The sequence below is a fragment of the Frankia sp. Hr75.2 genome, assembly GCF_949319125.1.
Lineage (GTDB): Bacteria > Actinomycetota > Actinomycetes > Frankiales > Frankiaceae > Parafrankia > Parafrankia soli.
This window is the reverse complement of the sequence record NZ_CASGGV010000332.1, coordinates 1-57,671: the sequence shown is the minus strand read 5'-3', so window position 1 is coordinate 57,671 and position 57,671 is coordinate 1. Positions and strand designations below refer to the sequence as shown.

General features: G+C 73.6%; 43 protein-coding genes and 2 pseudogenes (1 of these 45 running past the window's edge). 38 read left to right on the top strand and 7 right to left on the bottom strand.

The window, feature by feature from the left end:
- Together AC559T_RS31620 and AC559T_RS31615 are read left to right on the top strand one after the other, a co-directional pair.
- Positions 1-163: the end of an RrF2 family transcriptional regulator gene (locus tag AC559T_RS31620; RefSeq protein WP_020458805.1), read on the top strand. 293 nt of this gene lie to the left of the window's left edge; the window shows 163 of its 456 coding nt (coding positions 294-456); its start codon lies beyond the left edge, outside the window; it ends in the stop codon at positions 161-163.
- Between the two features lie 11 nt (positions 164-174).
- A complete protein-coding gene (locus AC559T_RS31615; protein ID WP_112105094.1) occupies positions 175-1,194 on the top strand; it encodes an HAD family hydrolase in 1,020 nt (339 codons plus the stop codon).
- 98 nt (positions 1,195-1,292) lie between these two features.
- Here AC559T_RS31615 and AC559T_RS31610 read toward each other — a convergent pair whose 3' ends face one another.
- Together AC559T_RS31610 and AC559T_RS31605 are read right to left on the bottom strand one after the other, a co-directional pair.
- The gene (locus AC559T_RS31610) at positions 1,293-1,751 is read right to left on the bottom strand and encodes a DUF4439 domain-containing protein (RefSeq protein ID WP_112105095.1); all 459 of its coding nucleotides are present in this window, start codon (positions 1,749-1,751) and stop codon (positions 1,293-1,295) included.
- The gene (locus AC559T_RS31605; RefSeq protein ID WP_235013703.1) at positions 1,748-2,356 is read right to left on the bottom strand and encodes a hypothetical protein; all 609 of its coding nucleotides are present in this window, start codon (positions 2,354-2,356) and stop codon (positions 1,748-1,750) included. The genes AC559T_RS31610 and AC559T_RS31605 overlap by 4 nt, the downstream gene beginning before the upstream one ends.
- Before the next feature lie 295 nt (positions 2,357-2,651).
- Here AC559T_RS31605 and rimP point away from each other — a divergent pair, with 295 nt between their 5' ends.
- The 34 genes from rimP to AC559T_RS31435 all read left to right on the top strand — a co-directional run bounded on the left by rimP (position 2,652) and on the right by AC559T_RS31435 (position 49,331).
- Complete coding sequence (gene rimP, locus AC559T_RS31600) at positions 2,652-3,593, top strand: ribosome maturation factor RimP (RefSeq protein WP_498871028.1); 942 nt, start codon at positions 2,652-2,654, stop codon at positions 3,591-3,593.
- A complete protein-coding gene (gene nusA / locus AC559T_RS31595; RefSeq protein WP_020458810.1) occupies positions 3,590-4,675 on the top strand; it encodes a transcription termination factor NusA in 1,086 nt (361 codons plus the stop codon). The genes rimP and nusA overlap by 4 nt, the downstream gene beginning before the upstream one ends.
- A gap of 34 nt (positions 4,676-4,709) precedes the next feature.
- The gene (locus AC559T_RS31590) at positions 4,710-5,135 is read left to right on the top strand and encodes a YlxR family protein (RefSeq protein ID WP_235014206.1); all 426 of its coding nucleotides are present in this window, start codon (positions 4,710-4,712) and stop codon (positions 5,133-5,135) included.
- 232 nt (positions 5,136-5,367) lie between these two features.
- Positions 5,368-8,499 carry a translation initiation factor IF-2 gene (gene infB, locus AC559T_RS31585; RefSeq protein WP_498871027.1) on the top strand — a complete coding sequence of 1,044 codons (3,132 nt, stop codon included), beginning with the start codon at positions 5,368-5,370 and terminating at the stop codon, positions 8,497-8,499.
- A gap of 77 nt (positions 8,500-8,576) precedes the next feature.
- Entirely contained in the window at positions 8,577-8,906 is a 330-nt protein-coding gene (locus tag AC559T_RS31580; RefSeq protein WP_498871026.1) for a DUF503 domain-containing protein, read from the top strand.
- Positions 8,907-9,174: 268 nt separating this feature from the next.
- Positions 9,175-9,759, top strand: coding sequence for a 30S ribosome-binding factor RbfA (rbfA, locus tag AC559T_RS31575; RefSeq protein WP_071060558.1), 585 nt, complete (start codon positions 9,175-9,177; stop codon positions 9,757-9,759).
- Positions 9,756-10,850, top strand: coding sequence for a DHH family phosphoesterase (locus tag AC559T_RS31570; protein ID WP_112107158.1), 1,095 nt, complete (start codon positions 9,756-9,758; stop codon positions 10,848-10,850). Before rbfA ends, AC559T_RS31570 begins: the two co-directional genes overlap by 4 nt.
- Positions 10,851-10,858: 8 nt before the next feature.
- The gene (gene truB / locus AC559T_RS31565; RefSeq protein ID WP_071060703.1) at positions 10,859-11,764 is read left to right on the top strand and encodes a tRNA pseudouridine(55) synthase TruB; all 906 of its coding nucleotides are present in this window, start codon (positions 10,859-10,861) and stop codon (positions 11,762-11,764) included.
- A gap of 177 nt (positions 11,765-11,941) precedes the next feature.
- Complete coding sequence (locus AC559T_RS31560; protein ID WP_368952538.1) at positions 11,942-12,871, top strand: bifunctional riboflavin kinase/FAD synthetase; 930 nt, start codon at positions 11,942-11,944, stop codon at positions 12,869-12,871.
- A 337-nt stretch (positions 12,872-13,208) separates the two neighbouring features.
- Positions 13,209-13,478 (top strand): 30S ribosomal protein S15, encoded by a 270-nt coding sequence (gene rpsO, locus AC559T_RS31555; RefSeq protein ID WP_020458818.1) that lies wholly within the window; start codon positions 13,209-13,211, stop codon positions 13,476-13,478.
- A 246-nt stretch (positions 13,479-13,724) separates the two neighbouring features.
- On the top strand, positions 13,725-15,914 hold the full coding sequence (locus AC559T_RS31550; RefSeq protein ID WP_071066376.1) for a polyribonucleotide nucleotidyltransferase: 2,190 nt from the start codon (positions 13,725-13,727) through the stop codon (positions 15,912-15,914).
- A gap of 10 nt (positions 15,915-15,924) precedes the next feature.
- Positions 15,925-17,358 carry a M16 family metallopeptidase gene (locus tag AC559T_RS31545; RefSeq protein ID WP_498871025.1) on the top strand — a complete coding sequence of 478 codons (1,434 nt, stop codon included), beginning with the start codon at positions 15,925-15,927 and terminating at the stop codon, positions 17,356-17,358.
- A 43-nt stretch (positions 17,359-17,401) separates the two neighbouring features.
- On the top strand, positions 17,402-18,145 hold the full coding sequence (gene dapB, locus AC559T_RS31540; protein ID WP_112107162.1) for a 4-hydroxy-tetrahydrodipicolinate reductase: 744 nt from the start codon (positions 17,402-17,404) through the stop codon (positions 18,143-18,145).
- Between the two features lie 124 nt (positions 18,146-18,269).
- Positions 18,270-20,186, top strand: coding sequence for an Hsp70 family protein (locus AC559T_RS31535; RefSeq protein ID WP_498871024.1), 1,917 nt, complete (start codon positions 18,270-18,272; stop codon positions 20,184-20,186).
- 95 nt (positions 20,187-20,281) lie between these two features.
- Complete coding sequence (locus tag AC559T_RS31530) at positions 20,282-23,071, top strand: hypothetical protein (RefSeq protein WP_498871023.1); 2,790 nt, start codon at positions 20,282-20,284, stop codon at positions 23,069-23,071.
- A gap of 223 nt (positions 23,072-23,294) precedes the next feature.
- Positions 23,295-24,614 carry a histidine--tRNA ligase gene (gene hisS / locus AC559T_RS31525; RefSeq protein WP_071066381.1) on the top strand — a complete coding sequence of 440 codons (1,320 nt, stop codon included), beginning with the start codon at positions 23,295-23,297 and terminating at the stop codon, positions 24,612-24,614.
- Between the two features lie 768 nt (positions 24,615-25,382).
- Positions 25,383-26,117 (top strand): FAD-dependent thymidylate synthase, encoded by a 735-nt coding sequence (gene thyX, locus AC559T_RS31520; protein WP_071066395.1) that lies wholly within the window; start codon positions 25,383-25,385, stop codon positions 26,115-26,117.
- A 431-nt stretch (positions 26,118-26,548) separates the two neighbouring features.
- Positions 26,549-28,957: a phosphoketolase family protein gene (locus AC559T_RS31515; protein WP_071066382.1), complete on the top strand. Its 2,409-nt coding sequence runs from the start codon at positions 26,549-26,551 to the stop codon at positions 28,955-28,957.
- A gap of 161 nt (positions 28,958-29,118) precedes the next feature.
- Positions 29,119-30,264 (top strand): acetate/propionate family kinase, encoded by a 1,146-nt coding sequence (locus AC559T_RS31510; protein WP_112107275.1) that lies wholly within the window; start codon positions 29,119-29,121, stop codon positions 30,262-30,264.
- A gap of 211 nt (positions 30,265-30,475) precedes the next feature.
- Entirely contained in the window at positions 30,476-32,254 is a 1,779-nt protein-coding gene (locus tag AC559T_RS31505; RefSeq protein WP_498871022.1) for a hypothetical protein, read from the top strand.
- 415 nt (positions 32,255-32,669) lie between these two features.
- Positions 32,670-33,656 (top strand): 4-hydroxy-tetrahydrodipicolinate synthase, encoded by a 987-nt coding sequence (gene dapA, locus AC559T_RS31500; RefSeq protein WP_112107271.1) that lies wholly within the window; start codon positions 32,670-32,672, stop codon positions 33,654-33,656.
- Positions 33,653-35,338, top strand: a complete 1,686-nt coding sequence (locus AC559T_RS31495; protein ID WP_112107269.1) for a ribonuclease J — start codon at positions 33,653-33,655, stop codon at positions 35,336-35,338. The genes dapA and AC559T_RS31495 overlap by 4 nt, the downstream gene beginning before the upstream one ends.
- A 104-nt stretch (positions 35,339-35,442) precedes the next feature.
- Positions 35,443-35,841, top strand: coding sequence for a PadR family transcriptional regulator (locus AC559T_RS31490; RefSeq protein ID WP_071066386.1), 399 nt, complete (start codon positions 35,443-35,445; stop codon positions 35,839-35,841).
- A gap of 14 nt (positions 35,842-35,855) precedes the next feature.
- On the top strand, positions 35,856-36,989 hold the full coding sequence (locus tag AC559T_RS31485; RefSeq protein WP_112107266.1) for a hypothetical protein: 1,134 nt from the start codon (positions 35,856-35,858) through the stop codon (positions 36,987-36,989).
- A gap of 141 nt (positions 36,990-37,130) precedes the next feature.
- Positions 37,131-39,929, top strand: a complete 2,799-nt coding sequence (locus AC559T_RS31480; RefSeq protein ID WP_498871021.1) for an FtsK/SpoIIIE family DNA translocase — start codon at positions 37,131-37,133, stop codon at positions 39,927-39,929.
- A gap of 250 nt (positions 39,930-40,179) precedes the next feature.
- Entirely contained in the window at positions 40,180-41,127 is a 948-nt protein-coding gene (locus AC559T_RS31475) for a helix-turn-helix domain-containing protein (protein WP_498871020.1), read from the top strand.
- A 95-nt stretch (positions 41,128-41,222) separates the two neighbouring features.
- Positions 41,223-42,989 carry a MiaB/RimO family radical SAM methylthiotransferase gene (locus tag AC559T_RS31470; protein ID WP_498871019.1) on the top strand — a complete coding sequence of 589 codons (1,767 nt, stop codon included), beginning with the start codon at positions 41,223-41,225 and terminating at the stop codon, positions 42,987-42,989.
- On the top strand, positions 42,986-43,699 hold the full coding sequence (locus tag AC559T_RS31465) for a CDP-alcohol phosphatidyltransferase family protein (RefSeq protein ID WP_498871018.1): 714 nt from the start codon (positions 42,986-42,988) through the stop codon (positions 43,697-43,699). Before AC559T_RS31470 ends, AC559T_RS31465 begins: the two co-directional genes overlap by 4 nt.
- Positions 43,689-45,005, top strand: coding sequence for a competence/damage-inducible protein A (locus tag AC559T_RS31460; protein WP_112105499.1), 1,317 nt, complete (start codon positions 43,689-43,691; stop codon positions 45,003-45,005). The genes AC559T_RS31465 and AC559T_RS31460 overlap by 11 nt, the downstream gene beginning before the upstream one ends.
- 171 nt (positions 45,006-45,176) lie before the next feature.
- Positions 45,177-45,497, top strand: coding sequence for a helix-turn-helix domain-containing protein (locus AC559T_RS31455; protein WP_018504616.1), 321 nt, complete (start codon positions 45,177-45,179; stop codon positions 45,495-45,497).
- Positions 45,498-45,628: 131 nt separating this feature from the next.
- Complete coding sequence (locus AC559T_RS31450) at positions 45,629-46,096, top strand: Dps family protein (protein ID WP_020458838.1); 468 nt, start codon at positions 45,629-45,631, stop codon at positions 46,094-46,096.
- A gap of 252 nt (positions 46,097-46,348) precedes the next feature.
- Positions 46,349-47,272 carry a PspA/IM30 family protein gene (locus AC559T_RS31445; RefSeq protein ID WP_498871017.1) on the top strand — a complete coding sequence of 308 codons (924 nt, stop codon included), beginning with the start codon at positions 46,349-46,351 and terminating at the stop codon, positions 47,270-47,272.
- Between the two features lie 212 nt (positions 47,273-47,484).
- Positions 47,485-48,348, top strand: a complete 864-nt coding sequence (gene pspM / locus AC559T_RS31440; RefSeq protein ID WP_498871016.1) for a phage shock envelope stress response protein PspM — start codon at positions 47,485-47,487, stop codon at positions 48,346-48,348.
- 410 nt (positions 48,349-48,758) lie between these two features.
- Entirely contained in the window at positions 48,759-49,331 is a 573-nt protein-coding gene (locus tag AC559T_RS31435; RefSeq protein ID WP_020458841.1) for an RNA polymerase sigma factor, read from the top strand.
- On the opposite strand, the gene AC559T_RS31430 is transcribed toward AC559T_RS31435, so the two are convergent.
- The 5 genes and pseudogenes from AC559T_RS31430 to AC559T_RS31410 all read right to left on the bottom strand — a co-directional run bounded on the left by AC559T_RS31430 (position 49,288) and on the right by AC559T_RS31410 (position 56,771).
- Positions 49,288-49,968 carry a formamidopyrimidine-DNA glycosylase gene (locus AC559T_RS31430; protein ID WP_498871066.1) on the bottom strand — a complete coding sequence of 227 codons (681 nt, stop codon included), beginning with the start codon at positions 49,966-49,968 and terminating at the stop codon, positions 49,288-49,290. The two genes, AC559T_RS31435 and AC559T_RS31430, sit on opposite strands and share 44 nt — an antisense overlap.
- Positions 49,860-50,174 (bottom strand): hypothetical protein, encoded by a 315-nt coding sequence (locus AC559T_RS31425; RefSeq protein WP_498871071.1) that lies wholly within the window; start codon positions 50,172-50,174, stop codon positions 49,860-49,862. The genes AC559T_RS31430 and AC559T_RS31425 overlap by 109 nt, the downstream gene beginning before the upstream one ends.
- A 50-nt stretch (positions 50,175-50,224) precedes the next feature.
- Positions 50,225-50,350: pseudogene (locus AC559T_RS31420) on the bottom strand (Fpg/Nei family DNA glycosylase); the annotation flags it as partial.
- Between the two features lie 155 nt (positions 50,351-50,505).
- The gene (locus tag AC559T_RS31415; protein ID WP_112105497.1) at positions 50,506-51,894 is read right to left on the bottom strand and encodes an MFS transporter; all 1,389 of its coding nucleotides are present in this window, start codon (positions 51,892-51,894) and stop codon (positions 50,506-50,508) included.
- The gene (locus AC559T_RS31410) at positions 51,891-56,771 is read right to left on the bottom strand and encodes an ATP-dependent helicase (protein ID WP_498871065.1); all 4,881 of its coding nucleotides are present in this window, start codon (positions 56,769-56,771) and stop codon (positions 51,891-51,893) included. Before AC559T_RS31410 ends, AC559T_RS31415 begins: the two co-directional genes overlap by 4 nt.
- 196 nt (positions 56,772-56,967) lie before the next feature.
- On the opposite strand from AC559T_RS31410, the gene AC559T_RS31405 reads away from it, so the two are divergent.
- Positions 56,968-57,162 (top strand): DUF3046 domain-containing protein, encoded by a 195-nt coding sequence (locus tag AC559T_RS31405; RefSeq protein ID WP_071060334.1) that lies wholly within the window; start codon positions 56,968-56,970, stop codon positions 57,160-57,162.
- A 335-nt stretch (positions 57,163-57,497) separates the two neighbouring features.
- Positions 57,498-57,671, top strand: a pseudogene (locus AC559T_RS31400) (recombinase RecA); the annotation flags it as partial.

The window sequence follows — 57,671 nt, the reverse complement described above, 5'->3', positions numbered from 1 at the left end:
GTACGAGGGCGCGGCCAAGCACCTGCAGGACGTCTGGATCGCCGTCCGGGTCAACCTGCGCCGGGTGCTCGAGTCGGTGACCCTCGCGGACGTCGCCAGCGGGAAGCTGCCCGACATCGTCCGTGACCTGAGGGACGAGCCCGACGCCTGGGTCACCCGATAGCGCGGGCGCCGGTGGGCTTCTCCTGGTTCGCCCCGGACGCGGTGCCGGCCGTCGACGGGACATCCCTCCCCGACGACCGCAAGCCGCTCGCGGCCGTGGTGTTCGACTGGGGCGGGACGCTCACCCTCTTCCACGACGTCGACCTGCTCGACCTGTGGCGGATGACCGCGCTGGAGATCTCGTCCGCGCACGCCGACGAGATCACCGCGATCCTGGCTGGCCTGGAGACGAGCTGGTGGCATGCCCGGGACGGCAGTGACGGCCTGGCCGGCAACGGCGCGGCGGGCGGTATGACCGGGTCGGTCACCGAACTGCTCGCGGCCGCCTCCGCGGCCCTCGGCGTGGACGTGGCCGCGGCCGTGCTGCGCGCGGTCAGCCGGCGCGACCTCGCCGCCTGGACCCCGCACACGGTGTGCGATCCCGAGGCGCTGCTGCTCGTGCACCTCGTGCGTGCCCGCGGCCTGCTCGTCGGCCTGCTCACCAACACCCGCTGGCCACGGGCCTGGCACGAACGCCTACTCGAACGCGACGGCCTGCTCGACCTCTTCCACGCCAGGATCTACACGAGCGACCTGCCCTTCGACAAGCCACACCCGATCGCCTTCCAGGCGGTGCTGGCCGCGCTGGGCGTCACCGACCCGTCCCGGGTGCTCTTCGTCGGCGACCGGCTGCGGACGGACATCCGCGGCGCGCGGGCGGCCGGCATGCGGGCTGTGCTGGTCGCGGACGGTGGCTCCGCGGACGGCGGATCGGCGGACGGCGCCGCGGCGGGCCTCGGCGGTGGTCCCGACGGGGTGGTCCTCGATCCGCGTGATCCCCTTGGGCTGGCGGTGGCGGGCCGCGATCTCGCGGGGCGGGCCGACCTGGGCCGCGACCCCGCCGCGCGGGATCTGCCCGGTGCGGACGGGGCCGCGGCCGGGGCGTCCGCGTCGATGTTCGCGGATGCGGTGATCGGCCGCCTCGGCCACCTGCTCGAGGTCCTCGACCTGCTCGGCGCTCCCGGGCCTGGGTCACCCGCCCCACGTCGCTGAACGGCCTCTCCGGACGCGCCCGGCGGGAGAGCCGCCGAGCGTGTTGTCCGGGCCGGGTTGTGTGCTGCTCGTGTGACTCGCTTCGGGGCGGGCGCGGGTCAGCTTCCGGGAAGCGCGGGGACCGCGGAGCCCGGTGGGGTTCCCGCGGCGAGGCGGGCGCGTTGGCCACGGAGGGTCATCGCCACCAGGGCGTCGACGGCGAGTTCGCGGTCGGCGCCGGTGAGGACGCCGACCGCGTCGTGGGCGGCCACGGCCGAGCGGTCCTCGACCCTGGCGAGCAGGTCGAGTGACCCGGCGACGCCGGCCGGCTCGACCGGCAGCCGGTAGGCGGCGAGCGCGGCCGGCGGCGTCGCCCCGCGGGCCCGCAGCGCGGCGACCAGCGAGTCGCGCAGCGTCCGATGATCATCGTGTGCCACCCGGGCGAGCTCGCGGGCCGGTCCCGCGGCGGCCCCGAGCGGGGCGAGGACCCCGCCCGCGGTCGCCGTCGCGTAGACCGCCGCGTGCGCGGCCGCGAGCATCGAGGACAGGGCGACGACCGCGGCGTCTTCGGCGGTCATCCGGCCGCCCCCGGTGCGCCCAGTGCCGCGACGAGTTCGGCGTGCGCGGACTCGGCCGCGCACAGGCTCGCCAGCAGCGGCGCCAGGCCGGCACCGGCGGCGAGGCAGCCGGTGCGGTGCGCCGCTGCGGTCGTCCGCTCAAGCTCGGCCAGCGCGCTCAGTGTGGTGGCCCGGGTCTCCGGAGTGTCCGATCCGGCCGGCGGGGGAGTGTCCGCGGCCGGGGAGGAACGCAGGCCCGCCCCGGACGGCGTGCTCGCCCCGGCCGGCGTGCCCGTCGTGCCCGCCGCGGTCGCGGCCTCGGGCAGGCCCTGGGCGACCAGCTCGCGGGCGTGTTCGGCGTGCTGGGCGCGGATCGCCCGCAGCGTCTCCGCGAGGCCCGGGTGCTGGTCGATCGCGCTGTCGTAGGCCTCGATCAGCGCGGTCTCCCGGGTGTGTGCCGCTCCCGCGGCGGTGACGTCGGCGGGGGTGACCCGGCTGGTGGAAGCGCCGCCGGTCGAGGTGGTGCAGCCGGACATCCCGGCGAGGAGCAGCCCGCCCGTCCCGGCCAGTGGCAGCACGGCCAGAAAGGCCCGGCGGGACGGACCGGGACCGGCGGCGGTGGGCACGGCTGGCAGCTTCGCACATCGGCGTGCTGCCGTCGGCGCGCCGGTGGCACCGGTCGGCAGGCGAGCCGGACCGGGCCCCGATTGGAGTGCTCCGCCGGCGGACGTAGGCTAAGGGATCTCGACCGTGTGACGCTCGACGCCCGCTTCCACGGGCACGCGCATCCGGGACGACGGTGCCGTCGATCTCCGCCGCTGCCGCGGCCGGTCACCGAAGGCACCGGTCGGGGCGACACCGGGTGGGGCCGAGCGGTCCACGGGCACGGGCGCCGCGTCGGCGCGGGAAGGAACGGGCGAGGTGGCTAGGGCGGGAGAGTCCGGCCGGGCGGGGGTCCGTCGGTCGACGGCGCCGTCCCGGGGCACGGGCGGAGCGCGGGCCGCCGCGGACGCGGTGCGTGCGGAGCTGCGCCGCCGTCTGGAGCCCAGTCTGGCGACAGCCGGCTTCGACCTTGAGGACATCTCCGTCACGCGGGCCGGGGCACGCAGCGTGGTCCGCGTCGTCGTGGACCGGGACGGCGGCATCGATCTCGACGCCGTCGCGGACGCCAGCCGGCTCGTCTCGGCGGTCCTGGACGGCGAGGACGTCGGCACCGGTGGTGCTGACGGTGCTGGCGGTACCGGTGGCAGCGGTGGCGCCGCGGGTGGCTCGGGCGCGAGCCCGATCTCCGGGGCCTACGTGCTCGAGGTGACCTCGCCCGGGGTCGACCGGCCGCTGGTGGAGCCGCGGCACTGGCGTCGCGCGGTCGGCCGGCTGGTGGTGGTCCGCCGGGCGGACGGCGTCGAGGTCGAGGGTCGGGTGCTCTCCGCCGACGACGAGGGCGCCGATCTGGCGGTGCCGACGGCCCCGGCCCGGCGTGGGCGTCCCGTGCGCCGGCGGATCGAGCGGGTGGTCTACGCGACCGTGGCACGCGCGGCGGTTCAGGTCGAGTTCGGGTCGGCGACCGACGCCGACGGCGACGGCGACGGCGACACCGATGTTGACGCCGATGCCGGCGCCGAGCTCCCCGCCGGCGCAGACCTCGGCCTTGACGCCGAGAGCGATGTCGATCTCGACGAGGGTCTCGAGGACGACGAGGGTCTCGAGGACGAGGACGATGAGGACGGTCCTGAGGACGAGTACGGCGCCGCCGGCGGTGGCGCCCCCGCCGCGTCGGCGGCGGACGAGGTAGTGGAAGATCATGGTGCCGTGGACACGGAAGCGGGCCTGATCGGCCGGCCCGGCAAGGAGATGAACCGGTGAAGCTCGACGTCGCTGCGCTGCGGGGAATCGAGCGCGAGAAGGAGATCGCCTTCGACACGCTCGTCGAGGCGATCGAGACCGCGTTGTTGACCGCCTACAAGCACACCACCGGATCCGCCGACGACGCTCGGGTGGTGATCGACCGGACCAGCGGCGAGGTCGCGGTCTTCGCGCGGGAGAGCGGCCCGGACGGGACGTCCCGCGAGTGGGACGACACCCCGGCGGACTTCGGTCGGATCGCCACGATGACCGCCAAGCAGGTCATCATGCAGCGCCTGCGCGAGGCCCAGCAGGAGGTCACCTACGGCCAGTACGCCGACCGCGAGCACGAGGTGGTCTCGGGCGTGGTCCAGCATCACGAGCAGCGGGCCGGTTCCCGCGTCGTGCTGGTCGATCTCGGCACGGTGGAGGGCGTGCTGCCCCCGGCCGAGCAGGTTCCCGGCGAGCGCTTGGAGCACGGTGACCGGATCAAGTGCTACGTGGTGCACGTGGCCCGCGGGATGCACGGCCCGACGGTCACCCTCTCGCGGACCCATCCAGAGCTGGTGAAGGGCCTGTTCCGGCTGGAGGTGCCCGAGGTCGCCGACGGCACGGTCGAGCTCGCCGCGATCGCCCGCGAGGCCGGTCACCGCACGAAGATCGCGGTGCGTTCGAAGGCGGCCGGGGTGAACCCGAAGGGCGCCTGCATCGGCCCGATGGGCAGCCGGGTGCGTGCCGTGATGGCGGAGCTGCACGGAGAGAAGATCGACATTGTCGACTGGTCGGCGGATCCCGCGTCCTTCGTGGGCAGCGCGCTCTCGCCGGCCAGGGTGTCCCGGGTGGAGGTCACCGACCTGGCGAGCCGTTCGGCGCGGGTGGTCGTTCCCGACTACCAGCTCTCGCTCGCGATCGGCCGGGAGGGGCAGAACGCCCGGCTGGCCGCCCGGCTCACCGGATGGCGGATCGACATCCACTCCGACACCGAGGGTAGCGAGCCGCGCGCGGAGCGGCCGGCCGGGGAGGCCCCCCGTCGTCCGGGGACGGGGACCGGGCCCCGGAGGTCCTCCGCGACGGGCGGCCACTCTCGGGGCGCAACGGGATAGACTTGATGTGGCGCGCCGTGCGGAGCCGACTGCCATGCAGAGCCGAGTCGTTTTGCCGGGTCGATTTGCAGGATCCAGTGGTCCTGGAGGGTCCAGTGGTCCTGCAGAGCTCAGTCGTCCTGCAGACCCGAGTCCTCGAGTGACCCCCGACCGAGCACCACGTTCGAACGCCGAGCGGGGTTCTCTCCGGGACTCTGGACCGATTCGTACCTGTGTCGGTTGTCGAACCCGGGCGGCGCGGTCGAGCCTGTTGCGTATCGTCGTAATCGGCGGGGAGCTTCTTCCGGACGTTCGCCGTCGGATGCCTGGCCGGGGCGCCCATGTGCACCCCGATCCGGCTTGCGTCGATCTCGCGGAGCGCCGCAAGGCGTTCCCGCGGGCGCTCAGGGTTGCGGGGCCGCTCGGGCTGAAGCAGGTCAGAGCGCACCTGGAACAGCGCACGCGCAACGTGTGCATGTAGAACAGTGGTACGGCCCGCGTGTCCTGACGCGGGGGCCGGTGGGACAGCGGAGCGGCGGCCAGGGCCGAGAGATCGGTCCCGGGTGGCCGCGCCGGCAGGCGACGCCAGATCGACGTCGACACGGAAGCAGGTCGAGACAGCGATGACCGCGCAGTGAGAACGCAGCCATGATCACGACCGGCAGGTAACGAGGTCACGCGGGCACGGACCGCGGGCCGAAAGAAGGAGCACCGTGGCAGGAAAGGCCCGCGTACACGAGCTTGCGAAGGAGCTCGGCGTCGACAGCAAGACCGTGCTCGCCAAGCTCAAGGATCTCGGTGAGTTCGTGAAGTCCGCCTCGTCCACAGTCGAGGCACCCGTGGTTCGGAAACTGAAGGAGGCCTTCCCCGCGGAAGGCTCCGCTCCGTCCTCGCGTCCCGGCGGTCGTCCGGGCAACGGCGCGCGACCGATGCCGCCGCCCCGTCCGGGGCCCGCCATCGGCCGTCCCGGCCCAGGTTCCGGCACCGGTCCCCGGCCCGGCCCTGGTGGCCGTCCGGTTCCCGGTCGCCCCGGTCCGGCCCCGCTGCCCGGGGCATCGCGCCCGTCCACCCCGACGGCCGCGCCCCAGTCCCAGCCGGCTCAGTCCCAGCCGCCCCAGTCCCAGCCGGTGGCGCCGCAGCCGTCGCAGGCTCCGCGCCCCGCCGCGGCCGCGGCATCCGCCGCGCCGCCCGCGCCGCCCGTGGCGCCGGCCCCGGCACCCTCGGCTCCCGCCCCGGCTCCGGTCACCTCGGCCCCGACGGCCGCCACGCCGCCGGCCGCACCGCAGCGGCCGGCTTCCGGTGGCCCGCGTCCGGGTCCCGCCGCGCCGGGTCGTCCGCGTACCGGCGGCCCCGCTGGTCCTGGTGGCCCCGGCGGCGGCCCGCGTCCCGGGCCCCGGCCCGGCCCGCGGCCGGCCGCGCCCGGTAACAACCCCTACACCTCCCCGGCGGCCGGCCCGCGTGCCGCGTCCGGTCAGGGTGGTTCCCCCTCGGCACCGCCGCGTCCCGGCGCGCCGCGTCCGGGCGGTCCGCGTCCGGGCGGTCCGCGTCCGGGTGGGCCCGGTGGCCAGCGTCCGTCGCCGGGGCAGATGCCCCCGCGTCCGGGCGGCTCCGGCGGTCCCCGGCCGACCCCGGGCCAGATGCCCCCGCGTCCTGGTGGCTCCGGTGGCCCGCGGCCGAACTCGAACATGTTCCAGCCCCGTCCGGCGGGTGGCGCCCCGGGCCGTCCCGGTGGCGGTGGCGGCCCCGGCCGTCCCGGTGGCGGTGGCCCGCGTCCCGGTGGCGGTGGGTTCGCTCCCCGTGGGGGAGCCCCCGGCCGTCCCGGTGGCGGCGGTGGCGCTCCGGGTCGTCCCGGTGGCGGCGGTCCCGGTGGCGGCGGTCGTCCGGCCGCCGGTGGCCGTGGTCGCGGCGGGACGACGGCGGGTGCCTTCGGTCCTGGTGGCCGTGGGCGTCCCGGCCGGCAGCGCAAGTCCAAGCGCGCGAAGCGGCAGGAATGGGAGAGCGGGCTCGAGGCGCCGCGCATGGGGGCGATGGTCCCGCGCGGTAACGGGCAGGCGATCCGGCTGCCGCGTGGCGCGTCGCTCGCCGACTTCGCGGACAAGATCGACGCGAACCCCGGTGCCCTCGTCCAGGTGGTCTTCACCCAGCTCGGCGAGATGGTCACGGCGACGCAGTCCTGCACGGACGAGACCCTGCAGCTGCTCGGTGTGACCCTGGGCTACGAGGTCCAGATCGTCAGCCCCGAGGACGAGGACAAGGAGCTGCTGGAGAGCTTCGACCTGTCCTTCGGCGGCGACTACGCCGACGACGTCGAGCTGTCGGCCCGTCCGCCGGTGGTGACCGTCATGGGTCACGTCGACCACGGCAAGACGAAGCTGCTCGACGCGATCCGGTCCACGGACGTCGTCGGCGGCGAGGCCGGTGGCATCACCCAGCACATCGGCGCCTACCAGGTTCGCGCGGTGGTGGACGGGACCGAGCGCCCGATCACCTTCATCGACACCCCGGGCCACGAGACCTTCACCGCGATGCGTGCCCGTGGTGCGCAGGTGACGGACATCGTGGTCCTGGTGGTGGCCGCCGACGACGGTGTGAAGCCGCAGACGATCGAGGCGCTGAACCACGCGCAGGCGGCCAACGTGCCGATCGTGGTGGCGGTGAACAAGGTCGACAAGGAGGGCGCGGACCCGGCGAAGGTTCGCGGCCAGCTCACCGAGTACGGCCTGGTCGCGGAGGAGTACGGCGGCGACACGATGTTCGTCGACGTCTCGGCCCGCAACCGGACGGGCATCGACGAGCTGACGGAGGCGGTCATCCTGACCGCCGACGCCTCGCTCGACCTGCGCGCCCCGACCGGTACCGAGGCTCAGGGCGTCGCGATCGAAGGTCGTCTCGACCGCGGTCGCGGCCCGGTGGCCACGGTGCTCGTCCAGCGTGGCACGCTGCGTATCGGTGACTCGGTCGTCGCCGGCGAGGCCTTCGGCCGCGTCCGGGCGATGCTCGACGAGAACGGCGCCCAGGTGTCCGAGGCGGGGCCGGCGCGGCCGGTGCAGGTCCTCGGTTTCACCAGCGTCCCCGACGCCGGCGACAACTTCCTGGTTGTGCCGGAGGACCGGGTCGCCCGCCAGATCGCCGAGCGCCGACAGGCCCGCGAGCGCAACGCCGAGCTGGCGCTGAGCCGTGGCCGCCCGACGCTCGAGACGATCCTCGAGCGGATGAAGGAGGGCGAGAAGACCCAGCTCAACCTCATCCTCAAGGGCGACGTCTCCGGTTCGGTGGAGGCTCTCGAGGACGCCCTGCTCAAGATCGACGTGGGCGACGAGGTGGGTCTTCGGATCATCGACCGCGGTGTCGGCGCGATCACCGAGACCAACGTCATGCTGGCGTCGGCCTCCGACGCGGTCATCATCGGCTTCAACGTCCGGCCGCAGGGCAAGGCGACGGAGCTGGCCGACCGCGAGGGCGTCGAGGTCCGCTACTACTCGGTGATCTACCAGGCCATCGAGGACATCGAGAACGCCCTCAAGGGCATGCTCAAGCCGGTGTACGAGGAGGCGCAGCTCGGCACCGCCGAGGTGCGCGAGGTCTTCCGCGTACCGCGGGTGGGCAACGTCGCCGGTTCGCTGGTCCGGTCCGGCATCATCCGCCGCAACACCAAGGCCCGCCTCATCCGGGACGGCGTCGTGGTCGCGGACAACCTCACCGTCGAGTCGCTCAAGCGGTTCAAGGACGACGCGACCGAGGTCCGCGAGGGCTACGAGTGCGGTATCGGGCTCGGCTCGTTCAACGACATCAAGGTCGATGACGTGATCGAGACCTTCGAGCAGCGGGAGGTTCCCCGCACCTGACCCCGAAACGCCTGGGGCCGGCCGGATGACCATTCCGGCCGGCCCCGGTGCGCCGGGCGCCCTGGCGGGAGACGATCATGTGGATCGGGAGCCTGACGCTGGACATCCTCCTCGGGGATATCCATTCCCTGAAGGAGAAGCGGTCGGTCGTCCGGCCGGTGGTCGCCGAGCTGCGCCGGCGGTTCGCGGTCAGCGCCGCGGAGACCGGCGGCCTGGACCTGCACCGCCGCGTGGAGCTCGGGGTCGCGGTGGTCGCCGCGGACCGCGCGCACTGCGCGGAGGTCCTCGGCGCGTGCGAGGAGCTCGTCGCGCGGCGGCCGGAGTTGGAGATCCTCTCGGCGCGAGTACGGTACCTCTCCGAGGACGACGCCGACGACATGGCCCGTCCTGAGGTGATTTTGCCGTAATTGGCGGATCGGTGTCCGGTGTGCGTGACCCAGGACCGCCGGGCCGCGCAGCCCCGAGCTGCTCAGCCCGGCCGGCTCGCGTCGCGGGCGCATCGCCGCTCCCGCGGGGTACACGGAACAAGGGTGCCCGGCACGCGGACCAGGGGCATGGTGCAGGGGCACCGAGCAGGGACAACAGCAAGGGCAGAAACAGTGAGGTGTCGACCGGTTCGGCCGGGCACCGTGGTGTCCGCCACCCGGGTCGACCGGGCGACGAGGGAGGTGGACGGTGGCTGATCCGGCTCGTGCGCGCCGGTTGGCGGTGCGGATCCGTGAGGTCGTCGCGTCCACGCTGGAACGCGGTGTGAAGGACCCCCGGCTGGGGATGGTGACGATCACCGACGCGCGGGTCACCCCGGACCTGATGGACGCGACGGTCTTCTACACGGTCTACGGCGACGACGTGGCACGGCAGGCGTCCGCCGCCGCGCTGGAGTCCGCCAAGGGCATGCTGCGCAGCCAGGTGGGCCGGGCGACCGGGATCAAGGTCACCCCGACGTTGACGTTCGTGCACGACCGGCTGCCGGACGACGCGCGGCACCTGGAGGACCTGCTCGACGTCGCCCGCCGGCGCGACGAGGAGCTCGCCCGGGTGCGCCAGGACGCGACGCCCGCCGGCGAGCCCGATCCCTACCGGCGCCCCCGGGACGCCGACGAGCTCGACGGCGACCCGCTGGACGGCGACCCGCTCGACGCCCTGGCGGATGCCGGGCCCGGCGACGGTCTCACTGACGGATTCGGTGACGGGTTCGGCGGTGACGGACCGCAGGCCGGTGGGGACACCACAGTCGCCCGGCAGGAGTCGGCGTCATGACGGTCATGTCCACGGGCACGGAGTCCGCCGGTCGCCCGGCTTCAGCCGGAGGGTCGGGCGGCGCCTCGGCGCCCACCGCGGTCCAGCTCGCGTCGCGGCACGCCGCCGAGAGCCTGGCCGAGGCTGTGCGGGCGCTGCGCGGCGCGGTCGACTCGGGCGGGGGGATCCTCCTGCTCGCGCACGTCAACCCGGACGGCGACAGCCTCGGGTCGGCGATCGCGCTCGGGCTGGCGCTGCGCCGCCTCGGCGCGTCCCCGCGGGTCTCGTTCGATGCCGACCCGTTCGTCGTGCCCCGGACGCTGCGCTTCCTGCCGGGCCAGGACCTGCTCGTCGCGCCCGGTGACCTCGGGGACAGCCCGGAGCTGGTGGTGACCCTGGACGCGGGCAGCGAGGAGCGCCTGGGCTGCCTGGCCCGCCGACTCGCGGTGCCGCGCTGCATCGTCGTCGATCACCACGCCTCGAACACCCTGTTCGGCGACATCAACGTCGTCGACATCGAAGCGGCGTCCACCAGCGTCATGGTGGTGCGCATCATCGACGCGCTCGGTGTCGAGCTCGACCAGGACATCGCCGCCGCGGTCTACACCGGGCTGGTCACCGACACCGGCTCGTTCCGGTTCGCCGCCACGACACCGGCCGTCCACGAGCTGGCCGCCCGCCTGCTGGCGACCGGCATCCGGCACGACCTGATCGGCCGGACCCTGTGGGACACGCACCGTTTCGGCTACCTCAAGCTGCTCGGGCAGGCGCTGGAACGCGCCCGCCTCGAACCCGAGTTCGACCTCATCTGGACCTGGTGCACCGAGGCCGACCTGCGGGTGGCGGGCATCGGCTACGACGAGATCGAGGCGGTCATCGACACCGTCCGCACGGTGTCCGAGGCCGAGGTCGCCGTCGTCTGCAAGCAGGACGGTGACGTCTGGAAGATGTCGGTCCGCTCCAAGGGGGCGGTGGACGTCGGAGCGGTCTGCACCGCGCTCGGTGGCGGCGGGCACCGCTTCGCGGCCGGCATCTCGTCGTCGGCGCCGCTGGAGACCGTGATGCGTGTCTTCCGCGAGGAGCTCACCCGCGCTCCCCGCCTCGCCGGGTGATCCCTCCCGTGCCTTCTTCTGAACGTCCCACGGCGGCCGAGCGTCCCGCGGCCGTCGACGGCCTCGTCGTCGTGGACAAGCCCGCCGGCTGGACGTCACACGACGTCGTCGCGCGGTCCCGGCGCCTGCTGGGCACCCGCCGCATCGGCCACGCCGGCACCCTGGACCCGATGGCGACCGGTGTGCTCGTGCTCGGCGTCGGCCGAGGAACCCGCCTGCTCGGCCGGCTGGCGCTGACCGCCAAGGTGTACGAGGCCACGATCCGGCTCGGCCGCACCACCACGACGGACGACGCCGAGGGCGACCCGGTGGCGGACCGCCCGGTCGATGTCGGCGCCGGCCCGCTCGCAGCGGCGATGGCGGAGCTGACCGGGGAGATCGACCAGGTCCCGTCCAGTGTCAGCGCGGTGAAGGTCGCCGGGGTGCGGGCCTACGACCGGGTCCGGGCCGGCGAGGAGGTGACGCTCGCGCCGCGGCGGGTCACCGTCAGCCGGTTCGAGCTGCTCGCCCGGCGCGGCGAGACCGACCTGGACGTCGTCGTCGCCTGCTCGAGCGGGACGTACATCCGCGCGCTCGCCCGGGATCTGGGGGCCGCGCTGGGCTGCGGCGCCCACCTCACCGCGCTGCGGCGCACCGAGGTCGGGCCGTTCGGGCTGGCCGAGGCGGTGACCCTCGACGCGCTCGCCGAGGCCGCGAACGCGGCCGTCGTGCCGCTGGGGGCCGCGGTGGCGGCGACCTTCCCGCGCCGCGACGTGGACGGGGAGCAGGCCCGGGACGTCGCCTACGGGCGGCGGCTGCCCATGCTCGGCAGCCCGGGGCCGTACGGCGTGTTCGGGCCGGACGGAGCGCTCCTCGCGCTGTTCGAGGAACGGGACGGCACGGCCCGCCCGATCGTCGTCTTCGCGCCCGCGTAGCGCCCCGCCTGCGCTGTCACCCGCGCTCACCTGGTGTTCCGTCGGTGTGCGGACCCGGCGCGTCCACCCGGCGTGCGCATCAGGCGCGGGTCCGTCGCCGGCGCCCGGATCGGCCGTCCGCCGTGGCCGCCCGGATCGCGATCGTAGATCGACTCGTGATGCCCTAGGCTTCGGCAGGTGCGACGTTGGCGCGGAGTGGAGAACACCCCGGACGACTGGCCGGGAGGAATCGTCACCATTGGCTTCTTCGACGGCGTCCACCTCGGGCACCGGCGGATCATCGGCCGGGCGGTGGAGCTGGCGCGCGAGCGCGGGCAGCAGGCGGCTGTGGTGACGTTCGACCCGCACCCGGCGGAGGTGCTGCGCCCCGGCACCCATCCCGCGCTGCTGACGACCCTGCGACACAAGGCCGAGCTGCTCGAGGGCGTCGGCGTCGACGCGCTGTGCGTCGCCCCGTTCACCCTCGACTTCAGCCGGATGACCGCCGAGGACTTCGTCCACGAGATCGTCGCCGGGCAGCTGCGCGCGACCGGCGTGGTCGTGGGGGAGAACTTCACCTACGGCCACCGCGCCGCGGGGAACGTGGAGACGCTGGCCCGCGGCGGCCGTTCCGAGGGCTTCACCGTGGAGGGGATCGGCCTCGTCCACGCGGACGAGCAGGTGCTCTCCTCGACGGCGATCCGCCGGCGGGTGGCCGACGGCGACGTCGAGGGCGCCGCGGCGGCCCTCGGCCGGCCGCACCGGGTCGAGGGCGTGGTGGTGCACGGGGACGCGCGTGGCCGGCTGATCGGCTACCCGACGGCGAACCTGCAGTGCACGCCGTGGGCGGCGGTTCCCGGCGACGGGGTGTACGCGGGCTTCGCACGGTGGTCCGGCCAGCGGCGGGCGGCCGCGATCTCGATCGGCACCAACCCGACCTTCGAGGGCCGTGACCGCCGGGTCGAGGCGTTCCTGCTCGACTTCGACGGCGACCTCTACGGCGAGTACATGGTCTACGAGTTCACCCACCGGCTGCGCCCGACGCTGCGCTTCGACTCGGTCGACGAGCTCGTCCTGCAGATGGCGCGGGACGTCGACGCCACCCGCGCGGCCACGCTCTCCGTCTGACACAACGCGTCCGCGCCGGGGGTGCCGACGGTCGGTGCCGGGGCGGGTCTCCCGGGGTTGATAAGCTTCCCCTTCAAGCGGGAGCGGTGTGTCCGGTGACGGCGTGCCGGTGGTTGGCTCGTGGCGGTTGCTGATGTTCGCAGGTGTTGACGCTCGTGCGCAGGTGTTGACGCTCAGTGGTCGCTGAGGCTCGGCGGTGGTCGGGAGATTCGGCGAAGGTCGATGTTCCCGGGCGGTCGCCGGCGGTGGAGCCACGGCCGACGGCGTACACCGGCAGGAGGCTCGGGTGATGCAGACCCCGAGCGCGCGCCGTCCCGGATGAGGAACGAGGTGGAGCGTGCCGCTCTCTGGCGACGTCAAGCAGAAGATCATGTCGGACTACGCCACGGTCGACCGGGACACCGGTTCGCCCGAGGTGCAGGTCGCGATGCTGACCCGTCGCATCAGTGACCTGACGGAGCACCTGAAGGTCCACAAGCACGACCACCACAGCCGGCGCGGGCTGCTCCTGCTCGTCGGGCGCCGCCGGCGGTTGCTGAACTACCTGGCGAAGACGGACATCAACCGTTACCGCGCACTGATCGAGCGACTCGGTCTGCGTCGATAGTCAGGAGAGGGAGCGCCCCGGTGGCGCTCCCTCGGCACATCGGGGGTAGATACCGGTGTGCCGGGCCGTCGGCGGCCAAGGGCCGCCGGCGGTCGGCAGGACCCAGCCGGGTCCGCGCGGCATGAGCCGCCGGTCCTCGGTCGTGGCCGCCGGAACGAGCGCCGTCGGCGCCGCCCCGGAGACTTCGACTGAGCACCGGCATCCTCCATGGCGCGGGCACGGCCCACGATGAGGATGGAGTATCGAGTGGACGACTCGACACAGGCGGCAGAGGCCGTCATCACGACCCCGGCCGGGGCCCGTACGGTCCGTTTCGAGACCGGTCGGCTGGCCCGGCAGGCCGCTGGCGCGGTCGTCGCCCACCTGGGCGACACGATGGTCCTCTCGGCGACGACGGTCAGCCGCTCGCCGAAGGAGCAGCTGGACTTCTTCCCCCTGACGGTGGACGTCGAGGAGCGGATGTACGCGGCCGGGCGCATCCCCGGCTCGTTCTTCCGCCGCGAGGGCCGCCCCAGTGAGGACGCGATCCTCACCTGCCGGCTCATCGACCGGCCGCTGCGGCCGTCGTTCACCAAGGGGCTGCGCAACGAGATCCAGGTCGTGGCGACCGTGCTCGCCCTCGACCCCGACACCCTGTACGACGTGGTCGCGATCAACGCGGCGAGCGCGTCGACGATGCTGGCCGGGCTGCCCTTCAGCGGGCCGATCGGCGCCACCCGGGTCGGCTACGTCGACGGCGACTGGATCGCCTTCCCGACGCACAGCGAGCTGGAGCGGGCGACTTTCGACATGGTCGTGGCCGGCCGCGTTCTCGAGGACGGCTCCGACGTCGCGATCATGATGGTCGAGGCGGAGGCGACGCCGGGCACGGTGGCCCTGGTCGCCGGGGGCGCGCCGGCACCGACCGAGGAGGTCGTCGCCGCGGGGCTGGAGGCCGCCAAGCCGGCCATCCGCGAGCTGTGCCGGGCACAGAGCGAGCTGGCCGCGGGCGCGGCGAAGCCGGTGCGTGAGTTCCCGCTGTTCGTCGACTACCACGACGACGTGCTGGAGACCCTGACGGCCGCGGTCGGCGAGGAGCTGGCGGCGGCGCTGCGCATCGCCGGCAAGGCCGAGCGCGAGACCGAGCTGGAGCGGGTCCGGGCGCTGGCCGTGGAGAAGGTGTCCGGCCAGTTCGAGGGCCGCGACAAGGAGATCGGCCCGGCCTACCGCGCGCTGACCAAGAAGCTGGTCCGCTCGCGCATCGTCACCGACGGCGTGCGCATCGACGGCCGCTCCACGACCGAGATCCGCGAGCTGTCGGCCGAGGTCGACTACATCCCGCGGGTGCACGGCTCGGCGCTGTTCGAGCGGGGCGAGACGCAGATCCTCGGCGTCACGACGCTGGCGATGCTCCGGATGGAGCAGACCGTCGACACGCTCAACCCGGACCGCACCAAGCGGTACATGCACAACTACAACTTCCCGCCGTACTCCACCGGTGAGACCGGCCGGGTGGGCTCGCCGAAGCGGCGCGAGATCGGCCACGGCGCGCTCGCGGAGCGGGCGCTGCTGCCGGTGCTGCCCAGCCGCGAGGAGTTCCCCTACGCGATCCGCCAGGTCTCCGAGGCGCTGAGCTCCAACGGCTCGACGAGCATGGGCTCGGTCTGCGCGAGCACGCTGTCGCTGCTGAACGCCGGTGTGCCGCTGAAGGCCCCGGTCGCGGGCATCGCGATGGGCCTGATCCGGGAGGGCGACGCCTTCGTCACCCTGACCGACATCCTCGGGGCAGAGGACGCCTACGGCGACATGGACTTCAAGGTCGCCGGCACGCAGGAGTTCGTGACCGCCCTGCAGCTGGACACCAAGCTCGACGGCATCCCGGCGTCGGTGCTCGCCGGCGCGCTGCAGCAGGCGCGGGCGGCCCGGCTGACGATCCTCGAGGTGATGGCCGAGGCCATCGGCGGGCCGGACGAGATGTCCGCGCACGCCCCGCGGGTCATCTCCGTGAAGATCCCCGTTGACAAGATCGGCGAGGTCATCGGGCCCAAGGGCAAGATGATCAACCAGATCCAGGCGGACTCCGGTGCGGAGATCACCGTCGAGGACGACGGCACGATCTACATCGGTGCCGCCGACGGGCCGGCGGCCGAGACCGCCCGCTCCGCGATCAACGCGATCGCGAACCCGCAGATGCCCGAGGTCGGCGAGCGCTACCTCGGTACCATCGTGAAGATCACGAACTTCGGCGCCTTCGTCTCGCTGACGCCCGGCAAGGACGGCCTGCTGCACGTCAGCAAGCTCAAGCAGCTCGCCGGCGGCAAGCGCGTCGAGAAGGTCGAGGACGTGCTGTCGGTGGGCCAGAAGCTCCAGGTGGAGATCACCGAGATCGACGCCCGCGGCAAGATCAGCCTCGCGCCGGGCGCGGAGTCCATCGACACCGTAAGCGCCGGATCCTGACAGGAGCGCAGTGACGGAGACGGATCTGTCCACCTCGGACGGTCGCACCTCGAACGACCGCACCCCGAACGACCGCACCCCGGGCCTGGCCGGGCCGGAGCACGCCTCCGGCCCGCGCCCGGCCCGGGTGGCCGAGCTTCTCGCGGCGGGTCCCGGTTCCGAGGTCCTGCTCGCCGGGGCCGTGCGCCGCACGGTGCTGCCGGGCGGCCTGCGGGTCGTCACGGAGAAGGTCCCCGGGGTCCGGTCGGTGGCGATCGGGATCTGGGTGGGCGTCGGCTCGCGGGACGAGACGCCGCTCACCGGTGGCTGCTCGCACTACCTGGAGCACCTGCTGTTCAAGGGCACCCCGAGCCGGGACGCCCTGTCGATCAGCGCCTCCATCGAGGCCGTCGGCGGTGATCTCAACGCCTTCACCGCCAAGGAGTACACCTGCTACTACGCGCGGGTGCTCGACGTGGACATGGACCTGGCCATCGACGTCGTCTGTGACATGGTCGCCAACTCGCTGGTGACCGCGGACGACGTCGAGGCCGAGCGGGGCGTGATCCTCGAGGAGATCGCCATGCACGAGGACGACCCCGGCGACGTCGTGCACGACGTCTTCGCCGATGCCGTCCTCGGCTCCTCCGTCCTGGGCCGGCCGGTGCTCGGCACGGTCGGCACCATCGAGGCGCTCGGCCGGGAGACGGTCTTCGACTACTACCGCGAGCGGTACGCCCCGCCCGCGCTGGTCGTCTCGATCGCCGGCAACATCGAGCACGACCACGCCCTGGACCGGGTGGTGGCCGCGTTCGCCGACCGGCTCACCGGGCCCGCGCGGCCCCAGGAGGTGCGCCGCGGCGAGTACCCGTTCCCGCCGCCGCCGGGCATCGTCGTCACCAACCGGCCGACCGAGCAGGCCCACGTGGTGCTCGGCACGGCCGGCCTGTCCCGGCACGACCCGCGCCGGTACGCGCTCGGCGTGCTGTCGACGGCCCTCGGTGGCGGGATGAGCTCGCGGCTGTTCCAGGAGGTGCGGGAGAAGCGCGGGCTGGCCTACTCCGTGTACTCCTTCGACAACCAGTTCGCCGACGCCGGGCTGTTCGGCGTCTACGCGGGCTGTACCCCGGGGCGCGCCGACGAGGTGCTGGAGATCTGCCGCGAGCAGGTACACCGGATCGCCGAGCACGGCATCACCGCGGAGGAGCTCGAGCGGGCCCGCGGGCAGAACCGCGGCGGCCTGGTGCTCAACCTGGAGGACACCGGGTCGCGGATGAGTCGGCTCGGCAAGAGCGAGCTCGTCCACGGCGAGCTGCTCTCCGTCGACGAGGTGCTCGCCCGGGTCGAGGCCGTCACACTCGACGACGTGCGGGCCGTCGCCGGCGAGCTGGTCGACCAGCCGTGGGCGCTCGGCGTCATCGGCCCGTTCGAGGACCACGACTTCAGCGCGGCCGTAGCGCGGTGACCCGCGCGGCCGCTGGCGGTACCGGACACGTGGAGGGCACGGGATGATCGGCGTCGGGGTGCTCGGAGCCCGTGGCCGGATGGGCGCGACCGTCTGCGACGCCGTCCGCGCGGCGCCCGACCTGGAGCTGGTGGCCGAGGTCGACGCCGGCGACGACCGCTCGCCGGCGGCGAAGGCCGACGTCGTGGTCGACTTCACCCATCCCGACGCGGTCATGGACAACCTGCGGTGGGCGGTGGAGAACCGCGTCCACGCGGTCGTCGGGACGACCGGGTTCGACGACGCCCGCCTCGCGACGCTGCGCGGCTGGCTCGCCGCCGAGCCGTCGGTGGGCGTACTGGTGGCGCCCAACTTCGGGATCGCCGCCGTCCTGATGATGATGTTCGCCGCCCGCGCGGCGCCGTACTTCGAGTCGGTGGAGATCGTCGAACTGCACCACCCGGGCAAGGCCGACGCCCCGAGCGGCACGGCGCGGCGCACCGCCGAGCTGGTCGCCGCGGCCCGCGCCTCGGCCGGGCTGCCCGCCGCCGGTCCCGACGCGACCACCTCCGCCCTGGACGGGGCGCGCGGGGCGCGGGTTTCGGGTGTACCGGTGCACGCCGTCCGCCTCGGTGGGCTCGTCGCCCACCAGGAGGTGCTGCTCGGTGGGGCGGGCGAGACGCTGACGATCCGTCACGACTCGCTGGACCGGGAGTCCTTCATGCCCGGGGTCCTGCTGGCGGTGCGCGAGGTGGCTGCCCGCCCGGGGCTGACGGTCGGCCTGGAGTCGTTGCTCGACCTCGGCTGACGTTGCTCGACCTCGGCTGACCACCTCCCGAACCGGGCCTGATCACCTCCCGGACACCGGTGTCGTCAACCCGTCACCCGGTCCGGTAGCAGTCCGGCACTACCCGGATGGATAGGTTTCGGGTGTGGTGCGACAAGCGGGCGGGCGGGCGGGGCCGAACACCGGCACGGTCTTCGGCATCGATCTCGGGACGACTTTCAGTTGTCTGGCGCGGGTCTCCGGCGCCGGGGACCCCGAGATCATCCCGTTGATGGACGGGTCGCGGACCCTGCCGAGCGTCGTCCTGTTCGTCGGCCAGGACGACTACATCACCGGCGAGACCGCGCGCCGCCTGGCGCGAGCCCGTCCCGACGACGTGTGCGCCCTGGTCAAACGGCGGATGGGCGACGGCGACTGGCGGTTCGTGACGCACGGCGCCGCCTGGTCCGCCCCGGCGGTGAGCGGGCTGATCCTCAAGGCGCTCGTCTCGGACGCCGGCCTGACCACCGGCGAGCCCGTCCGGGACGTCGTGATCACCGTCCCCGCCTACTTCGGTGACGAGGAGCGGCGCGCCACGGTGCTCGCCGGCGAGTACGCCGGCCTGAACGTCGTGGACGTCATCAACGAGCCCACCGCCGCCGCGCTGTCCTACGGATTCGCCCGCTTCGAGGTCGGCAGCCGCCGGACGCTCACGGGCCCGGGCACGATCGCGGAGGAGGTCGCGCTCGTCTACGACCTCGGCGGCGGGACGTTCGACGTCACCATCGTCGAGCTGGCCGACCGCAGGGTGTCCGTCGTCGCCACCGACGGTGATCACCAGCTCGGCGGGGCCGACTGGGACGAGAAGATCGTGCTGTTCCTCTCCGACCGCTTCCTCGAGGCCCATCCCGAGGCCGACGACCCGCTCGACGACGGCGAGGCGGCGCAGGAGCTGCAGCTCGCCGCCGAGCGCGCCCGCCTGGAGCTGACCGAGGCGACGTCCACGGTGGTGACGGTCAGCCACAGCGGCAGGTCGCTGGACATCACGCTCACCCGCGACGAGCTGGAGCGCCTCACCGCCGGCCTGCTCGACCGCACCGTCACGCTGACCCGGGCCGCGATCGACGCGGCCCGGGAGCGCGGGGTGCGTGGGATCGACCGGGTGCTGCTCGTCGGCGGGGCGTCGCGGATGCCGGCGGTGGCGCGGCGGCTGGCGGCGGAGCTGTCCGTCCCGGTGGAGCTGACCGACCCGGATCTCGCCGTCGCCCGCGGCGCCGCGATCTACGGTGAGAAGAAGGCGCTGGAGCGGATGGTCGCGGCCGACCTGGTCACCCGCGGCCAGCTCGTGGACGGCGCCGCCGTCGACACCGCTGCCGCCGCGGACCTTGATGCCGCGTGTCGACGGCTGGCCGAGGCCCTCGGGCTGTCCGCCGAGCGGGTCCGGCGGACGGTCGAGGTCCAGGTCGTCAACGTGGTCTCCCGTGGCTTCGGTGTGCTCGCGCTGAACCGGTTCGGTGACCAGGGCGCGGTCTTCCTGGTCCACCGCAACGACCGGCTACCGGTCGCGGTCCGCCGTCCGTTCGGGACGGTACGTGACGATCAGGACACGGTGACTGTCTACGTGGTGGAGCAGGCCGGCGGGGTCGAGTCGCCGCGGGTCGAGGACAACAAGGTCATCGCCGAGGCGGAGATCACCGGAATCCCACCGGGCTATCCCGCCGGAACCCAGATTGAAATCATGTTCCGGATGGGCTTTGACGGCATCCTCGAGGTGACGGCACGACACGAGGGGCTCGCCGACCGGCCGCTGACCGTCCGGGTGGAGACCTCGGCGGCGCTGAGCCAGGCCGACGTCGCCCGCGAACGGGAGCAGGTCGCTCGGGCGCGGCGTGAGCGGGGTGAGGGGCCTTTCGGTTCTGGGCCGTCCAGTGGCGGGCCGTCCGGTGGCGGGCCGTCCGGTGGCGGGCCGTCCGGTGGCGGGCCGTCCGGGGCGGGCGGCGGGGGAGACCCGCTGCGCAAGGGCCGGCCCGGGGACGACCGCGGCGGGCTGGGCGGCTCGCCCGGCGCGCCCGGCTGGACGTAGCCGCCGCCCTGTGCTGGTGGCGCCGGTCAACCCTGAAGGGGCGGGGCCGGCGCCGGACGGAACGGCCGGAGAGCGTCACGGAAAGGGAGTCCACGGTGCTGCCCTTCGACTCGAACGACTACCGGCGGCGCGTGCTCGCGGCCGTGCATGCCCGCGGCGGCGCCGAGCAGAGCGACCCCTTCGAGCTCTACGACATCCCGATCGAGGAGGCCCCGCGGCTCAGCGATGAGCAGGTCCGGGTGCGGGTCGACGCCGTCTGGGCGTTCTGGCAGCGCAGCCGGGACCATCCCCGCTACCGGGGTGTGATCATCGCGTTGCTGGGCCTGCACGACGAGCTGTCCGCGGCGCTGGCCACCGCCGCCTCCCGCGCCGAGCTCGCCGCCCGGGTCGGCGCCGCGCGCGAGGCTCGCGACGGTGAGCGCTTCGCCGAGCTCGACGCCGCCGTCCGCCGGCTGGTCAGCCGGTTCGGCGGCCTCCCCGAGGACAAGCTGGCCGGGCTGCGCGCCCTCGCCGCCGCGCACGGTGTTGACGACGCCGCGTTCGCGCTGCGCACCCGCAGGTACCGGGTGCTGCCCGCGGGCACGCCCGAGCGGGCGGACGCCACGTCGACGCGCCGGCCCGTCCCGGCCGAGGTGATACGCCAGGTGCGAGCCGACCTCGACGAGCTTGGCCGGATCGCGGGCGTGACCCCGCCGCGGAGCCTGTTCGACCTGCTGGGGATCGCGCCGGGCGCCAGCCGGGAGGAGATCAGGGCCGTCCGCGACGCCGCTGCCGCCCGCAACCGCGAGCGCCGCCCGGACCGGCGGCGGGCCCTGCTGGACGACCTGCTGACCGCCGTGCGGGCCCTGCTCGTCGACGGCGACCCCGAGGCGTATCTGGAGGCGCTGGTCGAACCCGTGAAGATTGTGCTGCGCCCGCGGGTCGCCACCGCCGTGCTCATCGAGGACCGCCTGCTGCCCTCGGCCGCCGCCGAGCTCGTCGCGGCGGCCGAGACGGAGGGCCTCGACCCCGGCCGGGCGCGCGCGGTCGTCGCCGACCTCGCCCGCGAGCACGGCGTGGACGCCCCGGTCGTGGCGCACACCCCGCGGTCGGGGGCCGGCTCGCCCGCCGGTGGGCCGTCCACGGGCGCGGCCTTCGACGGGGACGCGGGCGGTCCGGGGAGCGACGGTCCGGGAAGCAGTGGTCGGGGGAGCGGTGGTCGGGGCGGCCCGTCGCCGGTCAACCCGGTGCCGGTGCGTCCTGAGCCGGTGCGTGCCGCCGACTGGCAGAGCGCGCTCTCCCGGGCGCGGGCCGCGCTGCGTGCCGGCCGCCCGATCGCCGCCAGCGACGAGATCACCCGCGCCCGTGAGATCGCCGGGGAGACATTGCCCCCGATCCGGGCGGTCGGCGACGAGGTGGAGCGCGCCATCCGGGCGGCCGGCGAGCGCTGGCGCGCGATCGTCGCGGAGCTCGCCGCCAACCGCCAGCACGCGGTGGTCCGTCTCGCCGACGAGCTGGCCCGCCTCGGCGCGGACGTGCCGGGCCCCGACGGACGCGTCCTCGACGAGGTGCGCGCGGCGGCCCAGGCTCGGTGCGCCCAGACGGATGACCTCGTCCGGCGGGCCCGGGCGCAGTCCGGCCCGGAACGGATCCGGCTCGCCCGCGAAGCCCTGGCCCTCGCCGCGGACCACGACGAGGCACAGGAGCTGGCGGGGACCTCCTCATCCGGCGCCCATCAGCCGCAGCCGCAGCCGCAGCCGCAGCCGCAGCCCTCGGCGTCGGCGTCGGCGTCGGCGTCGACCGCGACGGCGGCCTCGGACGCGGCAGCAGCGGTGGGATCCGGTGCCGATCCGCTCCCGGCTTCCAACCGGCCGGGCAGGCCGCCGGCCGGACAACCGGCGGGTCAGCCGTCCGGGCAGCGGGTCGAGGCCGGCCGGACCGCGGAGGCCGAGCGCGTCGTCGAACCGCCGAGCGGCGTGGCCGCCCGGTGGGACGGCGCCTCCGTGGTGATCAGCTGGCGGCCGACGACCACCCCCGGCGAGGCCCGCTACCGGATCCGCCGGATCACCGCGGACGGCAACTCGCGCGCGGTCGGGGTCACCTCGGCCACCACCATCGAGGACGGCGGTGTCTTCCGCGGCGCGTCGATCCCCGAGTACGAGGTGATCGCCGGGATCGACGGCGCCTGGTCGCGCCCGGCCCGCTGGCCGAGCCCGACTCCCACCCTCGTTCCCACTCCCACGCCCGTTCCCATTGCCACGCCCGTCCCCGGCCCCGCGACCGCTCCGGGTACCGGGCCGGCCCGAGCGCCGGAGCCTGCGCGGGACGCCGCCACGCGGCCGGAACCCGCGGCTGCCACATCCGGGGCACACGCTGAATCCGGCGGGCACGTCGAGCCTGGGCGGCGCGTCGAGCCCGGGGCGCACGCCGAATCCGCTGCGCGCGTCGAGGCCGGGCCGCCGTCCGGGCTGCCGTTGTTCGTGGTGCCGCCGCCGGGGCCGCACACCGCGGCCGACGACGTGGGGCCCGTGCCCGACCTGCGGATGGTCGACGGGCGTCTGTGCTGGACCTGGCCGGTCGGCTGCACGGAGATGATGGTCACGGCGCGGGCGGACCTGCCTCCGGCGGGCGCGCAGGAGCTCGGCTCCACCACGCGCAAGGTGACCAACACCCGCTATGACATCGACGGTGGCTTCCTGCTGCCGGCCGTCCGTCCACTGCATGTCGCGCTCTTCGCGTGCGTGCGGGTCCGCGGTGAGCTGGTCGTCGCGGGCACGGCGGCCGGGCGGTGCCTGGTCGATCCCGCCGGTGGGCTGACGGTGGTCGGCCCGGAGCCGCACGGGGGCGCCGGGGCGGCGGCCGCGGGCGTCGCCGGGAGTAACCAGGGGCCCGAGAGGACCACATAGAGGTCACGCGGCCACCGGGGGAGCGCCGGAGCCAGACCGGCCGGTGCGACCCGGTGGCTGCACCACTCGCCGTCCGGAGGGACCCGCGGGCGGCGTTGTATGGTTTCGATCGTGCTTCTCCTGTCTCGACATCGGTGATCGCCGCGCTCTCAGGGTCCGATGAGTGCGCCTCGCCCAGGCGCGCGCACGCAACAGTGTCGAGAACGAGGAGTTTGTCCCGGCCATGGCCGACGCACCGATAGTCCGTCCCACCCCGGTCAGCGGGTTCCCCGAGTGGCTTCCCGACGTCCGGATGGTCGAGCTCCGCTGGCTCGACACCATCCGTGCCACCTTCGAGCGGTACGGGTTCTGCTCCGTGGAGACCCCGTCGGTGGAGGCCCTCGAGGCCCTGATGGCCAAGGGCGAGACGTCGCAGGAGGTCTACACCCTGCGCCGCCTGCAGGCGGAGGACGACGACGACAGCGCGCGCCTCGGCCTGCACTTCGACCTGACCGTGCCGTTCGCCCGGTACGTCGCCGCCCACTTCAACGACCTGGTCTTCCCGTTCAAGCGCTACCAGATCCAGCGGGTGTGGCGGGGCGAGCGGCCGCAGGAGGGCCGGTTCCGAGAGTTCACTCAGTGTGACATCGACGTCATCAACGTCGACAACGTCCCGCTGCACTTCGACGCCGAGCTGCCCCGGATCGTGCACGAGGTCCTCACGACGCTCGCCGTCCCGTCCTGGACGTTGAACATCAACAACCGCAAGATCCTGCAGGGGTTCTACGAGGGGCTCGGTATCGGTGACCCGCTCGCCGTCATCCGCGCCGCGGACAAGATCGACAAGATCGGCGCGCGGGGGGTCGAGGCGCTGCTGACGGGGCCGGTCGGGCTCACGGCCGAGCAGGCGCGCGCCTGCCTCGACCTGGCCCAGGTCCGGGGCTCCGACGCCGGGGTCATCGACGAGATCGGCCGGCTCGGGGTCAAATCCGAGCTCCTGACGGAAGGGCTCGAGGAGCTGGCCCGGGTGCTGGACGACCTGGCCGACCTGCCGGCGGGCGCCGTCGTGGCCGACCTGTCGATCGCCCGCGGCCTGGACTACTACACCGGCACCGTCTACGAGGCCAAGTTCGTCGATGCGCCCGGGTACGGCAGCATCTGCTCCGGTGGCCGGTACGACGACCTCGCGGGCACCTTCATCCGGCGCAACCTCCCCGGTGTCGGGATCTCGATCGGTCTCACCCGGATCTTCGCCAAGCTCGTCGCGGACGGCCTCATCGGCGCGGGTCCGTCCAGCCCGGCCCAGGTGCTCATGGTGATCCCGAGCGACGAGCGCCGCGCCGAGGCGCTGGCGACCGCCCGGCTGCTGCGCGGCCGCGGTCTCAACGTGGAGACCTACCACCAGGCCGACAAGCTGGCGAAGCAGATCAGGTACGCCTCACGCAAGGGCATCGGGCACGTCTGGTTCCCGCCGTTCGCCGACGACCGCCCGCACGAGGTGAAGGACATGGCCACCGGCGACCAGGGCCCGGCCGACCCGACGGCGTGGACACCCGCGGGCTGACGGCCGACACGGCACCGCACGGCCGACACGGCACCGCACGGCCCCGCGCGATTCACGGTAGGCGCCGAGCGCCACGCGGCCGCGCCGTCGGCCGGCGGCGCGGGAGACGGGCCGGTCGGCAGTCGCGGCCGCGTGGGAGACACGGTGCCCGCCGCGGCGCGGGACCGGCCGGGAGCTGACGGGGGCGGAGACCCCCGGCCGGACCGCGCCACTCGGGCGGGCACCGGACCCCTCGCCGACTGTGGCGAGGCGCCCACATCCGGTGTACCACGGTGCGTCGCCAGTGCCACCGCTGTGTTCCGGACGGGTCACCGGACGGGTAAGTGGGTGACGACACGGGCCGGTTGGGCGGTTCGAACGTAACCGGTCCGGTGCATGCCGATGCCGGTCGGCGGGCGTGGGTTGGTTTCTCGTCGTGGCTCCGTCGATGCTGCTTCCGGATGGCGTGGGTGGAGCCGATACCGTGGGGCGCAGCCGCTCGAGTCCCGCGCCGAGCGGTTTGGACGTCGCCGACCGCGTGCTCACGCTCCGGCTGGGTGCGCACGCCGCGGCTGCGCGCAGGCGATCGGTGCGTGAGCACGGTCTGGCCGCACGGGCGCGGTCCGGCGCGTGAACACGGCTGGCGTGAACACGGTCCGGCTGCGCGGACGTCCACGAGTGGAGACGGTGGAGGTCGCTGTGGTGGAGGTCGGAGTGCCTGACGAGATCGACGAGACCGCCGGGTCGGAGCAGCTCGACGAGCCGAGCCCCGGCCCCGCGGCGGCCCGGATGAAGGTCCAGGTCATAGCCCGAACGGAGTTCCTCCCGCCGGACGACGTCCCGTGGAGCACCGACGCCGAGGGCGGCCAGGCACTCGCGGAGTTCGCCGGTCGCGCCTGCTACCAGAGCTGGAACAAGCCGAACCCGGCGACGGCGACGAACGCCGGCTACCTGCGGCACATCCTCGACGTCGGCCACCTGTCGGTGCTCGAGCACGGAACGGTCTCGCTGTACATCACCGGTGTCTCCCGGAGCCTGACCCACGAGCTCGTCCGGCACCGGCACTTCTCCTACAGCCAGCTCTCCCAGCGCTACGTCCCCGAGCACGATGCGGCCGTCGTCGAGCCCGAGGTGATTGCCACCGACCCCGAGCTGCACTCCCTGTTCACCGAGGCGGCCGCCGCGTCCATGGACGCGTACGCGCGGCTGCTGGAGGGCCTCGAGAAGCGTTTCGCGGACGTGTCCGCGCCGACCTCGCGCCGCAAGCAGGCTCGTCAGGCGGCCCGTTCGGTGCTGATGAACGCCACCGAGACCAGGATCGTCGTCACCGGCAACTACCGTGCCTGGCGGCACTTCATCGGGATGCGGGCCAGCGAGCACGCCGACGTCGAGATCCGCGGGCTGGCGATCGCCGCGCTGCGCGCCCTGCGGGATGTGGCACCGAACGTCTTCGCGGACTTCCGGGTGACCACCCTCGACGACGGCACGGAGGTGGCTTCCAGCCCGCTGGTCGGCGAGGGCTGACCCAGGCCGGGGCTGACGAAGCCGGGCGGGCCCGTTCTGTGCGGGTGGGCTCGTTCCGGGCGGGTCCGTTCCGGGCGCGCCGGAGCCCGTCCCGCCGTCCACGCTGGACCATGCCGCCCATGTCCGTCCATGCCGATCGGGGGTGCCCGTCGGGAAAGCCGTCCTGACCGCGTCGCGTCCAAAGGGCCGTCAGGCCAGGGCCGTGTCGACGCCCGCAAGGGACCACCGGCCCGGCGTTCACGCGACGTTCGCCCGGGTTTTGTCCGGGCGGAGTTAACCGGGTCCAGCCTTACAACGGATCAGCGTTCCGCCCGGTGTCGAGGGAACGATGGTGGGGTCGCCGGTAACGGCACCCACGCGGTAACGACACATGCGAGGCACGGTACAGACGAGGCAACGGCGCCGAGGCGGGACCAGCAGAGAGGGCGGGCATGATCAACGTCGCCGAGATCGGCGCGGAGTCCGGTGTGCAGAGCACGGGGCCGCTGTCCACCGAGGAGCTGCGACTGATCGACGCCTATTGGCGCGCCGCCAACTACCTCGCGGTGGGGCAGATCTACCTGCTCGACAATCCGTTGCTCACCGAGCCGCTGCGGGCCGAGCACATCAAGCCACGGCTGCTCGGGCACTGGGGTACCACGCCCGGGCTCAACCTCATCTACGCCCACATGAACCGCGTCATCCGCCGCAACGACCTCGACGCGATCTACGTGATCGGCCCTGGCCACGGCGGGCCGGGAATCGTGGCCAACACCTACCTCGAGGGCACGTACAGCGAGATCTACCCCTCCGTCACCCAGGACAGGGAGGGGCTGCGCCGGCTGTTCCGGCAGTTCTCGTTCCCCGGGGGAATTCCCAGCCATGTGGCGCCGGAGGTGCCCGGTTCCATTCATGAAGGCGGTGAGCTGGGGTACGCGCTCACCCACGCCTACGGCGCCGCCTTCGACAACCCGGGCCTGGTGGTCGCCGCCGTCGTCGGTGACGGCGAGGCGGAGACCGGCCCGCTGGCGGCGAGCTGGCACTCCAACAAGTTCCTCGACCCGGTGCGCGACGGCGCGGTGCTGCCGATCCTGCACCTCAACGGGTACAAGATCGCTCAGCCGACGATCCTCGCCCGCATCCCCGAGTCGGAGCTCGACGCGCTGATGCGCGGCTACGGCTACGAGCCGCTGCACGTCACCGGCGATGACCCCGCCGACGTCCACCAGCAGTTCGCCCGGGTGCTCGACACCGCCGTCTCGCGGATCTTCGACATTCAGGACCGCGCCCGCCGCGGCGGCGACTCGTCCCGCCCGGTGTGGCCGATGATCGTCCTGCGCACGCCGAAGGGGTGGACGGGTCCGTCGACGGTCGACGGCCGGCCGGTCGAGGGGAACTGGCGCTCGCACCAGGTGCCGATCGCCGAGCTGCACAACAACCCCGAGCATCTCGCCCTGCTGGAGTCGTGGCTGCGCAGCTACCGGCCCTGGGAGTTGTTCGACGCCGACGGGCGGCTGGTCCCGGAGCTCGCGGCGCTGGCTCCCGTCGGCACCCGCCGGATGAGCGCCAACCCGCACGCCAACGGCGGTGAGCTGCTGCGTGACCTGACGTTGCCGGACTTCCGTGACTACGCCGTCGACGTTCCCCAGCCGGGAGTGGGCTCCAACGAGGCGACGCGGGTGCTCGGCGGCTTCCTGCGCGACGTCATGCGCTCGAACCCGAACACCTTCCGCGTGATGGGCCCGGACGAGACCGCGTCGAACCGCCTCGGGGCGTTGTTCGAGACCACGTCCCGGGCCTGGAACGCCGAGACGGTGCCGACCGACGAGGACCTCGCCCCGGACGGCCGGGTGATGGAGGTGCTCTCCGAGCACCTGTGTCAGGGCTGGCTGGAGGGCTACCTGCTCACCGGCCGGCACGGCTTCTTCTCGTGCTATGAGGCGTTCATCCACATCGTCGACTCGATGGTGAACCAGCACGCGAAATGGCTGAAGGCGACCCGGCACATTCCCTGGCGCCGACCGATAGCCTCCCTGAACTACCTGCTCACCAGCCATGTCTGGCGCCAGGACCACAACGGCTTCTCGCACCAGGACCCGGGCTTCATCGACCACGTGGTCAACAAGAAGGCCGAGATCATCCGGGTCTACCTGCCACCGGACGCGAACACGCTGCTCTCGGTGGCCGACCACTGCCTGCGCAGCCGGCATTACATCAACGTCATCGTCGCCGGCAAGCAGCCGGCACTGAACTACCTGCCGATGTCGGACGCGATCGCGCACTGCACCCGCGGCCTGGGTATCTGGGACTGGGCGAGCAACGACCACACCGAGGACGGCGACGGCACCCCCGACGTCGTCATGGCCTGCGCCGGGGACATCCCGACCCTGGAGACGCTGGCCGCGGTCGACATCCTGCGCCAGAACTTCCCCGAGCTGAAGGTGCGGGTCGTCAACGTCGTCGACCTGATGTGCCTGCAGGCGGAGGCCGAGCACCCGCACGGCATGTCCGACGCGCGCTTCGACGCGCTGTTCACCGAGGACCGGCCGATCATCTTCGCCTACCACGGCTACCCGTGGCTGATCCACCGCCTCACCTACCGGCGGCGGAACCACGGCAACCTGCACGTCCGCGGCTACATCGAGGAGGGCACGACGACCACGCCCTTCGACATGGTCATGATGAACAACCTCGACCGCTTCCACCTGGTCGTGGACGTGATCGACCGGGTCGCCAGCCTCGGCGCCCGCGCGGCGCACGTCAGGCAGCGAATGATCGACGCCCGTCTCGCCGCCCGCGCCTACACCCGCGACCATGGCGAGGACGACCCGCGCATCCGTGACTGGACGTGGCCTTACTGACAGAGGCTTTACCGGGCGGCTGGCCGACCGTCTGACTGGAGGCATTGCTGGCCGACCGACCCGACCGTCTGACTGGGGCCTTGCTGGCCGCGACCGCACTGACCGAGGGCATGCTGACCGAGAGCGGCACGCGCCCACCCCGCCGGGAAGGACCGATAGACGTGGCGGACGTCCCGACGCGGGTTCCGGCCGGCGCCGTCGCGGCGGTGAACGTGCTCGTGGTGAACGCGGGCTCGTCCAGCGTGAAGCTGCGCCTGCTCGGCTCGGACGACCGGGTGCTGGCCGCCCACGACCTGCGCGCCGTGGCGGGGCGGCCCGACCCGGCGGAGCTGGAACAGGCCGTCGACGCCCTCGCGCACGCCGGCGAGGTCACCGTCACCGGACATCGTGTCGTGCACGGCGGGTCGACCTTCACCGACCCGGTGCTCGTTGACGAGCAGGTCGAACGGCGCCTGCGGGAACTCGTCTCCCTGGCGCCGCTGCACCAGCCGGCCGCGCTGGCGGCGCTGGCCGACGTGTCGGAGGCGCTCCCCGGTGTCCCACGCGTGGCCTGCTTCGACACCGCCTTCCACTCCCGGATGCCGCTCGAGGCCATCACCTACCCGGTCCCGGCCCGATGGCGAGAGCAGTACGGCGTCCGCCGCTACGGGTTCCACGGCCTGTCGCACGCCTACGCCGCCCGGCGGGCGGCCGAGCTGACAGGAGCGCGCCGGGTGGTCACCGCTCACCTGGGCTCGGGCGCGTCGTTGGCCGCCGTGCGGGACGGCGTCAGCATCGACACCACAATGGGCTTCACCCCGCTGGAAGGCCTGGTGATGGCCACCCGCTCCGGCACGGTCGACCCGGGTCTCCTGCTCTGGCTGCAGACCGAACAGGGGATGACCGCTCAGGAGCTCACCGACGTGCTGTTCCACGAGAGCGGCATGACCGGCCTGGTCGGGTCGGCGGACATGCGGGCCATCCTGACCGGCGCGCGCCGGGCGGGCACCCCCGAGGCACTCGGCATGGCCGTCTACCTGCATCGACTGCGAGCCGAGACAGCCGCGATGACGGCATCGCTCGGCGGCCTGGACGCACTCGTCTTCACCGGCGGCGTCGGGGAGCACGCCGGCCCGGTACGTTCCGGGGCCGCCACTGGCCTCGCCTTCCTCGGGATCGCGGTCGACGAGGAGCGCAACCTCTCCTACACCGGCGGCGACCTCGACATCAGCGCACCGGACGCACCTGTGCGCACCCTGATCATCGAAGCGCGCGAGGACATCGAGATCGCCCGCGCCGCCCGCGAACTCCTGGCCTCCCTGACCTGAGGCCCCACCCCGGGATAGGTCGCCCGAAGCCCTTCACCCAAGGGCTCCGGTCCCGGGGTTTGCCGTCCGAACCTCTCCACCTGGGGCTCTGGCTGGGGCTCTGGGCTGGGTCCGTCGGTGGCTGGCTGGAAACTGTGGGCTGCTACGGTCTCGTGGTGTGATCGGCACATTCCGGAGTGTTTCTCCCGGTTCCCGGGGCGGGGGCCGCTGAGTGGCGGGCTCGGGCGGCGGCTTCGGCGGATTCGGTGGCTTAGGCGGTTCAGGGGGTTCAGGGGGTTCAGGCGGTGCCGGGGGAGCCGGCGGTGCCGGCGGCTCGGGGGCCGTCAGCCGGCTACGCCGGTGGAGCAGGCGGGATGACGCCGACAGCGCCCCGGTGCTCGACCTCACCGACGTCGACGAGGTCACCACGATGTTGCTCGCGCCCCCAGCCGAGTACGCGGGGCTGCGCCGGCGGGTCGTCGACCAGTTCACGATCGTCAGTGCCAACCGCTGTCGGCTTACCCGCTCGGTGAACTGGGGCCCGCTCGACGGGCTGCTGAACAGCATTGTTCCGGGTACCGGGCGGCTCGACACCGTCGGCCGGCTGCCGCCCGAAGTCTGCCTGCTGCTGCCGATCTCCACGTTGCCCAAGCGTGCCCTGGTCGGATTCAATCTCGCCGGTCCGAGTGGCTCCGACGCCCACCTGATGCCGTACGGGACGTCCGTCGCGATCCAGGGCAACCTGATCGCGCTGCTCGCCGACGCCATCGGCTGCCCACTGCCCGGCCCGGCGCGCCGCGTCGTGGACGCGATCTCCAGGTTCCGCCCGGGGCGGCTGTCCGGCAACCTGCCTGGGCTGGTGCCCCGCAAGGGACATCCGCTCTCGCTCGAGGCCGTCGCGACCTATCTTGCGCGCGAGGCGGATCTGTCGGTGCCGGATGTGACACTGCGGTCGTGGCAGGCGCTGCTCGAGCCGGCCCAGCTTCTGCTGCGCTCGGCGCTGGCGGAGCCCTTCGACCCGCTGAGCAGTGCGGACACGATGCTGCTCGCCGCCGGCGAGCTCTGGCGTGATCCGGACGTCCCCACACCGCTGGAGGTCGCGCACATCGGTTACTACCTGCGGGAGTTCACCGCCTGGATCGACGAGCTGAGCCTGGCGGGCCCGGCCGCGGTGCCGGTGCTGAGCACGGTGGCGGAGTACGGGCGGCGCTGGGAGGCGCTCGCCGCCGTCACCCTGGACCCGTACCGTCCCTGCCTGATCAAGATGTCCGAGGAGCGGCGGACGGTGCTGGCTCGGCGTTGCCCTGTCCGTGATGAGTCACTCACTCTGCGGCAGCGGTGGCTGGCGCCGGTGGCCCTCGTCGACATCGACCCGGGCGGCCCGGGCAGCTACCACGTGAGCGTGGGCACCGACGACACCAGTATCGAGCTGAGCACGCCGATCACGGTCGACCTGGAGCACCGCCGGATCGCCCGGACCTACGTCGAGGACGTCCACCAGAACCGTGAGGTGTACGCGTTCTACACCACCGATGCGCGCCGGGCGGCGCGGGCGAAGCTGGTGGTGGGCCTCAGTGTCTCGCCGGACGTCGCCCGCGTCACGCTGGCGATCCTGGTCCTGATGTGTCTCACCGTGGCCTTGTCGGCGTTGCCGTTCGAGCTCGGAGCCGACGCGGTCGCGGTCGTCGCGGTGCCGTCGTCGTTCGCCGCGACCCTGCTGCTGACCAGGGAGCGGTCGAGCCTCGCGGCCTGGGTGCTCGGCCCGGCCAAGCAGGCACTGCTCGCGCTGCTGGTGGCGCTGGCCGTGCTTTCGGGGCTGCGTGCCCTGGGCTGGCACACCCCGCCGGCGGACCCGGGCGGGTCGATCATGTCGGTTCCGGGAGTGTCGTCCCAGCTAGGGACGCTGGCCCCGGCCGTGCCACCGGGGCGTTCGGTGAGCTTGTCCGCATTGGTGGCCGCGACGGACCAGCCGGGCACGTGGCAGGTGGGAGGAGCTGGTCCGCGCCGGTGAACGGCGACCGCCGCACCGGCTGTGGCGGTACCCTGAACACACTGTCGTGCGAGACGGGGCGGTGGGTATGCCGAAGAACTACGGCGCGGGCGTCACGGGTGGCGCGGCCGCCTGTGGCGCGGCTCGCGTGGGCGGCCCGCTGTCGTTCGTCCGTCTCGGTCGTCGTGAGCTGTGGATGCGGCTCGACCGAAACATGGTCGCCGGTGCCCGTCGAGGGTCTACGAGCCATCCTCCCGCCGCCTCCCCGGGCGCGGCGAGGGTGGCATCCGGGTCATGAAAGCCGCTCAGAAGTAGTTCCTGGTTCCTGCCCCGGCCCGCCGGTGCGGCGGCCGACCCGGCGTGACCGTCCGGTCGGTGCCGCCCGCCCGCGGTGGGGGGGCCGCCGACTGGCGCCGCTTGGCGACTGTCGGAGGAGATGTCGGAGGTGCCCGCTAGCGTGGCAGGTATGTCAGCATTGCCCCCGGCCCCGTTCGGGCGGATGATCACGGCGATGATCACGCCGTTCACCGCGGACGGCGGGCTGGACGTCCCCGGCGCCGCGGCACTCGCGGGGCATCTCGTCGACGCCGGTAATGACGCGCTGGTCATCAACGGCACCACGGGCGAGTCGCCCACGACCTCGGATGCCGAGAAGGACATCCTGGTGCGCGCCGTCCGTGACGCGGTCGGCAGCCGCGCCCAGGTGATCGCCGGCGTCGGCACGAACGACACCCGGCACACCGTCGAGCTGGCCGAGGCGGCCGAGAAGGCGGGCGCCGACGGCCTGCTCGTGGTCGCGCCGTATTACAACAAGCCGCCGCAGGCCGGGCTGCTCGCGCACTTCCGGGCAGTTGCCGACGCGACATCCCTGCCTGTGATGATCTACGATATTCCCGGCAGGTCCGGTGTACCGGTCGCGACCGAGACTCTCCTGAAGCTGGCCGAACACTCGCGTATCGTCGCGGTCAAGGACGCCAAGGACGATCTCTCCGCGTCTTCGTGGGTACTGGCCAACACCGGCCTCGCCTACTACTCGGGCACGGACGTGCTCAATCTTCCGCTTCTGTCCGTCGGTGCGTGCGGTGTGGTCAGTGTCGTCGGTCACGTGGCCAGCCCCGCCATTCGGGCGATGATCGAGGCCTTCGGGGCCGGTGAGGTGGGTCGGGCGATCGCGCTCCACAAGGGCTTGCTGCCCGCATATCAGGGAATCTTCCGCACTCAGGGTGTGATCACGGCAAAGGCGGCGCTGGCCATGGCCGGCCTGCCCGCGGGGCCGGTCCGCTCCCCGCTCGTCGACGCGACGGAGGCCGAGCGAGCCCAGCTGCGTGCCGACCTGGCCTCGGCCGTGCTCGATCCCGGGCCCCCGCCCGGGCCCGCGGGGCCGGGCGCCGCCGCGGTCGTCCCGGGGACGGCGGCTTCATGATGCATCCGCACCCGGAGCTGGGCCCCCCACCGCCGCTGCGTGCCGACGGCCTGAGGATCATCCCGCTCGGCGGCCTCGGTGAGATCGGTCGCAACATGACCGTGTTCGAGCATGCCGGGCGGCTGCTCATCGTCGACTGCGGGGTGCTCTTCCCCGAGACCGACCAGCCCGGCGTCGACCTCATCCTGCCGGACTTCACCGCAATCCGGGACCGCCTGCAGGACATCGAGGCGGTCATCCTCACGCACGCGCACGAGGACCACATCGGCGCCGTCCCGTACCTGCTGCGCGAACGGCGTGACATCCCCCTGGTCGGCACCCGGCTGACGCTCGCGCTCATGGTGGCCAAGCTCGCCGAACACCGCATCCAGCCGGTGACCCTGCAGATCCGCGAGGAGGAGAGGCACTCGTTCGGTCCCTTCGACCTCGAGTTCCTCGCCGTCAACCACTCCATCCCGGACGCGGTCGCGGTCGCGATCCGCACCGACGCGGGCCTGGTGCTGCACACCGGCGACTTCAAGATGGACCAGCTCCCGCTGGACGGGCGGCTCACCGACCTGGGCGGCTTCGCCCGGCTCGGCCGCGAGGGCGTCGACCTGCTGCTCTCGGACTCGACCAACGCCGAGGTCCCCGGCTTCGTCGCCTCGGAGCGCGCGATCGCCCCCGTGCTCGACAAGGTCTTCCGCGAGGCGGACAGGCGCATCGTCGTCGCGTGTTTCGCCAGCCACGTCCACCGCGTGCAGCAGGTGCTCGACGCCGCCGAGTCGCACGGCCGGTCGGTCTGCTTCATCGGCCGGTCGATGGTCCGCAACATGGGTGTCGCCCGTGATCTCGGCCTGCTGCGCGTGCCGCCCGGTCTGGTGATCGACAGCCGGGACGTCGACTCGCTTCCCGACCGCAACATCTGCCTGGTCTCGACCGGGTCGCAGGGCGAGCCGTTGTCCGCGCTGTCCCGGATGGCCAACCGGGACCACGCGATCCGGATCCAGGAGGGCGACACGGTCGTCCTGGCCTCCAGCCTGATCCCGGGCAACGAGACAGCCGTGTTCCGGGTGATCAACGGCCTGACCAGGTGGGGCGCCCGGGTCGTACACAAGGGCGTGGCGATGGTCCACACCTCCGGGCACGCCCCGGCCGGTGAGCTGCTCTACGTGCTCAACGCGACCAAGCCGTCGAACATGATGCCCGTCCACGGTGAGTGGCGGCACCTGCGTGCGCACGGCGCGCTCGCGGAGGCCACCGGCGTCCCACCGGACCGGGTCATCATCGCCGAGGACGGCATGGTCATCGACCTCATCGACGGCCAGGCGGAGATCACCGGGGCGGTGCCCTGCGGGATGGTCTTCGTCGACGGGCTCGCCGTCGGCGACGTCGGGGAGTCGAGCCTGAAGGACCGGCGGATTCTCGGCGAGGAGGGCTTCATCACGATCACGGTCGTGGTGGACGCCGCCGCCGGCAAGGTCGTCGTCGGCCCGGATCTCTCCGCCCGTGGGTTCTCCGACTCCCGGGCCGCGTTCGAGGAGGTCCGCGGCAAGCTCGCGGACGCCCTCGCCGACGCGATGCGCTCCGGCATGACCGACACCAACGCGCTGCAGCAGCTCGTCCGGCGCACGGTGGGCCGTTGGGTCAACGACCGCTACCGCCGCCGCCCGATGATCCTCCCGGTCGTCCTGGAGGTCTGAGCAGGTCCTCCCGGCCCTGGACCAGCCCCATGGTCCAGGGCCGGTTCTTTGTCCTGATGGTCAATTGGTCGATATATACTGTGCGACGGTATATCTTCGCGCGTATGGCTATGGAGGACATGCGGGAACCGACGTTCCTGGTGCTCGCCGCGCTGGCTGACGGTCCGCGCCACGGGTACGCGGTGATCCGCGAGGTCACGGACATCTCGGGCGGTCGGGTGACCATGCGGCCGGGCACGCTCTACGGCGCGCTGGACCGCCTCGCCGGCGAGGGCCTCGTGCGGGTCGAGCGAGAGGAGGTCGTCAACGGGCGGCTGCGGCGGTACTACTCGCTGACCGATGACGGGGCGGGAGTGCTCACGGAGCAGACCGAGCGGCTGCGGGCCAACGTCGCCGAGGCTGACCGCAGGCTGCGCCTGCGCGTCCGGCACGCCACGGGCCCGGCGACGGCGTTCGCACGGGTGACCAGGCTGGCGCCCCCGAGCGTGCCGGCGATCGGCTGAGGGCGCGGCGGACGATGAGCGTGGAGAAACCTGACCCGCGGTCGCACCAGGGCGACGCCGAACCACCCGGTGCCGAACCGTCCAGTCCGGAGACCGCCTACCGCCGGTTGCTGCTCTGCTACCCGCGCCGCTGGCGGGAGGCCCGCGGCGAGGAGCTCCTCGGCACGCTGCTCGACGGCGCCGAGGCGGCCGGGCGTACCCGGCCGAGCAGGGCGGAGGCGGTTGACCTCGTCGTGCACGGCCTGGCGACCAGGTGCGCTGTCGGCGTCGGCGTTCTGCCGGCCGGCGTACGCGGCGCGACCGCGGCGCTGGCACTGGCCATCGGCGCGGGGCTCAGCGCGGTCTGCCTGGTGATGGCCGAGCGGCAGCCGGCCGTGGATCAGCGCCTGGCGGCCTGGCCCACCGTCGCGCACCCATGGACGGACCGGGGGCTCGGGCCCTTCCTCACCACCGGCCCGCTGGTCTTCGTGCCCTGGCTGGTCGCGCTCGCCGCCGCCGTCGCCGGCCGGCGACGGATCATGCTGGTGGCCCTCGTGGTGACGTATCCCGCCACCGGGGCGGTGCTCGCGCTCGGCCGTCACACCGACCTGCTGCGCCCACCGCTGTCGCTGCTTCTGGTGCTGGCGGTGCTGGCCGTCCCGGCACTGGCGGGGGCCGCGGTCACCCGCGCGCCCGGTCGCCGGGGCGCGGGCCCCCGGGGCCTGGTGGCGGCGACGGGCGCCGTCCTCGGCTGGGCCGCGCTCCTCGGCGCCTTCGGCTACCAGTTCGGATTCTGGACGGCGCCCGGCGGTGGCTTCCTCAGCACGGTGCGACTGTCCTCGACGGGCTACTGGAGCAGCTCCTTCTACGGATCGCTCGCCGAGACGGTGCCGCAGGGGCTGCTCGCGGGCGGCCTGCTGGGCGTGATCGCGGGTGTTCGGCGGCCGGGCTGGGTGGCCGCGGTCTTCGCCTGCGGCGTAGTCCTCTGCGTGCTCCCGGTGCTCAGGGCGTGGGTCGACCACTGGAGCTTCTACCAGCGGGTCACCCAGATCGCTCTGACACTGGCCGTTCTGCTGTCCGCGGGGCTGGTCGACGCGTGGCGGGCCCAGCGGATCCTGTCGACCAAGGGCCCCGCGGGCCCGGCTGGCGTACCGCCGACACTGATCTGACGGCTTCTCGTCAGCTCAGCGCTCAGCCGAGGCGGGTGGATGGCCCGACCGGGCGGGGAGGATGCCCGGGGCCACAGATGTGGCGCGCCCGGATAGTCTGGGTTGCAGCGACTCGCGTCACTTCCCGGGTACCTTCTCCGCGTGGCCACACGCACGTCCAACGCGCGCACGCAGGCGCAACCCAAGCCGCGGACGGCCACGGCGCGATCCGGCGGCTCGGGCGGCTCCGGCGGTACCGGCCGGGCTCCGGCCAAGGGCCGCGCCGGGTCGCCCACCCGAGGCGGTGCCGCCCGTGGGGCGAGCACCCGCCGGCGGACGACCGCGCCGCGGGCGCCCGTCCAGCTGCTGATCGCCCAGGCGGTGATCAAAGCTGTCTACCACGGCTGGATGGCCGCCGCCGGCATGCTCGGTGGTCTGCTGCGCCGTTTCGGCCGCGGGACGCGGGATCTGCGCATCGACTCCGGGCACCGGCGGGACGGGCTCGGCCTGGCGGCGTTCGGCGCCGCGATCCTGCTCGGTGCCGCGTTGTGGGGCGGGGCCGGGGGCCCGATCGGCGCCTTCGTCGCCGCGGGGGTGGAACTGTTCGTCGGCGTCGGCGCGCTGGCGGTCCCGCTGTTCTGCCTTGGTGCCTCCTGGCGGCTGGTGCGCTCGCCGTCCGATCCGGACAGCCGTGGCCGGGTCGTGATCGGCTGGGCCGCGGTCGCCGTCGGGATCCTCGGCGTGCTGCACATCGGCCGTGGCCTGCCGGACTTCGCCGACGGCACAGGCAGGCTGCGTGACGGCGGCGGCATGCTCGGGCTGCTCGGGAGCGCGCCGCTGGCCAGCGCCGTGACCCCCTACGTGGCCGTCCCGCTGCTGCTGCTCATCGCCTTCTTCGGGCTGCTGGTGGTGACGGCGACGCCGGTCCGCCAGGTGCCGGAGAAGCTGCGTGAGCTCGCCGACCGGCTCACCGTCCCGATCCGGGCGCCCGGCGATTCCTACGACGAGTTTGACGACGAGTACGACGATCTCGACGCCGACGGTGACGCCGCCAAGGGTGTCATCGACGAGCTGCTCGAGGACGAGGCGCCGCCGCGGGGCCGGCGCGGACGCGGTCGCGCCGGACGCTCCCGGTCCGCCGAGGGCGTCTTCGACCTCGACGCCGAGCTGGCGGGCGCCGGTCCGGCAGGCGCGCAGGACGAGCCGGCCGGCACCGGGCGTTCCCGGCCGGGCCGGTCCCGCCGGGCCGCGGTGCCGGACGCCGAGGCCATGGATCCCTCGGATCTGTTCGCCGACGTCGCCGGGCTGACCGATGGCGAGGAGGATGCGGACGGCGTCGCCCCGGTTGTCGGCGCGGGCGGCGCGGGCGCCGGTTCGCGGCGGGCGCGTGGCCGGGCGGGCGCCGCCGCGGGCGACGCGGCCGCGCGGTCCGTCCCGTCCCCGGCCCAGCCGCCCGGCCCGGATGACATCGAGTACCTCGTCCCGCCGACGGACGGTGCCTACCGGCTGCCGTCGCCGACGCTGCTGCGCTCCGGCACCCCGCCGAAGGTGCGCTCGGCGGCCACCGACGGTGTCATCGCCTCCCTGACGGACGTCTTCACGCAGTTCAAGGTGGATGCCAAGGTCACCGGGTTCACCCGTGGGCCGACGGTGACCCGGTACGAGGTGGAGCTGGGCTCGGCGGTGAAGGTCGAGCGCATCACCCAGCTCGGGAAGAACATCGCCTACGCGGTCAAGAGCCCCGACGTGCGGATCATCAGCCCGATCCCGGGCAAGAGCGCGGTGGGCATCGAGATCCCGAACACCGACCGCGAGCTGGTGTCCCTGGGCGACGTCCTGCGCAGCGGTGAGGCGACCGGGAACCCGCACCCGCTGGTCGTGGCCCTCGGCAAGGACATCGAGGGCGGCTACGTCCTGGCGAACCTGGCGAAGATGCCGCACATCCTCATCGCGGGCGCCACTGGTGCGGGTAAGTCGACCTGCATCAACACGCTCATCACCAGCGTGCTGGCCCGTGCCACCCCGGACCAGGTCCGGATGGTCCTCGTCGACCCGAAACGGGTCGAGCTGACGAGCTACCAGGGCATTCCCCATCTCATCACGCCGATCATCACCAATCCCAAGAAGGCGGCGGACGCGCTGCAGTGGGTGGTGAAGGAGATGGAGAACCGCTACGAGGACCTCGCGGCCTGCGGTGTTCGCCATGTCGACGACTTCAACCGGAAGGTGCGGGCGGGCGAGATCGTCGCGCCGCCCGGTTCGGAACGGGTCTACACCCCGTATCCGTACATTCTTGCCATCGTCGACGAGCTGGCGGACCTCATGATGGTGGCCCCGCGCGACGTCGAGGACGCGATCTGCCGGATCACGGCCATGGCCCGGGCGGTGGGGATCCACCTGGTGCTGGCGACACAGCGGCCCTCCGTGGACGTCGTCACCGGTCTGATCAAGGCGAACGTGCCGTCCCGGCTGGCCTTCGCCACGGCGTCGCTGGCCGACAGCCGGACGATCCTGGACCAGGCCGGCGCCGAGAAGCTCGTCGGCCTCGGGGACGCGCTGTTCCTGCCGATGGGGGCGAGCAAGCCGGCCCGCATCCAGGGTGCGTTCGTCTCCGAGGACGAGATCTCCGCGATTGTCGACCACACCAAGGAGCAGGCGCAGCCCACCTTCGTGGTCGACGTCTTCGAGGGCGGCGGCGAGGCGCGCAAGGACATCGACGAGGAGATCGGCGACGACATGGCGCTGTTCCTCCAGGCCGTCGAGCTGGTGGTGAGCACCCAGTTCGGGTCGACGTCCATGCTGCAGCGCAAGTTGCGGGTCGGGTTCGCGAAGGCCGGCCGCCTGATGGACCTGATGGAAAGCCGCGGGATAGTCGGGCCCAGCGAGGGCTCCAAGGCCCGCGACGTACTCGTGATGCCCGACGAGCTGGAAGGACTTCTCACGACACTCCGCAGCGGATAAGAAAGTCAGGATAGGTCCGTTGCCAGCTGTCGGAGGTCGGCCGGCGACCGTAATATCGGCTGGCGCACGCCAGCGGCGCCAGTGGCATAACGGGTGCGGAGGTTCGTTCATGCAGTCAGCGGACGAACCGGCGAGTCCCGGGTCGGCGACCCCCGGGTCGGCGAGTCCCGGGTCGGCGAGTCCCGGGTCGGCGAGTCCCGGGTCGGCGGGCACCGCGCCGTCGAGTCCCGGGTCGGAGGTTCTCGAACCGGTGACCGCGAAGCCGGCGGCCCCGGGCCCCGCGGTCCAGATCCCGGCGCCCCAGCAACCGGTGCCTCCGGACAAGTCGGCTCCGGACAAGTCGGCTCCGGGTGGGGCGGCTCAGGAATCCCTGGGCTCGGTCATCGCGGCGGCGCGCCGGGCCGCGGGCCTGACGATCGACGACGTGAGCGACCGGACGAGAATCCGCGCCTCGCTGATCGAGCGGATCGAGCAGGACGACTTCTCCGGCTGCGGCGGCTCCGTCTACGCGCGCGGGCACCTGCGCAGCATCGCGACGACGCTCGGGCTCGAGCCCGGCCCCCTGCTGGCGGTGTACGACGCCGGGCACGAGCACGTGCCGTCCCCGGTCGTGGTCGCCTCGCCGGAGTTCGACCCGCTGCACGGTGGCGCGGGGCGCAACCGCGGCCTTGGCGGCTTCCGCTGGGCACCGGCAATGATCATCTCGCTGGTGGTGGTGTGCGCGCTGGCGCTCGTCGCGCTGCTGCTGCCCTCGGGCGGGGGCGACTCGGACGACTCGGCCACGCCCCGGCCGAGCGCGCCGCCGAGCGCCCCGGCCGCCACGGCACCCCCCGGCCCGGCCCCGGCGCCCACCACCCCGCCGCCCCCCGGGGTGAACGTGCGGGTGGAGGCCCGCGACGCGCAGAGCTGGCTGGAGGTCCGCGACGACAGCGACAAGGTGCTGTTCGCGCAGCTCCTGCAGCGGGGCGACAGCCGTGAGGTGTCCTCCGAGGGCGCCCTGGAGATCAAGATGGGCAACGCGGGCGCCGTCGACCTCTCCTGCAACGGCACGAGCCTGGACCGGGCCGGCGGGCCGGGCGAGGTCGTGACGATCCGGCTGGCGCTCGCCGCGACCGGCGGCGGCTGCACGGTCGACGGGCCGGGCACGGGCGGCCTCGCGGCCGGCGGCCTGGCGATGACGGCCCCGCCGACCGGCTGACGTCGGGCTTGGCGGGCTGGCCCGGGGCTCGGGTCGGCCACGCCGGGCCGGGGCCGTCGGCGCGTTGTCCGCGGGCGCCCCGGTAGCCTGAGTCCGTGTCTCCTCGTCCTGCACGCCGGGTAGCTCTCGTCACGCTCGGGTGTTCCCGTAACGAGGTGGATTCGGAGGAGCTCGCCGCCCGCCTCGCCGCCGACGGCTGGGACCTGGTCGACGACGCCGCCGACGCGGACGCCGTCCTGGTCAACACCTGCGGTTTCGTCGAGGCGGCTAAGAAGGACTCGATCGACGCCCTGCTCGCCGCCGACGCACTGCGCGGGCCGGGTGACAACGGGCCGGGTGACGGTGAGTCCGGCGATGACGGGCCGGGCGGCGGCGCGACCACCGGGCAGGCGACCGCGTCGGGCGGGCCGCGCGCGGTCGTGGCCGTGGGCTGCATGGCCGAGCGGTACGGCCGGGAGCTCGCCGACACGCTGCCCGAGGCGGACGCCGTCCTCGGCTTCGACGCATATCCGCGGATCTCGGCGCACCTCGACGCGGTGCTCGCCGGCTCGGCGCCGGCCTCGCACACCCCGCGTGACCGGCGCACGCTGCTGCCGATCTCTCCGGTGGAGCGGGGCGACGCCTCCCGCGCGGCGCACTCGCCGCACATCCCCGGTCACATCCAGCTCCCCGGTGGTGGACGTGTCCTTCCGTCGCCGGACGGCCGACCGGCGGCGAACAGCCGCCCGGCAACGGACCTGGCGGACCTGGCGGACCTGGCGGACGTGGCCGGCCGGGCGGAGCCGGCGGGGGAGGGCGCAGCCGGTACCGGCCGGCGGCGGCTCACCTCCAGCCCGGTCGTGCCGCTGAAGCTGTCGAGCGGTTGCGACCGCCGTTGCGCCTTTTGCGCCATCCCGTCCTTCCGTGGCTCGCACGTGTCCCGCCGGCCGGAGGAGGTGCTGGCCGAGGCCGAGTGGCTGGCCGGGCAGGGCGCCCGCGAGCTTGTCCTGGTCAGCGAGAACTCGACGTCCTACGGCAAGGATCTCGGCGATCTGCGGGCGCTCGAGAAGCTGCTGCCCCGGCTGGCCGCCGTTCCGGGGATTGTTCGTGTCCGCACCGTGTATCTCCAGCCGGCCGAGCTGCGGCCGTCCCTGCTCGAGGTGCTGCTGACGACGCCGGGCCTGGCGCCCTACCTTGACCTGTCGTTCCAGCACGCCAGCCCGGCGGTGCTGCGGCGGATGCGCCGGTTCGGCGGCTCGACCGACTTCCTGGACCTGCTGCGGCGGGCCCGCGCGCTGCTCCCCGACCTGGGCGCCCGCTCGAACGTGATCGTCGGCTTCCCCGGTGAGACCGACGAGGACGTCGACATCCTGGTGAATTTTCTCGAGCACGCCGACCTCGACGCCGTCGGGGTGTTCGGCTACTCCGACGAAGAGGGGACGGAGGCCGCCGGGATGGCGGGCCACGTCGACCCCGAGGAGATCGAGAGCCGGCGGGCCGAGGTCACCGACCTCGTCGAGCAGCTCACCGCAGGCCGCGCCGAGCGCCGCATCGGCACGACCGTCGAGGTGCTCGTCGAGGAGGTGGCCGGCGGTCTCGGGTACGGCTGCGCCGGGCACCAGCAGGCCGACGCCGACGGCTCCTGCACGGTCCGCCTGCCCGCGGGCGGGCCACCGGGCGGTGTGTCCGTCGGGGACCTCGTCGCGGCCCGGGTCGTGGCGGCCGAGGGCGTCGACCTGATCGCGGAGTTCACCGGCGTGCTCGACCGCGCCGGCGCCGGGCTGGCCAGCGCTGGGTCGGCCGGGGCGGGTTCCGTGCTGCCGCCGATCCCGGACGGGGTCGGCCCGATGGACGCGGTGGGCCACCCTTCGGGCGTGGCGTGACCGGCACCGGCGACCTGGTGGCGCCGAAGCCGCCGGTCCTCAACATCGCGAACATCCTGACGATCGTCCGGCTGGCCCTGGTGCCGGTCTTTGTGGCCTTCCTGTTCGCCGGCCCGGACACCGACGGCTGGCGCTACGCGGCGTTCGGCGCCTACGCCGTCGCCGCGATCACCGACCAGATCGACGGCTCGATCGCCCGCCGCCGCGGCCTCGTCACCGACTTCGGGATTCTGGTGGATCCCATCGCGGACAAGGCGCTTACCGGTGCCGCGCTGGTCTCGCTGTCGATCCTCGGTGAACTGCCCTGGGTGGTCACCATCGTGGTCGCCGTCCGCGAGATCGGCGTGACGCTGCTGCGGCTGTGGGTCATCCGGTACGGGGTGATCGCGGCCAGCCGGGGTGGTAAGGCGAAGACGCTGCTCCTCAACATCTCGCTCGGGCTCTACGTCCTGCCGCTGGAGGGCGTGGCGGCCACGGGACGGGCGGTGATCCTCGCCTGCGGTGTCGTCGTCGCCGCGGTGACCGGGGCGGACTACGTCTACCGGGCGCTGGCGCTGCGCCGCCGGGCCACCGCGGCGGCCCGGCCGGGCGGCGCTCCCGACGTGCCGACTCCCGACGTGCCAAACCTGGGCGAGCCGGCTGTGGGTGAGGACCAGGGGGCCGTGACCGGGCCCGGAAGACCCGGAAGAGGAGAGATCGATGCGCGCTGAGCTGCTGGCGGTGGGGGACGAGCTCCTCTACGGGGACATCGTTAACGGCAACGCGGCCTGGCTGGGACGCCAGCTCGCCGACGTCGGGGTCGAGGTGGCGACGTCCACCGTGGTCGGTGACCTGATCTCGGACATCGCGACCGCTATCGGTGTCGCGCTGGGACGCGCCGACGCCGTGATCATGACGGGCGGGCTCGGCCCGACCCAGGACGACCTGACCCGCGAGGGGATCGCCCTGGCCGCCGGCGTGGGCCTGCGCCGGGACGAGGCCGAGGAGGCCATCCTGCGCCGCCGCTTCGAGGAACTGGGGCGATCGCGTTCGGGCACGGGGGGCCGTGGGGTCCCGGAGATGAACTTCCGGCAGGCCGACCTGCCCGTCGGCGCGCAGCCCCTGCCCAACGGCCCGGGCACCGCGCCCGGCGTCCGCATGGAGATCGGCTCCGGTGTCGTCTACGCCATGCCCGGCGTCCCGTTCGAGATGCACGACATGTTCACCCGCAGCGTGCTGCCGGACATCCTGCGCCGGGCCGGTCAGCCCGCGGTGGTCGTGCACCGGGTGCTGCGCACGGCGGGCATGTGGGAGTCGATGGTCGCCGAGGCGCTCGCGGACGAGGTCGCGCGGCTCGAGCCGATCGGGAACCCGCGCATCGCGTTCCTCGCCAGCGGCGGCCAGACCCGGGTGCGGATCACCGCCCGGGCCGCCGACCGGGCGGCCGCGGAGACGCTGATCGCCCCGGTCGAGCAGGCGGCACGCGCGGCGCTCGGCGCCGGCGTCTACGGCGGGGACGACGAGTCGCTGGAGGGCGTCGTACTGGAGCTGCTGCGGGCCGAGGGAGCGACGCTCGCCGTCGCGGAGTCGCTCACCGGCGGGCTGCTGGCGGGCCGGCTGACGGACGTCCCCGGCGCCAGCTCCGTGTTCCGCGGCGGGGTCGTCTCGTACGCCACCGAGGTGAAGGGGAGCGTGCTCAACGTCGACCGGGACGTCCTCGCGACCGAGGGTGCGGTCTCGTCCGCGACGGCCGAGGCGATGGCGGCCGGGGCCCGTGACCTGCTCGGAGCCACCTACGGGCTCGCCACCACCGGCGTCGCCGGCCCGGAGGAGCAGGAGGGCAAGCCGGTCGGCACCCTGCACGTGGGGCTGGCCGGTCCGGACGGTTCGACGTCCCGCTCGCTGCGGTTGCCCGGTGACCGGCCGCGGGTCCGCGAGTTCGCCGTCGTGCAGGCCCTGGACGTGCTGCGCCGTGCCCTGGAGGGCCGCCCGGGCGCCAGCGGCTCGAGGCTGCCGGAGCAGGCCCGGGCGCACTGACCTCCGCCGCCGGCCGCCCGATGGTGGGGCGGACGGCGACCGATCGGCCGGGTGGTGGCGCCGATCCCCGTTTGGGGGTGCTTACAGCGTTACAGTCCTATCAACGATGCCCCGGAGGGGCGCCCGGCGGGTATACGGTGAACGCAGCCCGTGGACGAAGGAGGAGGCTCGATGGTCCTGCTCCGACGCGTGATCGGCGAGGCGTTGCGCCGCCGCCGACAGGATCAGCACCGGACACTGCGGGAGGTGTCGTCGGCGGCGAGAGTGTCGCTCGGCTACCTCTCGGAGGTCGAACGCGGCCAGAAGGAGGCGAGCTCGGAACTGCTCGCGTCCATCTGTGACGCGTTGGGAGTACGGCTGGCGGACCTTCTTCGCGAGGTCAGTGACGACCTGGAGCTCGCCGAGCTGGCAGCGAGCGCGCCGACACCGGTCGGTGGCCCGTCCGCCGTGGTCGTGCCGGCCCGCCCGGCGGTGGTCGACCGCGCCGCCTGAGCCGGGTCGCCTGAGTTCGGTCGCCTGAGGTCGGTCGGTTCTGCCACGCGGGCTGAGCCTGACCGGCGTACGGATCTTCTCTGCGGGCACGCCTTTCGCGGACGTGCCCGAGCTCCAGAGAGAGGATCATCATGAGCGCCATCCGCAGTCCGCTGTCAGACGAGGCGCGCACGGTCACCGGCGAGGCTCTCCAGGGCGCCGTCGTCGACCTGGTCGATCTGTCGCTGTTGGGCAAGCAGCTCCACTGGAACGTGATCGGCCGCAACTTCCGCACGGTGCACCGCCAGCTCGACGCCGTGGTCGACCTGGCCCGGCGCTACACCGACATGTGTGCCGAACGCGCCGCGGCGATCGGGGTGAACCCCGACGGCCAGGCCAGCACCGTGGCCCGCAGCAGTCACCTGCACGGCGTCGAGCCCGGCTACATCGGTGACGAGAAGGCGATCCGGCTGATCACGGACGTCCTCGCCGGGATGATCACCAGGATGCGCACCCGGATGGACCTCACCGCCCAGCCGGATCCGGTGACCCAGGACCTGTTCATCGATGTGGTCCGCGACCTCGAGGAACAGCACTGGATGTTCCAGGCGATGGTCTAGGTACCCCGGCCCGCCTCGACCCGGCCCGGCCATGCTCCGGACTGTCGCCTCGGTGTGCCGCCGCGCGGGCCGGGGCGGCGGGCCGTCCCGGGTCGTCCCGGGTGGTTCCGGCGGCGGTGATCGGGTCATCCGGCTGGAGTCGGGGCGAATCGGGTGCGGCGTCGGGAATCGGACAGCTCTCGGCACGGCCCGGGCGCGGAACGAGGCCGTTGGCGGCTCACCAGATCGGTCTCGCCGTGGGACGATCGAGGTATGGCGAATGTCGTCCGCAAGGCCCTCCGCTACCTGTCAAAGCGGGCTGAGATCGAACTGGAGAACCGCGCGGATCCGCGGGTCCAGATCGACCAGGCCATCGAGGCGGCACGCCAACAGCACGAGAAGCTCGTCTCGCAGGCCGCGCTCGTCGTGGGGAACCAGCGTGAGATCGAGATGAAGATGGCCCGCCAGGTCGAGGAGGTCACCAACCTCACCGAGTCGGCCCGCTCCGCCCTGATGCTCGCGGACAATGCCCGCGCCGCGGGCGATCTGGCCACGGCGGTCCAGTACGAGCAGACCGCGCAGGCGTTCGCCAGCAAGCTGATCGCCTCCGAGACGGCGCTGGAGGATCTGAAGGTCCTCCACGAGCAGGCCGCGGCGTCGGCCGCGCAGGCCCGCGTGGCGGTCGAGGACAACACCGCCCGCATGCACCGCCAGCTCGCCGAGCGGACCCGCCTGCTCACCCAGATCGAGCACGCCGCCATGCACGAGCAGATGAGCAAGGCGATGGAGGGGATGTCATCGCTGCCCCCGGCCGGTGACACGCCGACGCTGGCGGAGGTGCGGGACAAGGTCGAGAAGCGCTACGCCGTGGCGCTCGGCCGCCAGGAGCTCGCCTCGCAGGGCATGGAGGCCAGGATGCTCGAGGTGCGGCGCGCGACCATGGACGCGCAGGCCGCCGGGCGCCTCGCCGAGCTGCGGGGAAGCATGGCCGGCGGCCGCGGGGCCGGCGCGCCCGGGCAGACGGGCCGGCCCGCGATGCCGCCCATGCCGCCCACACCGGGCATCTCCGCCGGCCGGGTGCCGGGTGGCACCGGCGACGAGCGTCTGTCGTTGGGTAAGGCAGCGGGCGACTCCGCGCCGTCGCAGGGCGGCGGCACACCGCCCGCGTCCGGTACCCAGGAGGCTCCGCCGGCCTGAGCCGGTGATGATGACCGTTGGGCCGTGGTGACTGCGGGAGGCTGTCGATGACCGACGCGGGCGCCGACCCCACCGCCGTGGACCCCTCAGGCGGTGTGCCGCCGGGCCCTGCCGTGCCGACGGGTTCGGCCGTGCCGACGGGCTGGCAGGCCGGCCCGGAACCATCCGTATTTCCCGGGACTCCGGTTACGAACGGTGATTCCGGTCAAAGTGTGCGCGGGAACCAGTCGCATTGGCAGCGTAAAGGAAGAAATTCTTTTCACTTCGCTGATTCGGTCGACAGGGTCGCGCTCGAGGGTTATCGGATCCGCGCCACGGAACTCGCCGCGGCGGTCACACCGGCGTTGCCCGACTGGATCAGGGCTGACGTCGAACGCCGGTCGCTGGAAAGGTCGGAGCGCCGTTTCGGGCGCGCCACCCGGCGCGCGCGGCGACGCGCCACCTTTTCCGCGCAGGCCTGGACGGCCGCCGCCGCCGCGTCACCTGCGGCGGCCTTCATCGACCACGCATGGGGATGGTTCGTCTTCGGGGGAGCGGCGCTCGTCCGGGCAGGCCTGTCCTATCGGGAGCTGCGGGCATTCCGCGACAGGGACGACGCGCTTCCCATGCCGGCCGTCCCCGCGCCGGGGGCGGTGGCGCTGCGCCGCTCGGCGGCCGCGCGTCCGCTGCGCCGGGGGGAGGCGGGGCTGGCCGCGCTCGTCGCGCTCGCCCGGTCGGTGGAGGACCGCCCGCCCGCGGCCCCGGTGCGCACGGCGGTGGCGGGCGCCGTTCGGCTGGTGGACGGCCTGCGGGTGAGTGCCGGGCAGGTCCTGGCCTGCGAGTCCGCGGCGCGGGCAGTGGCGGATCCTGTGCGGCGCGCGAACATCCTGGCCACCTCGGCCCAGCTGCTCGACGGCATGAACCGCGCCGCCGACGCGCTGGACGGCCTGCTGGCCGCCGCGACCGAGATCGTCGGGACCGTCGCGGCGCCCGCGGCCGAGCTGCACCGGCTCACCGAGGACGTCGAGCGGCTGCGCGCCTACGCCGATGGGCTATCCGAACTGATGGGAACCACCGGGCGAGGCCGCCCGACCTGAACCGGCACGATCTTCTTAGGTGTCACATCGGGTTAACGTCCGGGCGGGGTCGGCATGCCATTCGGCCGGGTGCCGACCGGCCGTTGTGCCTGCCCCGCAGCGACTTTCCGCCGACCGGGTCAGATAAAGGTCATCCGCTTAAGTGCACAGTGACTATGCAGATTTACCTTCCCATTCGACCCGGTGTACACCCGGGTTAGCACCTTGGGGTGGGAGATGGGTTTGAATATGTGACGGGGGTTATGGCGCGCACGCTGCGATTGCCTTAATGTCCCACATGTCCGATCGGCGATTGTGGCGTCGGGTGACGAGGGGAGCGTCGTCCACGTTTTCATCGCCGCCGTGCGATAGCCAGACCGGCGGTCCCGGACGTCCGGATGGCATGACGCAGCCAGGCAGGTGGAAGTGCCATGACGCTAATTATTGGGGAAGAGAACGAGTCCCCGACCTCGCAGCCGGCCCGGCAGGCACCTCAGGCGGCACCTCTCGCTGCCGTCGACCAACCGTTCAGCGGTGACCGGTGGTCGCTCGTCCTGCCGCACCGCGAACGACTGGTGCACATTGCGCGCAGGCGGCTGCCCAGCACCGCCGACGCGGAGGACTGCGCGCAGGAGGCACTCGTGCGCGCGGCGGGGTTCCGTAACCTCGACAGCCACCGAGTCGGTCAGTTCCTGACCACAACCGTGCTCCGGCTGTGCGTTGATCATCACCGTGCGCGGATGCGCGCGGACCGTGCGATGGCCCGCAGCGTCGCGGCGCCCAGTGACCCCGGCCCCGAGGACTCGACCTGCGACCGTGCGGAGGCGCTCTGGTTGCTCGACCAGACCCGTCGCCTGCGCGGCCGCGAGCGGCAGATCATGATGGCCCGCGCCGCCGGCCGGACCACGCGACAGGCCGCCGACGACCTGTCCATCAGCGTGAAGGCCGCCGAAGGCGCGTTCACCCGGGGTCGTGCCCGCCTGCTGGCGGCCAGCCGGGTGTGACGTCCCGGCGGCGGGGGCCGACGTCCCACCGGCCGGCCGCGGCCCCCGGGACGGGGCCGGGCTGGCAGGTCGGGCACCACGCGGTGACCCGACCGTCCTGGACCGCACCGTCCTGGACCGCACCGTCCGGAACTGCACCGTCCGGAACTGCACCGTTCTGAACCTTGATGTCGACGGACCCGCCGACGTCGCGTGCGAGCCGGCCACCGTCACGCCGGCCGCCCACGCGCCGGTCGTGGTCACGCCGGGCACGGCTGTGGGACCCCTGATCACGGGGCCCGGCGGCGCGCGCCGGCGATCCGCGCCCGGGCGAACTCTGGGTGACCGTCCGCTGCTCCTGACGGCGGACGAGCGTGCCGCAGCGCCGACAGGGCCTGCCTGCGCGCCCATACACCCAATGCTGTTCGCCCGGGCGGGCGGACCCGGTAGTCACCTGGTGCCCGCCCCGTGCCCCGGCCCTGATCATCGCCTGGGCGCGGCGGACCAGTCCTTCAAGATCGTTCACCTCGCCGGCCGGGGTCCACGGGCTCACTCCGGCGAGGAAGCACGCCTCCGTCCGCCAGATGTTGCCCAGACCGGCCAGCAGCCGTTGGTCGAGCAGCGCTGAGCCGATCTCCCGGGTCGGCTCGGCGCGCAGGTTGGCGACGGCGCGGTCGAGGTCCCAGTCGTCGCCGAGGACGTCCGGGCCAGGTGCCCGACGACCCGGTTCTCCTGCGCGGTCGGCAGGATCTCGACGACCGGCAGCCGGTAGCCGACGGCCACCTGCTCCGCGGTGACCAGCACCACCCGGACCTGCCAGGCCGGCCCCCGGACCAGCGCGAGCCGGGCCGGTAGAGGTGCCACGATCCCTCCACCCGGAAGTGGGTGTGCAGGGTGAGGCCGCCCTCGACTCGGGTCAGGAGGTGCTTGCCGCGTGGGCGGACGGTGATGATCCGCCGCCCGCTCAGGTCGGCGGTCGCCAGCGACGGCACCCGGAAGTCCGAGCGCAGCAGCACCCGGCCGGCGAGCGCGGTATCCATCTGCCACGCCGCCAGCCAGACCGTGTCACCTTCGGGCACATCCCCATGGTGCCCACGACCCGGCCCTGTCGACCTGCCAGGACGCGGTCCGTGTCCGTGCACGGGTGCAGTCAGAGCACGGCCAGTCCGGACGCGGATCGTCAGGACACAGATCGTCAGGACACAGTGGGGAACGTCCTGGACGGAGCCCGGCGGATGACGGTGGCGCCCAGCACGGCGACGACCGCGGTCAGGGCGAAGACCACACCCAGCCCGGCTGAGGGTGTCCCGGTGGAGGCTTCGCTGGCCGCGACGGCCACTCCGCCAAGACCTGTCCCGAACGCCGTTCCGAGGTTGTCCGAGAGGGTCACCGAGCTGGACGCCGTGCCGTGCCGCTCCGGCGGCGTCTCGGCGAGGACCAGGCTCACCACCGGCGAATACGCCAGGCCCATCCCGAGCCCGGCGAGCCCCCAGCAGGCGATCGGCACCGCCAGCGGTACGCCGTCCACCAGGACCAGGGCGAAGCCCGCCGTGCCGGCCGCCACCAGGAGCAGGCCGGAGCGGATCAGCTCCCGCCCCGGGTAGCGCCCGGCCAGCCGCGCCTGCGTCCAGGAGCCTGTTGTCCAGGTCACGGTCGCGACGGTGACCGCGGTGCCGGCGACCGTCGTGGACTGCCCGCGCGCCGCCGTGACGGCCAGCGGGACGAAGGTGTCGGCGCCGAAGAAGGCGAAGGTCAGCAGCCCGCGGGCGGCCACCGCCGCCGCGATGCCGGGACGTGCGCGCAGCGTTCCCTCCGGGAGCAGGACGCGCAGCGGCCGGTAGGCGAGCAGCCCCCCGGCGAGAACCGGCGCGATCCCCAGCGGCGACCGGCTCGTCAGCCCGGCCAGGATGAGGCCGGCACCGACGCTCACCCTGATCGCGGCGACGAAACGCCGCGCCGCCCCGCCGGTGGGCGCGGTCGGCGGCGGCCCCAGCCCGCCCAGCGCGCGGACCGTGATCGCCCCGGCCGCCAGCACCAGCGGGAGCAGCCCGCCGAAGACCCACCGCCAGCCGGCGTGCTCGGCGACGAGCGCCGAGGTCACCGGCCCGACCAGCCCGGGCACCACCCAGGCGGTGGACGTCACCGCGAACATCCTGGGCCGCTGCGACTCCGGGTAGGCACGCCCGATCGTCGCGTACAGCACGGCGGGTACCGCGCCGCCGCCGAGGCCCTGCAGGATGCGGCCGGCCACCAGGATCTCCATGGTCGGCGCGAGGGCGGCCACGGCTAAGCCGGCGGCGAACAGCGACAGCCCGACGGTGAACGGGCGCACCGCGCCGACGCGGTCCGTCTCCGCCCCGGCGATCACCACCCCGACGAGCAGACCGAGGAAGAACCCGCTGGTCGTCCAGCCGTACAGGGACAGTCCGGACAGGTCGGCGGCGACCTCCGGCAGCACGGTGACGACCGCCATCGCCTCGAAGGCGATCAGTGTGACGGTGCTGACGAGGCCGATCGTCAGGCCGCGCAGGCTCGGGTCCCACGGGGTGGGTACGCGGCCGGGCTCCTCCCGCGCCGTGGTCACCCCCGAAGCCGTAGGCCGCGGGGGGTCGGGTGGAACCCCGCCCACTCCAGGGCCGCGCCGAGCCCGCTGCCGACCACCGCGGCGCCGTCGGCCTTCTCCACGGCCAGCCGGCCGAGGGACCCGGCGCGGACCGCCCCGGCCAGGGCACCCACCGCCGGGCCGAGCAGGCCCGGCGCGTCCGACCACGACAACAGGGTGCGGCCGCCTCGTTCGACGTAGAGGACGAGCTCGCCGTCGACCAGGACGACCAGCGCGCCGGCCTTGCGCCCCGGACGGTGGCCCGAGCCCTCGCCGTCGGCTGCCGGGCGCTTGGGCCACGGCAGCGCGGCACCGTAGGGATTCGCCGGGTCACTGGCCGCGAGCACGACCGCCGCTGCGGCGCCGGTGTCCCCGCGGCGGGCGCCGTAGCCTGGCGGACCCCCGGACCCGGCGGCCGGGAACCGCTCCGCCGCCGCGGCCCCGCCCAGTCGCGCCGCCGCGGCATGGCCCGACCCCAGACCCGGGGTGCCCAGGCTCTGGGCGCCGAGACCGGAGGCGCTGAAGCCAGAGACGCCGAGACCAGAGGCGACCAGGTCGGGGGCGGACCAGGCGGGCTGGTCGGCGGCGTCGCGCTGCGCCCCGGCGATCGCGCGGAGCCGGTCGACCGCGCCGGGGACGGCGAACTGCGCGGCCCCCAGCGACTCGACGAAGTAGCCGCGGCGGCACCGCCCGGCGTCCTCGAACGCCGACAGCACCCGGTACACCGCCGCGAATCCGCCTGGCGTGCGCTCGGCGGTGACCGCGCCGCGGGTGACGATGCCGTGCCGGTCCAGGAGGGACTCGGCCAGCGCGTGCGCCCGTCGGGTCGGGTCGGGTTCCCGCTCCGGCAGCAGCGACCACCGGCCGCCGACGGTGGGCGGGCCGGCCCGGCGCGGCATGGTCGGCCGGCCGAACCGCGCCGGCCGGCCGCGCGCCGAGCGCCGGCGCGGCGGCACCGGATGCGCGGGATGCGCCGGACGCCCGGCGCCGAGCTGGACGCGCAGGGCGGCAAGGGTGTCGTTGGTGACCAGACCGGCCCACACCAGATCCCACAGCGCGTCCGCCAGGGCCGTGTCGTCGAGCGCGCCGACCCGGTCGGAGAGGGTCCGGAAGAACAGCGCCTGGTCGCCGGCGAGGGCGTCGAGGATCGCGCGGTGCAGGTCGCCGCCGGCGGCGTCCAGGTCGGGCGGGGGCAGCAGCTCCCCGGCGGAGTCGGCCAGCACGAGGGTGACCCAACCGTCGTTGCCGGGCAGGCCGCCGGCCCCGGCCCACAGCACCTCGCCGGTCGCGCACAGCTCGTCCAGCATCGCCGATGAGTAGTCGCTGACCCGGGCGGGCAGGACGAGCTGCTCCAGCGCGCTCGCCGGCACCGGGGCGCCCTGGAGCTGCTCCACGGCGCGCAGCACGCCGTCCACACCGTGCCCGCGGCCTGTCGTCACCGACTGCCAGGCGGGCAGGAACGCGCCCATCGCCCGGGTGGGGACGGCCTCCACCTCCTTGCGTAGCGCCGCCAGGCTGCGGCGGCGCAGCGCGCGCAGCACCCCCGCGTCGCACCACTGCTCGCCCGCGCGGTCGGGGTGGAGTTCGCCGCGTACCAGCCGCCCGGTCGCGGTGAGCCGCTCGAGGGCCCCGACGACCACCGCCACCCCGAGCCCGAAACGGGCGGCGACGGCGGCCGGCTCGAACGGGCCGTGGGTGCGGGCGAAGCGGGAGACCAGGTCGCCGAGCGGATCGCGGACCGGCTCGGTGAACGCCGCCGGCACTCCCACCGGCAGCGGAACACCGAGCGCGTCGCGCAGGCGGCCGGCGTCCTCGACCGGGGCCCAGCGCGCCTCGCCGCCGATCCGCACCCGGATCACCCGCCCGGCGTCCGCCAGCGCCGCCAGCCAGGACGGCGCCACCCCCCGCGCCCCGGCCTCCTCGTCCGTCAGGTCGCCGAGGGCGCGCAGCAGGTCGGCGGTGGACTCGACGTCGTGGGCGTGCCGGTCGGGCACCAGCCGCTGGAGCTCGGCGGTGATCCGCTCCAGCGCCCCGGGATCGATGAGCTCGCGCAGCTCGGCCTCACCGAGCAGCTCGGCGAGGAGCGAGCTGTCCAGGGAGAGGACCTGGGCGCGCCGTTCGGCCAGCGGCGCGTCGCCGTCGTACATGAACGCGGCGACATAGCCGAACAGCAGCGACGAGGCGAACGGGGACGGGGACGGCGTCTCGACCTCGACCACCCGCAGCGAGCGGGCGCCGATGTCGCGCATCAGGCCCACCAGGGCCGGGACGTCGTAGACGTCCTGCAGGCATTCGCGCATCGTCTCGAGCACGACCGGGAAGTCGCCGAAGGTCGAGGCGACCGACAGCAGGTGCGCGCTGCGCTGGCGCTGCTGCCACAGCGGCGTGCGCCGCCCGGGAGTACGGCGGGGCAGCAGCAGCGAGCGGCTCGCGCACTCACGGAACCGGCTCGCGAACAGGGCGCTGCCGCCCACCTCGGCACGGACGAGCGCCTCGGTCTCCTCGGGCTCGAAGACGACCAGCTCGGCCTCGGGGGGCTCGGCGGCGTCGGGCACGCGGGCGACGATGCCGTCGTCGGTGTGCATGATCTGGACCTCCGCGCCGTAGCGCTCCCGCAGCCGGGCGCCGATCGCCAGCGCCCAGGGGGCGTTCACCGGCGCGCCGAACGGCGAGTGGACGGCCAGGCGCCAGTCGCCCAGCTCGTCGCGGAACCGCTCCACGACGATGCGACGGTCGTCGGAGAGATGCCCGGCGGCGGCGCGCTGTTCGTCCAGGTAGGTCAGCAGGTTCGCGGTCGCCCAGGTGTCCAGCCCGGCGGCCCGCACCCGGTCGGCGGCGTCCCGCGGGCTCGCCGCGGACAGCTCCCGCAGGAACGAGCCGAGCGCGCGGCCGAGCTCGGCAGGCCGGCCCGGCGCGTCACCGTGCCAGAACGGCAGCCGACCGGGCCGGCCCGGCGCCGGGGTCACCAACACCCGGTCGGGGGTGATCTCCTCGATCCGCCAGCTCGACGAGCCGAGCAGGACGACGTCGCCGACCCGGGACTCGTAGACCATCTCCTCGTCGAGCTCGCCGACGCGGCTGGCCTTCTCACCGACGAGGAAGACCCCGAACATGCCGCGGTCGGGGATCGTCCCGCCGCTGGTCACGGCGAGCCGCTGGGCGCCCGGCCGGCCCGCGAGGACCCCGGTCGCCCGGTCCCAGGTGATGCGCGGGCGCAGCTCGGCGAAGTCGTCGGACGGATAGCGCCCGGCCAGCATGTCCAGCACGGCCTCGTAGGCGGAGGCGGGCAGGGTGGCGAACGACGCCGCGCGGCGGACCAGCGCGCCCAGCTCGTCCACCTCGCGGTCCTCGACCGCCACCATCGCGACGATCTGCTGGGCCAGCACGTCGAGCGGGTTGCGCGGGTAGCGCACGGCCTCGATGCGCCCGTCGCTCATCCGCTCGGCCACGACCGCGCACTCCAGCAGGTCGGAGCGGTGCTTGGGCAGCACCACCCCCCGGCTGGCCGCGCCGACCTGGTGGCCGGCCCGGCCGATCCGCTGCATGCCGGCCGCCACGCTGGGCGGCGACTCGATCTGCACGACCAGATCGACCGCGCCCATGTCGATACCCAGCTCGAGGCTGGACGTGGCGACCACCGCGGGCAGCCGCCCGGCCTTGAGGTCCTCCTCGATCAGCATGCGCTGCTCACGGCTGACGCTGCCGTGGTGCGCCCGCGCCACCTCGACCCCGGCCGGCGACACGGCCGAACCGGCGACCCCCATGATCTCCGCGGGGGCGCGGGAGCCCGCGGGGCCGGCGCGCTCGCCGCTCTCCCACCCGTCGGACTCCCAGCCGCCGGTCTCCCGACCATCGGGGTCGCCCGTGGCGCCCGTGGCGTCCGCGGTGGCGAGACGGTCGGCGTACAACTCGTTCAGCCGCGCGCACAGCCGCTCCGCCAGCCGCCGGGAGTTCGCGAACACGATCGTCGAGGAGTGGCCGAGGATCAGGTCGAGCACCTTCTCCTCGACCGCCGGCCAGATCGACGCCCGCGGCGCCGCCCCGGCGGCGGAGCCCTCCGGGACCGCGCCGGCCACCTCGCCGAGGTTCGCCATGTCCTCGACCGGGACCACGACGTCTATATGGAGGGTCTTCGCCGCCGGCGGGCGCACCACGGTGACCGGCCGCGGCCCGCCGAGGAACCGGGCCACCTCGTCGACCGGGCGCACCGTCGCGGACAGGCCGACCCGCTGGGCGGGGACGTCCAACAGGTCGTCGAGGCGCTCGAGGCTGAGCGCGAGGTGGGCGCCGCGCTTGGTGCCCGCCACCGCGTGCACCTCGTCCACGATCACCGTCTCCACGCCGCGCAGCGCCTCCCGCGCGGCGCTGGTGAGGATCAGGAACAGCGACTCCGGCGTGGTGATCAAAATGTCCGGCGGGGTGCGGCCGAACGCCCGGCGCTCGGCCGCCGGGGTGTCACCGGAGCGGACACCCACGGACACGTCCGGCACGGGCAGGCCGAGCCGGGTGGCGGCGGCCCGGATGCCGGTGAGTGGCGCGCGCAGGTTGCGCTCCACGTCGACCGCCAGCGCCTTGAGCGGGCTGACGTAGAGCACCCGGCAGCGGCGGGCCGGATCGGCCGGCGGCGCCGAGCGGGCCAACGAGTCCAGCGACCAGAGGAAGGCGGCGAGTGTCTTGCCCGACCCGGTCGGAGCGACGACCAGGGCGCTTTCCCCACCGGCGACGGCTGCCCACGCGCCGGCCTGGGCCGGAGTCGGCGCCGCGAAGGAGGACGCGAACCATTCCCTGGTCGGGGCCGAGAAGGCGGCGAGTGGGTCCGATGCGGTCACGTGCACCAGTCTGCGTCCTACCCCCGACACAACTCGGCCCACCGACAGAACTTGCCCGCTCCGCGGTTCCCGTGGGACGTCGCGTGCCCGCGCCCGGCGTGACGGTGCCTGCGCCCGGCATCACGGTGGCGGGGCGTCGTGGGGCGCCCGGCGCCTGGTGGCCGTGACCGGCACCGGTGCGTCCCGCGCCGGGAGGCCGGGCGGGAGGCCCGTGCACACTGGTCCCGTGCGACTGACCGAGTTCTGGGCGAACATGAACAAGCAGTTCGGCGCGGCGTACGCGGACTCACTGGCACGCGACCATGTGATCTCCGGGCTGGGCGGGGCGACCGTCGAACGGGCGCTGGGCCGGGGCGACGACCTCAAGCAGGTGTGGCGCGCCGTCTGCGACGAGTTCAACGTGCCGGCCCGCGATCGCTGACGCGGCGGCCCGCGCCGCCGCCAGGTTGGCGTCGGCAGGTCGTCGACCGGCTCGTTCGTCGACCGGCTCGTTCGGGCGGTGACGGTCGGCGCCGGACGGCGCGGCGCGGGGCCGAGCGGCCACCCGTGGTGTCAGGGGTATGCGCGCGGCGTGCCGGAACCACCCGTTCGGGTGGGCACCGGCGTGTCACTGTGGCTTCGAACGGATGTTCGGCTAGTGTTGTCCACATGCGCTCAGTTGTCCACAGAGGCCACCCGGCTATCGAAACTGTCGGACCCACCCCCTAGCGTCGGCTCGTGGCCAAGACTCGACGACCTCAGCCAGGAGTAACTCCAATGGCAGGACCCGACCGCGACAAGGCGTTGGAGAACGCTCTTGCGCAGATCGACAAGCAGTTCGGCAAGGGCTCGGTCATGCGGCTGGGTGACGACACCCGCCCGCCGATCCAGGCCATCCCGACCGGATCCATCGCGCTGGATGTCGCGCTCGGTATCGGGGGCCTCCCTCGC

Bases quoted from the DNA above. Each gene is read 5' to 3' on its own strand.
- dapA (WP_112107271.1), top strand. From the start codon at position 32,670: ATGTCGGAGGTGCCCGCTAGCGTGGCAGGTATGTCAGCATTGCCCCCG.
- AC559T_RS31490 (WP_071066386.1), top strand. From the start codon at position 35,443: ATGGCTATGGAGGACATGCGGGAACCGACGTTCCTGGTGCTCGCCGCG.
- AC559T_RS31445 (WP_498871017.1), top strand. From the start codon at position 46,349: ATGGCGAATGTCGTCCGCAAGGCCCTCCGCTACCTGTCAAAGCGGGCT.
- thyX (WP_071066395.1), top strand. From the start codon at position 25,383: ATGAAGGTCCAGGTCATAGCCCGAACGGAGTTCCTCCCGCCGGACGAC.
- hisS (WP_071066381.1), top strand. From the start codon at position 23,295: ATGGCCGACGCACCGATAGTCCGTCCCACCCCGGTCAGCGGGTTCCCC.
- AC559T_RS31580 (WP_498871026.1), top strand. From the start codon at position 8,577: ATGTGGATCGGGAGCCTGACGCTGGACATCCTCCTCGGGGATATCCAT.
- AC559T_RS31435 (WP_020458841.1), top strand. From the start codon at position 48,759: ATGACGCTAATTATTGGGGAAGAGAACGAGTCCCCGACCTCGCAGCCG.
- AC559T_RS31460 (WP_112105499.1), top strand. From the start codon at position 43,689: ATGCGCGCTGAGCTGCTGGCGGTGGGGGACGAGCTCCTCTACGGGGAC.
- AC559T_RS31450 (WP_020458838.1), top strand. From the start codon at position 45,629: ATGAGCGCCATCCGCAGTCCGCTGTCAGACGAGGCGCGCACGGTCACC.
- AC559T_RS31485 (WP_112107266.1), top strand. From the start codon at position 35,856: ATGAGCGTGGAGAAACCTGACCCGCGGTCGCACCAGGGCGACGCCGAA.
- AC559T_RS31455 (WP_018504616.1), top strand. From the start codon at position 45,177: ATGGTCCTGCTCCGACGCGTGATCGGCGAGGCGTTGCGCCGCCGCCGA.
- AC559T_RS31495 (WP_112107269.1), top strand. From the start codon at position 33,653: ATGATGCATCCGCACCCGGAGCTGGGCCCCCCACCGCCGCTGCGTGCC.
- dapB (WP_112107162.1), top strand. From the start codon at position 17,402: ATGATCGGCGTCGGGGTGCTCGGAGCCCGTGGCCGGATGGGCGCGACC.
- AC559T_RS31590 (WP_235014206.1), top strand. From the start codon at position 4,710: ATGCAGAGCCGAGTCGTTTTGCCGGGTCGATTTGCAGGATCCAGTGGT.
- AC559T_RS31570 (WP_112107158.1), top strand. From the start codon at position 9,756: ATGACGGTCATGTCCACGGGCACGGAGTCCGCCGGTCGCCCGGCTTCA.
- AC559T_RS31610 (WP_112105095.1), bottom strand. From the start codon at position 1,751: ATGACCGCCGAAGACGCCGCGGTCGTCGCCCTGTCCTCGATGCTCGCG.
- AC559T_RS31515 (WP_071066382.1), top strand. From the start codon at position 26,549: ATGATCAACGTCGCCGAGATCGGCGCGGAGTCCGGTGTGCAGAGCACG.